We start from the raw sequence: 54,339 nt of genomic DNA on the forward strand, positions 1-54,339 counted from the left end.
CACCGATCCTCCCAGCCCCGACCGTCCCGGCCAGGACCGACACGACCGGCTTTTTCAGGAGCGTCCTAGGGAGGCGGCCCGGTGCTCGCCCGCACCACCAGCTCCACCGGCACGAGCTGGGAGCCGGGCGCGGCCGGGGCGTCGTCGGGACGGATGGCCGCGAGCAGCATCCGCACCGCGCGGTTCCCCGCGTCGTCGAACCGCGGGCAGACGGTCGTCAGCGCCGGGCGGAAGAACGGGGCCTCGGGGGTGTCGTCGAATCCGATCATGCTGACGTCGTCCGGCACGCGACGGCCCGCATCGGTCAGCGCGGCGAGGGCGCCCAGCGCCATCTGGTCGTTGGCGACGAAGACGGAGGTCAGCCCCGGGTCGTCGGCGAGCAGCTCCCGCATGACCGCGTGGCCGGAGCGGGCGGTCCACTCGCCCCGGCGGGGTTCGGGCCGCCGGGCGCCCGCGGCGGCCAGCGCGCCGCTCCAGCCCTCGATGCGCCGCCGGGACGGAAGCCAGCGCGGCGGCCCCGCGAGGTGGTGCACCGTGCGGTGGCCCAGCTCCAGGAGGTACCGCGTGGCCGCGACGGCGCCGCCGTGGTGGTCGAGCTCCACCGTCGGGAGGTTCGGCCCGTCGGCCGCCCGGTGGCCGCCGACGAGCACCGCCGGCATCGCCGACAGCGACGCGGTGAGCACCGGCACGGCGTCCTCGTGCGGGGCCAGCGCCACGACCCCCTCGACGCCCTGGTCCTGCAGCCGGCCCAGGGCCCGGCGGATGCCGTCGGGCGTGACCCGGTCGACCACCGCGACGGCGACGCCGAGGCCGAGCCGGCTGGCCGCCCGCTCGACGCCGTAGAGCATCTGCTGGGGGCCGCGCAGCACCACGTCGATGGTCAGGACCCCGATGATGCCGCTGCGCCGCGTGGCCAGCGCGCGGGCGACGGCGTTGCGGCGGTAGCCGAGCTCGTCCATGACGGCCAGCACCCGGGCGCGGGTGGGCCCGCTGACGTTCGGCGCGTCGTTGACGACGCGGGACACGGTCTGCAGCGACACCCCGGCGAGCCGGGCGACGTCGGCCATCACCGGCGCGGGGGAGCTCATGCCTGCCGTGCCCGCCACCGGCTCCACACCGTCGCGCAGACGGCGAGCCAGGCCGCGCCGACGAGCCAGCCGGCGATCACGTCGCTGAACCAGTGCACACCGAGGTATACCCGGGTGGCGCCGACCGAACCCACCCACGCGGCGCCCAGGACCACGAGCACGGCCCGTCCCCGCACGGCGAGGAAGCGCCACGCGAGCACGACGATCGTACCGATCACCACGATCGACATCGTGGCGTGACCCGAGGGCAGCGACTCGTTGCCCACCGTCACCAGCCGGTCCGCGACGGGCGGCCGCGGCCGGTCCAGCACGTTCTTGATGGTGGTGAACACCAGGCTGGCGGTGGCCATCGCGACCACGGCCAGCACGGCGTCGGCGCGGCGGCCGCGCCACCAGCAGAACGCGCCGACCAGCACCGCGAGCACCGCCATCGCCGCGGTGTTGCCGACGGTGGTGACCACCACGGCCACCGCCGTCAGCGCCGGCGACCGGTTCTCGATCGACTCACCCAGCGCCGGCCCGTCCAGCTGGGCGGGCCCGTACCCGACGAACGCCGCCCAGACCGCTGCGACGGCGAGCACCACCAGCAGCACGGCGGTCCAGGCGCTCGATCTCGGGGGTGCGGTCAACGACGGCGCCACCCGCGGTAGCGCGCGACGAGCGCGGCGGTGGAGGAGTCGAGGCCCTCGTCACCCTTCTCGCCGGTGAGCACCGGGCCGAGCTGCTTGGCCATGACCTTGCCCAGCTCGACGCCCCACTGGTCGAAGGAGTCGATGCCCCAGATCGTGCCCTCGACGAACGTCACGTGCTCGTAGAACGCGATCAGCTGCCCCAGCACGCCGGGGGTGAGCTTGCGCGCCAGGATCGTGGACGACGGGCGGTTGCCCGGCATCACCTTGTGCGGCACGACGGCGGGATCGGTGCCCTCGGCGGCGATCTCCTCGGCGGTCTTGCCGAACGCCAGCGCCTGGGTCTGGGCGAACAGGTTGGACATGAACAGGTCGTGCATGTCCGAGTGGTCGTCCACCTCGATGACGTGGTTGGGCTCGGCGAACCCGATGAAGTCGGCCGGGATGAGCCGGGTGCCCTGGTGGATCAGCTGGTAGAACGCGTGCTGGCCGTTGGTGCCCGGCTCGCCCCAGAAGATCTCGCCGGTGGCCGTGGTGACCGGCGTGCCGTCGCCGCGCACCGACTTGCCGTTGCTCTCCATCGTCAGCTGCTGCAGGTAGGCCGGCAGCCGGTGCAGGTACTGGCTGTAGGGCAGCACGGCGTGGGTCTCGGTACCGAAGAAGTTGACGTACCAGACGCCCAGCAGCCCGGCGATCACCGGGAGGTTCTCCTCCAGCGGCGCCTTCCGGAAGTGGCTGTCCATCGCGTACATGCCGGCGAGGAACTCCTCGAAGTACTCCTTGCCGATGGCCACCATCAGCGACAGGCCGATGGCGGAGTCCAGCGAGTAGCGCCCGCCCACCCAGTCCCAGAAGCCGAACATGTTGTCGGTGTCGATGCCGAACGCCGTGACCTCCTTGGCGTTCGTCGACACCGCCACGAAGTGCTTCGCCACGGCCGTCTCGTCGCCGCCGACGCCCTCCAGCAGCCAGTCGCGGGCCACCTTGGCGTTGGTCAGCGTCTCCAGCGTCGTGAACGTCTTCGACGAGACGACGAACAGGGTGGTGGTCGGGTCGAGGCCGCGGAGCGTCTCCCAGATGTCGGTGGGGTCGATGTTGGAGACGAAGTGCATCGCCATGTCGCGCTGGGAGTAGGCCTTCAGCGCCTCGTAGGCCATGACGGGGCCCAGGTCCGAGCCGCCGATGCCGATGTTGACGACGGCGCGGATGCGCTCACCGGTGTGGCCGGTCCACGCGCCGGAGCGGACGGCGTCGGTGAACTCGCCCATCCGGAACAGCACGTCGTGCACGTCGGTGACCACGTCCTGCCCGTCGACGCCCAGCGCGGTGGCCCGGGGCGCGCGCAGGGCCGTGTGCAGCACCGCACGGTCCTCGCTGGTGTTGATGTGCTCGCCCGCGAACATCGCCTCGGTGCGCTCGGGCAGCGCGGCCGCCCGCGCCAGCGCCGTGAGCAGCGGCAGCGTGTCGCGGGTGATGCGGTGCTTGGAGTAGTCGAGCACCAGGTCGGCGCCCTCGGCGGTCAGCGCCCCGGCGCGGTCGGGGTCGTCGGCGAAGAGATCGCGGAGGTGGAGTTCGGCCACGGCCGCATGGTGCTCGGCCAGTGCCGCCCACTCGGGCGTCGCGGTGATGTCAGCAGGGTAGGCAGCCACGGGGCACATCCTGCCCCCTGTGACCTCAGTGCGCGGCGCCGGAGTGCGGGCTGACGGCGCCCGTGTTCTCGGTGCGGTCCCACAGCGCGATGCCGCCCAGCAGCCCGGACACGTTCGGCACGATCGTCCGGTTCGGGCCGAGCTTGTCGGGGTCGAGCCTCTTCGCGTTGCCGCCGCCGATGTAGAGGTGGTCGGGCAGCACCATCATCTCGAACGCGTCGAGCGCGTCGAGCACGCGCTCGCGCCACTTCTCCTTGCCCACCTTGTGGCGCTCGTGGTCGCCGCACGCGACCTCGATGGACAGGCCCTCACCGAACCGGCCGTGCGAGAGCTCCATGTGCGGCAGCAGCGCGCCGTCGAAGAAGGTGGCGCAGCCGACCCCGGTGCCCAGGGTGATCACGAGCTCCATGCCCTGCCCGGAGATCACCGCGCAGCCCTGCACGTCGGCGTCGTTGGCGACGCGGACGGGCTTGCCGAACCGCTGCTCCAGCGCCGACTCCAGGTCGTAGTTGGCCCACAGCTCGATCAGTTCCGGGTCGGGGTCCTCGCCCGGCGCCGGCCGCACGAACGCCGTGACGTCGCGGACCCGGCCGCGGCGGATCGCGCCCGGGTAGCCGACGGACACGCGGTCGTAGGCCGGCTGCGTGGCCGCGAGCGCCGCCAGCTCGTCGAGCAGCACGTCCGGGGTGCACGGGTACGGGGTCTCGCGGCGCTCCCGCTCCGAGAGCATCTCGCCCTCGGGCGAGAGGACGGTGGCCTTCAGCCCCGAGCCGCCCACGTCGATCGCGAGGGTGAGCGGGCCGCCGGTCTTCGTCGTGTCCTCCACGCGCGAGACGGTAGCCGATCAGGCGCCTGCTCCAAGAAGCCGACGCCCCGCGCGGCCGTCTTCGGCGACCCCTTGCCGATCAGAAGTGGATGTTGCCGACATGGCTGAGGCTGTTGTCGGTGAAGATGTGGTGGTCGCTCTCGTCGTGGATCGTCGTGGTGGTCGTGTGGTGGCTGTCGTCGTTGAACGAGTGGTCGGTGCTCGCGTCGATGAACGTGTTTCCCGAGTTGTGGATGCTGTGGTCGCTCGAGTCCTTGAAGGAATCGTTGACCGAGTTGTCCGTGTAGGTGTTGCCGACGTGGTGCAGGCTGTTGTCGCTGTTGTTCACCGACGCACTGCCGCCGGAACCGAAGGCCGCGCCGTCGCCGACGTTGACGTCGTGGCCGACGGAGGTGGTGGTGGCGCTCCCGGAGCCGAAGGACGTGGTGTCGTGGCTGCCGGTGACCACGGCGTTGCCGTTGCCGACGACGTTGCCGTGGCCTGCGACGTTGCCGTGGCCGACCTGGTTGTCGTGGCCGGTCGTCACGGTCGAGTGCCGGATGTCGTCCCCGGCGGCCACCGCTCCGGCCCCCGAGGCGGTGACGGTGTGCGTGGTGATGTGCTGGTGGACGTCTCCGTGGTGCGGGTGGTGGTTGAACTTCGCCATCGTGCTCAACTCCGTTGTTCGCAGGGGGCCGGTCGACCGGCGTTGCGCTAAAGGTAGGGAAGTCGGGCCCGGGGGCCATCGGGGATCGCGCAGGGTCCCCGAAAGGGTGGGTTAGGGACTCGGGTCGCCGACAATGGGGGGTAACGTTTTCCGATATGGACAATCCGCCCGTCTCCGTGACGCTCCGGGAGTTCGTCGACGCGGATCTCGACGCGCTCTTCGAGTGGGAGCGGGAACCGGAGGCCGTCCGGATGGCGGCGTTCACGCGGGCGGATCCGTCGGACCGGGCCGCGTTCGACGCCCACTACCGGCGCGTCCGGAGCGATCCGGCGAACACGCTGCTCGCGGTCGCGGCCGGCCGCGTCCTGGTGGGCACCGTGTCGAGCTTCACGATCGAGGGCCACCGCGAGGTCGGTTACTGGATCGACCCCGCCCGCTGGGGTGAGGGCATCGGGTCGGCCGCGCTGCGGGAGCTCCTGCGGATCGAGACCACCAGGCCGCTGTTCGGCCGGGTGGCCGAGCACAACATCGGCTCGGCGAGGGTGCTCACCCGCGCCGGGTTCGAGCAGGTCGGGACCGAGGCGGCGTACGCGGCGGGGATCGGGCGGGAGGTCGTGGAGCACGTCTACCGGCTGCCCGCCGTCAGGGTCTGATCCATCCGAGCCAGGCCGGCAGGACGACCGCCGCGAGCCGTTCGTAGCCGCCGGCGCCGGGATGCGCGCCGTCGCCGTCGCGGACCTCCGCCGTCCACCGCTCGTCGCGGACGAGATCGTGCACCACCTCGACGAACGGCGCCCCGGCGTCCGCGCAGACGTCGCGGAAACGGGCGCTCAGCTCGACGACCCGGCGGTTCACCTCGGCGTCGGCGATCGGTGGGGGGCCGACGACGAACGTCGGTAGGCCGGCCTCGCCGGCGTCCGCGAGAAGGCGCGCCAGGTCGGCGACGCTCTGCTCCGTCGCGACCCGCTGCGTCCCGTTCTCGACCGTGCAGTCGTTGACGCCGACCGAGACGACCAGGCGCTCGTCGCACCCGGGAGCGCGGCGCACCGCCACCTCCCGGTGCCAGCGGGCGAGGACGTCGCCGGTGGTGTCGCGCCGGACGCCGAGGTTGTAGGCGGTGGTCGCGACGCCCCGCCGTCCGGCCGCGGAGACGAGGCGTCCGAACCAGCCCCGGCCGTCCGGGTCGCCGACGCCGGCGACGAACGAGTCCCCGAGGGCGAGGACGCGAAGATCCCGTGGGCTGGTCACCCACCGATTCTCGTGGACACCGGATCCGCGCCGCGTCCTAGGAGGGGATCGCCCCGTCGCGGGCCAGGATCGGCACGTCGACAGCCACCGTGCCGGGGTAGATCAGGCCCGTGCCGGTGTTGAGGACCACCACGTCCTCGTCGCCGGCGAGCCAGCCCGACTCCCGCAGCTGCCCCACTGCCGCGAAGCAGGCCGCGCCCTCCGGGCACACCCACGTGCCCTCGTCGCGGGCCAGCGACCGCTGGGCGGCGAGCAGGTCGTCGTCGGTCACGGCGATCGCGGTGCCGCCCGTCGCGCGCACGGCGTCGAGCACGAGGAAGTCGCCCAGCGCCTTGGGCACGGTGATCCCGAAGGCGACGGTGTGCGGGTCGGCGGGGGCGGTGCTCTCGTCGAGCCCGGCGGTGAACGCGTCGACGATGGGCGCGCAGCCGGCCGCCTGCACGGCGACGAGCCGGGGCAGCGGCCCGGTGATCCAGCCCAGCTCCCGCATCTCGAGCAGCGCCTTGTGGATCGCGATGATCCCGACGCCGCCACCGGTCGGGTACAGGATGACGTCGGGGCCACGCCAGCCCAGCTGCTCGACGATCTCGTAGCCCATCGTCTTCTTGCCCTCGATGCGGTACGGCTCGCGCAGGGTGGAGGTGTCCTGGTAGCCCTCCCGCGCTCCGACGGCCTTCGTGATCAGTGCGCCGGCGTCGCCGATCAGCCCGTCCACCAGGTACAGCTCGGCGCCGGTCACCACGCACTCGCGGCGCGTGATCTCCGGCGCGTCCACGGGCATCGCGATCAGTGCCCCGAGCCCGGCCCGGGCCGCGTAGGCGGCCCAGGCGGCGCCGGCGTTGCCGTTCGTGGGCATCGCGACGCCCTTCACGCCCAGCTCGGCCGCCCGCGAGACACCGACGGCCGCACCGCGGGCCTTGAACGCGCCGGTCGGGACGAGCCCCTCGTCCTTCATCCGCAGCCCGGGCACGCCGAGCCGCGCGCCGTGGCGCGGCAGGTCGAGCAGCGGTGTCATGCCCTCCCCGAGCGTCACGACGTGCGCGGGGTCCCGCACGGGCAGCAGCTCGTGATAGCGCCACAGGTCCGGCGCCCGGGTCGCGATCCGGGCCGGGGTAACGGCGGCGGCGCGTTCGAGGTCGTAGCGGGCGAGCAGCGGTGCGCCGAGCGGCGACGTCCCCTGGACGACGTCGGCGTCGTGGGCGGAGCCGTCACGGGAGCACTCCAGATGGCTCAGCGTGGAGAAGACCATGCGCGGAGTCGATCCCGCCCGCGCCACCGGCGCAACCGTCGGTGGCGGCCGTCACGGGTGTCGGATCGGGCCGCCGTACGCCTGAACGGCCCAGAGCGCTGCCGCTGTGGTCGCGGACCGTGTCCGATTTGACCGCACCCCGGAACAGCCGTTTCGCACGGTCGGACCAGTGTTTGCACCCACTCGCGACGAGCGGCGCGTCACACGGGGCAACCGGAAGATCACGTGTAGTCGCCCGATCGGGCGCACTGGGCCGACTGCTCATCGCGCAGGACCGCTCGGCCGCCGCCCGACCCGCTGACTGGCCGTGTGCATTCCCATCCATCGGGTTAACTCATCGTCACCCAACGACGTATTCCGCTCACAGAGGGTTTATGGAGGCTTCCCCGATGTTCAATCGACCACTGCCCGCCCCTGCGCGTGACATCGCCCTGCTGATCGGCCGCGTGGTCCTGGGCGTGGTGCTCTTCGCCCACGGCTGGCAGAAACTGATGATCAACGGCATCGCCGGCACGTACGGTCAGTTCGAGAAGATGGGCATCCCGCTCGCGATCGTCTCGGCGTCGTTCACGTCGTTCGTGGAGTTCGTCGGAGGGGTGCTGCTCATCGTCGGCGCGCTCACCACCACGGTGGTGGCACTCGACCTCGTGGTCATGATCGGCGCCGCCGGGTTCGTCCACATCACCCACGGCGTCTTCGCGCAGGACGGCGGGTGGGAGCTGGTGGGCGTGATCGTCGCCGCCGAGCTCGCGCTGGCCGCCACCGGCCCCGGCCGCTACAGCGTGGACCACCTCATCTCCTCCTACCGGTCGCGGCAGGACGCCGCGCTGGAGAAGGTCCAGGCGCCGGTGCACCGGGCCGAGACGCCCACCACGGGCACGTTCGCCGCGGTGGTGCGCAACGCCCCGGGCCGCGCGCCCCGGCACATCGGTCAGCTCGGACAGGGCCCCCGCTCCGGCGGGGCGGCGCAGCAGGTGGTCGGGCGGGTCCGGGTGCTCGAGCAGCCGCGCACCGGTGCGCAGGCCCGGGTCGCCGAGCCGTCGCCCACCGGCGAGCAGCCGCGCATCGTCGAGCAGGTGTGGGCCCCCGAGCAGCGGCCGCCGGCGGAGCAGCCGATGACCTCGGCCCTCCCGGTCACCCTGCCCGCGGCGATCTTGACCGAGCCGGCCGCCGCGTCCGACGAGCACGGGATGGCCGAGCGCCTGCGGATCGTCGAGCGGTCGGGCGGTTACCGGCCCGCGGCCGGGTTCCAGCCGGTCGCGACGCACGACCCGGCCCCCATGTTCGAGCCGGCCCACGTGTTCGAGCCGGCCCCCATGTTCGAGTCGGCCCATGTGTTCGAGTCGGCCCATGTGTTCGAGTCGGCCCATGTGTTCGAGTCGGCTCCGACGTCCGAGCCCGCTCCGACGTCCGAGCCCGCCCCGGGCTTCGGCCCCGCGCAGCGGTTCGCGGCGGCCCGGCTGCTCGACGCCGCGCCGGTCACCGAGCAGTTCGCCCACGTCGGGCGGCCCGCAACGGCCGAGGCGCCCCGCCGGACCGAGCCCACGCCGCGGGCCGACGCGGCCCCGGACGTCGCGGCGGCCCTGACGATTGACGGGTCCCGGGCCGAGACGCCCCGTCCGGACTCCGAGCTGCCCCAGCGGGCCGCCCGGTCCGAGCGGGTCCGTATGGCCACCACCCCGTTCCAGTGACCGTGCAGGTCCGTACCCGATCCCCGGGGACGCCCCGCATGAATCTCGAGTTCAACCGCCCGCTGCCCGCCCCCGCCAGGGACGTCGCCCTCCTCGTGGGCCGGGTCGTACTCGGCGTCGTGATGTTCGCCCACGGCTACCAGAAGATGCTGGTCAACGGCATCGGCCGCACCACCGAGGGGTTCGAGACCCTCAGCATCCCGCTGGCGATCGTGTCGGCGTCGTTCGTGACGGTGGTGGAGTTCGCCGGCAGCGTGCTGCTGATCCTCGGCGGCCTCACCACCATCGTCTGCGCGCTGATGGGGGTGATCATGGTCGGGGCCGGTGTCTTCGTGCACTACGGGAACGGGATCTTCCTGGCGGACAAGGGGTGGGAGCTCGTCGGGGTGATCACCGTGTGCCTGCTGTTCTTCGCCGCGGTGGGTCCCGGGCGGTTCAGCCTCGACCACGTCGTGCGGCGCCTGCAGGACAAGGACCGTCGCGAGCTGGAGCTCGCCACGAGCTGATCCTGCCCGTCGGGTGGGCCGGTCACACGACGGCCGGCCCACCCGACGCCGGAAACGTTCATGATCACTGTTCGGAGGATCGTCCCGTGCCGCAGCTTCCCGCACCCACGTCCGACATCGCCTCGCTGGTCGCCCGGCTCCTGCTCGGGATCGTCCTCGTCGCGCACGGCTGGCAGAAGCTCGCCGAGAAGGGGATCGCCGCCACCAGCGCCGGCTTCGCCGGCATGGGCATCCCGGCTCCGGGTGCGGCGGCGGTGTTCGCCACGTTCGTCGAGCTCGGCGGCGGGGTCCTGATCCTCGTCGGGCTGGCCACGCCGTACGTCGCGGTCCTGACCACGCTGAACATGATCGGGGCCGGCCTGTTCGCCGGCCACTGGACCGGCGGCGTCTTCGTCGCCAAGGGCGGCTGGGAGCTCGTCGGGGTGATCATCACCGGCGCGCTGATGCTGCTCGCGTTCGGTCCGGGCCGCGTCAGCATCGACCACCTGCTGGCCGCCCGGCGCCGGGCCAAGGAGCCCGTCGGCCGGCACGTCCGGGTCGAGGAACGGGTGCGCGTCCTGTCGTAGCACGATGGCGGCGTGTCCCCGCGTCACGTCCCCCTGCGTCACGTCCCCCTGCGTCACGTCACCGCCATCCGCTACGTCACGCCGCTGCGCGAGGGCGGCTCGCTGCCCGGGCTGATGGAGGCCGACGACCTCGGCACCTACGTCGTGAAGTTCCGCGGCGCCGGGCAGGGGCCGAAGGTGCTGGTGGCGGAGGTCGTCTGCGGGGAGCTGGCCCGGGCGCTGGGCCTGCCGGTGCCCGACCTCGTGACGGTCGACCTGGACCCGGCGCTCGGCGCGTCGGAGCCCGACCAGGAGGTCCAGGAGTTGCTGCGGGCCAGCCCGGGGCTCAACCTCGGCATGGACTTCCTGCCCGGCGCGCTCGATCTCGATCCCGTCGCGTTCCCGGTCGACCCCGGCCTGGCCGGGCGCGTCCTGTGGTTCGACGCGCTGGTCGGCAACGTCGACCGGTCGTGGCGCAACGTCAACATGCTGTTCTGGCACGGCGGCCCGTACCTCATCGACCACGGGGCGACGCTGACGTTCCACCACGCGTGGTCCAGCGCCGACGTGATTCCTCCCGCGGAGGCGCAGAACAGCGCTGCGGGCAACTGGGTGACCAGGCCCTACGACGCCGCCGACCACGTGCTGCTGGGCTCGTCGCCCGATCTCGACGCCGCCGACGCCGCACTCGCCCCATTGATCACCGCCGATCTGCTGCGCGACGTGGTGGCGGCGGTGCCGGACGAGTGGCTGGACGCGGAGCGGGAGGCGTACGTCGCCCCGCTGCTCGCCCGCCGCGACGCCCGGGACGCGTGGCTGCCCGGCGTCCGGGACGCGGTGGCCCGTCGCGTCGACCACGCCCCCACGCGCACGGCCAACCCGCCGTCGTGGCTGACCGACCGGCGGCCGCGGTGAGCGGGACGCACGCGTTCGAGTACGCCGTGCTGCGGGTCGTGCCGCGGGTGGAGCGCGGGGAGCTGATGAACGCCGGGGTGCTGCTGTACTGCCGGGCGCTCGACTACCTCGGCGCCCGTGCCCACCTCGACGTCGCCCGGCTCACGGCGCTCGACGCCACGGCCGACGCCGGGGCGATCGCCCGTGCGCTGGACGCGGCCGTCGCGCTCTGCGGCGAGGCGTCCGCGCAGGCCGCGCGGCACGCGGGGCCCGCGGGGGAGGAGGACCGGGGCCGGCGCTTCCGGCGGCTGACGGCCCCGCGCAGCACCGTGGTGCAGGCGGGGCCGGTGCACACCGGCCTCACCGCCGACCCCGCCGCCACCCTGGAGCACCTGCTCCGGAGCCTGGTCAGCTGACGGCCTCCGCCACGTTGGCGATCGACCTGCGCATCTGCTCCTCCGACACCCGCGGGTAGAGGGCGAGGGCCTCCTGGTCCTGCACACCGCTCCAGTCGTAGGTGTGCGTGACCTGCGTGCCCCCGTCGGAGGTGGGCTCGAGCTCCCAGCCGTAGACGTGGCCGGTGGGGTTCAGGTCGCCGATGATGTGCTTCAACGCCCCCACCGGGTGGACCGCCGGGGCCCAGGCGATGGCGCGGTCGGCCTCGAACCTCGTGATCTCGCTGCGCATCTGGTAGTCGCCGATGCCGTCCTGGTTCATGTTCATCACGAACGCGTCGCCGACCTTGGACACCGGGCTGGGGCCGGAGTCGAGGCCCGTGAGCATGCCGGCGCCGTCGAGTTCGGTGTGGCGGGCCGGGTCGGACAGGAGCGCGAAGACTGCGGCGGGCGGGGCGGCGACGGTGCCGCTGACCTGGATCTTCTTGTCGTCACTCATGGGTCCTCCGTCAACGTCGTTGTTGTCGGGGGAAGTCACCCACGTTCGCCGCGCCGCCGTCAACCCTGGCCCCGGGCGCTGCTGCCCCTTTGAATGGGCTCATGACCGACGCCGTTCCCGCCGCTCCCCTGACCGACTGGCTGCGCTCCGAGGTGCCGGAGGTGAAGGTCGGCGACGGGCCCGTCGGCGTCGAACGGATCTCGGGCGGGCACTCCAACCTCACCTACCGCATCACCGACGACGCCGGCACCTCGTGGGCGCTGCGCCGCCCGCCGACCGGGATGGTGCTGGCCACCGCGCACGACATGAGCCGCGAGTGGCGGTTCATCTCGGCGCTGGCCCCCACCGGCGTTCCGGTGGCACCGCCCGTCGCCTACTGCGCCGACGACACCGTGATCGGCGCGGAGTTCTACCTCATGGGCTTCGTCGACGGGGAGGTCCTCGGCGACGCGGAGTCGGGGCACCGGATCGCGGCCGAGGCGCGCTCCGCGGCCGGGCTCGCCACCATCGACGTGCTCGCCGAGCTGCACGCCGTCGAGCCCGACGAGGTGGGCCTGGGCGATCTGCGCCGGCCGGGCAGCTACCTGGAGCGCCAGCTCAAGGTGTGGCACCGGCAGGTGCACGCGTCCGCGGTGGAGGACCTCTCGGTCGTCGACGCCGCCCACGAGCGGCTCGTCGCCCGGGCGGCCGGCCTGCCGCCGTCGGAGGTCCGGATCGCGCACGGCGACTACCGCCCCGGCAACCTCGCCTACGGCCCGGACGGCGGGGTGCGGGCGATCTTCGACTGGGAGCTGGCGACGCTCGGCGACCCGCTCGCCGACCTCGGCTGGCTGCTCGCGTCGTGGGGGCGCCCGGCCGACACGGCCCCGCCGACGATCGCCGGGCCCAACCAGGCCGGCGGCTACCCGGACGGCGACGCGCTGGTCACCCGCTACGCGCAGCGCTCCGGTCGCGACGTCGGCGAGCTGGACTTCTACGTGGCGTTCGCCCGCTGGCGCTCGGCGTGCATCGGGGCCGGGGTGTACAGCCGCTACGTCGGAGGGGTGATGGGCACGGAGGAGTCCGACGGCGGAGCGGCCCGGCTGCAGTCCCTGCAGGACCAGGCGGCGGCGGCCCTGGCGTCCCTCGGCTGACGGTCCCCGGAGGCGCTGATCACGGGCAGATGGTGGTTGCGGTGGATCCACCGACGACCATCCGCCCGTGATCACCGGGTGGGTCAGGCGATCCAGGCGGGCAGCACCGGGTCGGCCCCGTCCGCCGTGGCGCGGGCGCCCGCCGGGGCGGCCACCACCGCCGTGAAGGGCCGCTCACCGGCGTGGACCCGGCGTGGCACCCCGGCCGGCATGACGACCGTGTCGCCCTCGCCCACCGCGTGCTCGGCGCCGTCGAGCTCGATGCGGGCGGAGCCGGTCAGCACCGTCCAGACCTGCTCGGCGTCGAAGCGGTGCGGCGGGCCGGAGGCGCCGGGGTCCATCCGGACCTGCCAGACGGCCAGGCCGGTGCCGCCCTGGGTGGGGGAGGCGAGGGTGGTCATCACGGCGTTGGGGGTGGCGGTGCGGCGGGCGTCGGCGTGGCGGACGACGGGCATGGGGGCATCTCCTACTATGGACAACGTGGTTGTCGAAATAGTGAACCAGGTTGTCGATCGTGTCAACTGACCCACCGGGTTTCGTGTTGCCGCTGCTGCTCCTGCAGGGCTTCCGCACGCTCGTCGACGGTCTGCACGCCGAGCTCGCCCGCCAGGGCCATCCCGACGCGCGGCCGGTGCACGGGTTCGTCCTGCAGGCGGTGGGCCCGGACGGCACCACCGCCGTCGAGCTGGGCCGCCGCCTCGGCGTCACCAAGCAGGCCGCGGCCAAGCACGTCGAGACCCTGGAGCGGCTGGGCTACCTCGAGCGCGCCGCCGACCCCGCCGACGCGCGCCGCAAGCTCGTGCGCCGCACCGGCCGTGGCACCGACCTGCTGGCCCGTTCCGCGGCGATCTTCGACGACCTGCGCACCGGGTGGGCGGACGCGCTCGGCGCCGACCGGCTGCGGGCCCTGGAGGACGACCTGGGCGTCGTCACGCGCGGCGGGCCCCTGCGGCTCGACGTCCCCGGGTGGCTCGCCGGTGGGGGAGCAGGTGATCATTGAACGCGTGAGCAACCCCCTCCTGCAGATCATCATCGGCAGCACCCGCCCCGGACGGGTCGGCCTCCCCATCGGCCGCTGGATCGAGAAGGCCGCGCTGGACCACGGTGGCTTCGACGTCGAACTGGTGGACCTCGCCGAGGTCAACCTGCCGATCTTCGACGAGCCGAAGCACCCCATGCTGCGCCAGTACACCCACGACCACACGAAGGCGTGGAGCGCCACGATCGAGCGCGCGGACGCGTTCGTCATGGTGATGCCCGAGTACAACCACAGCTTCAACGCGGCGCTGAAGAACGCGATCGACTACCTGTCGCACGAGTGGCGCCACAAGCCCGTCGGCACCGTCAGCTACGGCGGGGTGGCCGCCGGCATCCGCGCGGTGCAGCAGCTCAAGCCGGTGCTGTCGGTGCTCTCGATGGTGCCGCTGACGGCCGCCGTGCCGATCCCGTTCGTCGCGAAGATGATCTCCGGCGAGGGCGACGACAAGGTCTTCACCCCCACCGAGGAGGTGGCGGCGGGCGCCACCGTGATGCTCGACGCCCTGGCGGCGTGGATCCCCGCGAGCAAGCTGCTGCGGGAGGCCTGATCAGTCGAGCGTGATCGCGATCCCGACGCTGCCGGCGTCGCCCCGGCGCAGCGAGCTGAGGATGGTGAGCACCCGGCCGAGCAGCTTGTACTTGCGCCGCACGGCGGTGCGCACGCGGGCGGTGCCGTCGGCGTCGAGAACTCGGGCGTGGGCGGGGACGGCGGGCCCGGTGGGGGTGCCGCGCAGATCGCACACCGCCACCGTCACTGTGCCGTCGCGCCGGATCCGCTTGACCTTCCCCGAGTCGGCCACCGTCCAGACGCCCAGCCCGTCGGGTACGGCGGCGACCCACACCGCCGTGGGCACCGCCGTCCCGTCCTTGCGGAACGTGGTGAGGGAGACGAACTGGGCGTCGGCGAGTTGCTCGCCGGTCGAGACGGTCACGCGTCGACGGTAGCGGTCAGCCGCACCGGCATCGCGTCGTAGCCCCGCAGCACCCGTGTGGGCCTGCGGTGCGGCGGACCGGCCGGGCTCAGGTCGGGGAAGCGGTCGAACAGCGCGCGCAGCCCGACCTCGCCCTCCATCTTCGCGAGCCCGGCGCCGAGGCAGTAGTGGATGCCGCTGGAGAACGCGACGTGCTCGCCCGCGCCGGCGCGCGCGACGTCGAAGCGGTCGGGCTCGGGGAACTTCGCGGGGTCGCGGTTCGCGCCGCCCAGCATGATCACCACGAGGCTCCCGGCGTGCACGGACTCGCCGGCGACCACCGCGTCACGCTGGCACATGCGACCGGTGCGCTGCACGGGCGAGTCGAAGCGCAGGATCTCGTCCACCGCGTTCGGCCAGAGCGACGGGTCGGCCTGCAGCGCGGCGAGCTGGTCGGGATGTGCGGTGAGCAGCGCCGCGCCGTTGCCGATGAGGTTGACGGTGGTCTCGAACCCGGCGGCGAGCAGCAGCATCGCGATGCTGGTGAGCTCGTCCTCGGTGAGCCGGCCGTCCGCGGAGTGGGCGTGCACGAGCGCGGAGAGGATGTTGTCGCCGGGGTGGCGGCGGATCTGCTCGAAGTGCCCCGTCATCCAGTCCTGCAGCGCCTGGATGTCGCGTTCGGAACGCTGGAAGTCCTTCCACGACAGCCCGGCGTCGAGCGACAGGGCCGCGCCGGCGCCCCACTCGAGGAACTGGCGGCGCATCTCCAGGGGCGCGCCCAGCATCTCGGCGATGACGGTGGCGGGCAGCAGGCTGGCGTAGTCGTCGATGAGGTCGGCGTCCGGGCCGGCGGCGGCGAGGCCGTCGAGCAGCTCGGCGGCGATCTCCTCGGTGCGGGTGCGCAGCCCGGCCACGGCCCTCGCGCTGAACGCACGGGTGACGAGCTTGCGGTAGCGGGTGTGGTCGGGGGCGTCGGTGGAGAGCATCGACGGCGGCTCCGCCGGGCCGAGCGGGCCGTGGCCCCCGAGCCGGGCGAGGGCGGCGAAGACGCCGGCGGCGCGCCCGCTCGGACCGCCGACCACGCCGAAGTCGGGGCTGCGCAGGATCGCGGTGGCCATGTCGTGGTGGGCGGTGTTGAGCACGATGCCGTTGCTCACCAGTCGGCCGCGGTCGCGCAGATCGTCGTAGGCGGGGAAGGGATCGATGTTCATCGCGGGGTCGAGCATCAGCGCCGCGGTGGGCTCGCCGGCCTTCATGCGCTGCCCGACGGCCCGCTTGACCAGGCCGTGGCGCAGCCCCCACCGGATGCCCCGTCGTACGCCCGTCAACGCCATGGCCGACCTCCCGCTACTTACCATCGGTAACCTGCCGTCAAGCTACCGCCGTGCGGCCCGGTTCGGCCACTCCCTCCCGCATCGGGTACCACTGGGGCCGTGACCTCCCCGCGGCTGCTCGCCGTCAGTGATCTGCACGTGCGCCACCCGGAGAACCGCGCGGTCGCCGACGGCCTGCGTCCCACCTCCGACGGCGACTGGTTGATCGTCGCCGGTGACGTGGCCGAGCAGACCGAGGACGTGGCCGAGGTCCTCGCAGTGCTGCGCCGCCGCTTCGCGCGCGTGATCTGGGTGCCGGGCAACCACGAACTGTGGACGCGCACCAAGGACCCGGTGTCGCTGCGCGGTGAGTACCGCTACCAGCACCTGGTGGACACGTGCCGGGAGCTGGACGTCCTGACCCCCGAGGACGAGTTCCCGGTGTGGGAGGGCGCGGGCGGCCCAGTGGTGGTGGCGCCGCTGTTCCTGCTCTACGACTACTCGTTCCTGCCGGTGGGCACGTCGACGTTCGCCGACGGGCTGGCCGCGGCCTACACGGCGGGGGTGGTCTGCACCGACGAGCACCTGCTGTTCCCGGACCCCCACGAGAGCAGGCAGGCCTGGTGCGCCGCACGGATCGAGGAGAGCCGCCGCCGGCTCGACGCGATCGACCCGTCGCTGCCGACGGTGCTGGTCAACCACTGGCCGCTGACCCGCACGCCCACGCGCGTGCTGCGCTACCCCGAGTTCGCGCTGTGGTGCGGCACGGAGGCCACGGCCGACTGGCACGTCCGCTACCGCGCGACGGCCGTGGTCTACGGCCACCTGCACATCCCGCGCGTCATCTACGAGGACGGCGTGCGGTTCGTCGAGGCGTCGCTGGGCTACCCGCGGGAGTGGAAGCCCCGCGACGAGAGGTTCGGGACGACGGTCACCGAGACGCTCCCGAGGCAGGTCCTTCCAGCGCCCTCCTCGTCGGGGCTCTGACCGCAACGCGTTCGCCGGGCCGGCGCCACCACCGCCACGCGTAGTGGACGAGCCACACGCCCGGCCCGGTGACCATCAGGATCGCGGTGGCGAGGTAGCCGTGGCTCTCCGCGAACAGCCCCGCCACGATCCAGCCGGCGATCCAGATGACCATCAGCACGAGCCGCTGCCGCATCATCCGGCGGTGCACCACGACCACCGGCTCGCGCATGTCGGTGACGACGACGGGCCGCTGGCGCACCTCGGCGACGTTACCCCTGCTTGCGGGCGCGATAGCGGCGATCGAACTGCTCCACCTGACCGGCTGCATCCAGGACGCGGGTGTTGCCGGTCCGGAAGGGGTGCGAGAACGCCGTGACGTCCTCGCGGATGAGGGTTCCGTCCCGCATCTGAACTCCTCGGGGGTGTGTCGCTCTGCGAGCGGTCACGGCGTCATGGTGAGTACGGGCTGCCCGTTCGGGCCGGTCACGTGCAGTGATCGGCCGATTGCACCCGTCGTAGTCGTGCAGCCCTGCGACGTCGACCGGCGGCCGACGTCGAGCGCCGTGCTGATCGGGTCGTTGCGCACGTCAGGCGACGTCGACGCGGTGGAGTCGTGGCTGCGAGCCGGCCGACTCGACCCCATGTACTTGCCGACGCATCTGACGGAACGTAAACGTGTGAGAGACCCACGTCACACTGCGTAGGCCATTTCCCCAGGTGGGCATTTTCTTCACAGCGTGGCCACAGTTGCGCCGAGGAGTCTCTGTGTCATGACCTTGACGGCTGCAGCAGCGGACCCTCTCCCGATGCCCGGGCTCCCGGCGTCGGCGGCGGTGTGGGTCGGACAGCTCGACGTCCGGCACCCCATCGAGCCCGTGGAGGTGGCGCGCACGTTCGCGTCCGCCCTGCTGCTCGTCACGGTCGACGGTGTGCCCGCCGGCCAGGTCAGCGTTCCGCTCGTCGACGGTCACGCCTCGGCCGGGACCATCCGCACCACCGTGCTCGACGTCATCGGCGAGAAGCTCGACCACACCCCGCTCGCCCTCGCGCCCGTCCGCTACGCGGTCACGGTCGTCATCGCCACGCGCAACCGCCCCGAGAACGTCGCCCGGTGCGTCCGCAGCCTGCTGCGCAGCACGCACGAGAAGTTCACGGTGCTCGTCGTCGACAACGACCCCGAGAACGACCTCACCGAGACCGTCGTCCGCGACATCGACGACGCCCGTGTCGAGTACGTCCGCGAGGACCGCCGCGGCACCTCCGCCGGCCGCAACCGCGGCCTCGTCGAGGCCATGGCCCGTGGCGCCCGGTTCGTCGCCTTCACCGACGACGACGTCGAGGTCGACCCGGGCTGGGTCGGCCGGATGGCGTCCGCGCTTGCCGAGCCGGACGTGGCCTGCGTCTGCGGTCCGGTCATGGCCGCGCGGCTCGACTCGCCCGCCCAGCAGGAGGCCGACGCGGCGCTCGGCTGGCAGAAGGGCTTCGCCCGCCGCCGGTTCTCCATGGCCGAGCCCCCGGCCGACTCGGCCGTCTTCCCGTTCTCGCCCGGCCTGTTCGGCGTCGGCGCCAACATGGCCGTCAACGTCGCGGTGGCCACCGAGCTCGGCGGCTTCGACCCCGCGCTCGGCCCGGGCACCCCGGCCCAGGCCGGCGAGGACTGCGAGTTCATGGTCCGCCTCGTGCTCGCCGGCCACACGCTGGCCTACGAGCCCTCGGCCTACGTGTGGCACCACCACCGTAGCTCCGGCGCGGCGCTGGCCGGCCAGCTCGACGGCTACGCGCTCGGCCTCGGCGGCTACCTCACGAAGATCATGCTGGACCCGATCGGCCGCGCCGCCGCGCTGCGCCGGATCCCGGCCGCCATCGCGCAGCTGCGCTCCATCAGCGACCGCGAGACCTCGGCCGAGACCGCGGGCTCGAGCGGCGGCCACCAGCTGCGCACGCTCGTCTCCGGTCCGCTGGCCTACCTGGCGGCCCGCCGCGCGGTGCGTCGCGCGGGCGGGAACGTGCCGCCGCTGGTGGCCAACGACCACCGCTGATCAGCGCTTGACGGCCTGCAGCGTGTAGCTGTGGGGTAGGCGTTCGGGCCGGTCGGTCAGGCGCCACTCGCCGAACGGCTCGATCCGCTCCATCCGCCCGGGCAGTGCGTTCCACGGCACGGAGTCGTGCTCCACGAGCTGCGTGAGCGTCAGGCCCTCGTCGAGCAGGGCCGTCACGATCTCGCCGAGGCCGTGGTTCCAGTCGTGGCTCTCGGTGCGGACGAACTCCACGTCGGACTCGACGTAGGTGCCGCCCTCGTCCCACACCGTCGGCTCCGGGATCTCGACGTGGGGGAACCGGATCACGAGGTCGTCGGTGCGCTGGTCGTCGATCGACCACAGCACGGGGTGCCCCTCGCGCAGGAACAGCCGGCCGCCGGGCTCGAGCAGACCCGCGACGACCGCCGCCCACCGCCGGATGTCGGGCAGCCAGCACAGCGCCCCGATCCCGGTGAAGACCAGGTCGAACGCGGCCGCGGGCAGCACGTCGAGCGCGCCGTAGAGGTCGGACTCGACGAACGCGACGTCGGTGCCGGCGGCGGCGGCCAGCTTGCGGCCCTCCGCGAGGGAGGCGGGGGAGAAGTCGAGCCCCGTCATCGACGCGCCGAGCCGGGCCAGCGAGATCGTGTCGGTGCCGATGTGGCACTGCAGGTGCACGCCGCGCAGGCCGGCGACGTCGCCGAGCCGGGGGACGTCGAAGCGCACCACGTCGGACAGGAACGCCGGGTCGGCCACGAAGCGGTCCAGCGCGTAATCGGGCGAGGCGGCGTGGGCGGGCGCGCGCTCGTCCCAGTTGGCCCGGTTGACGGCGAGATAGCTCTCGTTCATGGTGGCGATCATGGACCCCTCCAACGCCGTACAGCGACGGAATTGGGACGGTGACGGGGAGCGTTCTGACCTGGCAGCCGCTGGAGCGCCAGGAGTGGCTGCGGGCGTTCCGGTCGAGGCTCGCGGCCGCGTGAAACTCGCCCGTCGTTCCGTGGTGCGCGGCCTCCTCGTCGTCGCACTTCTGGGTGGGGCGCTCCCCGTGCTCGTCGTGGCGGCGGGCGCCGATCCGCCGGCGGGGGACTGGTCGGCGCTGCGGGGCTGCGAGTCCAGCGGCCGCTACGACGTGGTGGCCACCAACGGCCACTTCGGCGCCTACCAGTTCGACCTCCCGACCTGGCGCAGCGTCGGCGGTACCGGGTTCCCGTCGACGGCGTCGCCGGCGGAGCAGGACTACCGCGCGCTGATCCTCTACCGGCAGCGGGGCTACGGGTTCACCGGCACCGGGTGCTACGGCGCGAAGACCGCCACCGCGGTCCTGGATCTCCAGCGCGCCAACGGCATCACGACGTCCGGCCTGCTCGGGCCGAAGACCTGGGCGGCGGCCTGGACGGGCACCGCACCGACGCGGCAGGTTCCCCACCCGTGACGGATCCCGTGATCGTGGAACTGGCCGTGAACGGATCGACCCCGCGGTCGGTCAACCGGCACGTGCCCCGCAGCCCGGAGGAGATCGCGCACGACCTGCTCGACGGCGCCGCGGCGGGCGCGTCCGTGCTGCACAACCACACCGACGACCCGATGTTCACCACCGACGGCGTGCACGCTCACCAGCCCTACCTGCAGGCCTGGGCCCCGGTCCTCGACGCCCACCCGGACGCGCTGCTCTACCCGACGATGGCGGCGGGCGCCCGGGGCATCCCGGTGGAGCGACGCTGGGCGCACGTGGAGGCACTCGCGCCCCTCGGAGGGCTCGCGCTGGTGGATCCCGGCTCGGTCAACGTGGGCCTGACCAGCGACGGGACCGTACCCGACGCAGCCGCGCCCGGGCCGTACCAGAACTCCTACGCCGACGTGGCGCACATGTTCACCCGGTGCGCGGAGCTGCGTGCCGCGCCCAGCATCTCGATCTTCGAGCCCGGCTTCCTGCGCACGGCGCTGACCTGGCACCGGCGGGGTCTGGTGCCACCGGGTGCCCTGATCAAGCTGTACTTCGGCGGGGCGCTGGAGTTCGGCCTGCCCCCGACGTCCACCGCCCTCGACGCCTACCTGGAGATGCTCGCGCCGTCGGGGCTGCCGTGGTCGGTCGCGGTGCTCGGCGGCGACGTCGTCGCGTGCGGCCTGGCCGAGGCCGCGATCCGCCGGGGCGGGCACGTCCGCGTCGGGCTGGAGGACCACGCCGGGCCGGGGGAGCCGGGCAACGCCGAGCTGCTGCGCGGCGCCGTCGACCTCGTCGAACGGCTGGGCCGGACGCCGGCGACGTTCGCTCAGGCGCGGGAGATCCTCGGGGTGCCCGTCAGGGGGTAGGGCGTTCGGGGGCTCCCCGGACCTCGGCGAGGATCGCGTCGATGCCGGTGGCCGCGGGCAGCGACTCCCCGGCGGCGATCCGCCTGCGCCACTCGTCCTCCCGCTCGGCGACGGCGGTGGTCAGCTCCACGACCTGCGCCAGGTGCTCGCGGGGCACCACGACCAGGCCGCTCGCGTCGCCGCGGACGACGTCACCGGGCCGGACGACGACGCCCCCGCACTGCACGGCGACGTTGATCGCCCCGGGCCCGGTGTTCGAGCCCGTGGCCGGATGGGCGCCGCGGGCGAAGGTGGGCAGGCCGGCGGCGTCGAGACCGTCGACGTCACGGACCGCCCCGTCGACGACCAGCCCCACCGCGCCGAGCCCGGCGATGGTCTCCCCGACGATGTCGCCGACGACCGCGGCGTCCTCGCGTCCGCCGCCGTCGATCACCAGGACGTCGCCGGGCCGGATGCTGTCCACGGCCTTGAGCACGAGCAGGATGTCGCCCGGCTTCGTCCAGACGGTGACGGCGGTGCCGCACAGCCCGGCCGGGCCCGCGAGATGGCGCAGGGGTGGCCCGACGACGCCGACCGGCCCGCCGGAGTCGGCGATCTGGGTGGTGGCGAGCTGTGCCAGCGCCGCGACGAGCGCGGGGTCGGCGGGCTCGCTGCTCGGGTTGATCGTCCACTGGTCGGGGTGGGACTTGCTCACCGTGGGTCCTCCGGGCTCAGTGCGGATGCGCGGCGTGGTGGCGGGCCAGGACGTCGAGGCCGAAGTCGGCGACGGGGTCGCGCCACACCGAGTGGGCGTGGTTGGCCCCACGCTGCGTGTTGTCCCACTCGACGAGCAGCCGCGGGCCCTGCAGGCGGTAGTAGTGCGGGGCGCCGGGTGCGAGCGGGCCGGCCCACGCCACGTGCACGGCGTCGAGCGCGGCGTCGTCGTAGCGGGGGCCCACCCCGTCCGGCACGCGCTCGAAGTAGGTGCCCAGCAGCAGCCGCAGCACCTCGCGCTGCCCGGCGTCGAGCTCGGCGCCGGCGACGCCCCTCGGTGCGAGCGTGTACTCGACGGCGCGGTGGTCGTCCTCGTCGAACGCGGCCGCCTCGTCGATGGCGTCGCTCATCTTCTGCAGCTTCGCCCACTCCGCCGGGTCGCGGAAGCGCTCGTCGCGCCAGATGCCGGCGAGCGGGATGGCGCGGTCGCCCTCGGAGACGGCGGTGCGGTTGGCCGTGATGAAGTCCGGCGGGGCCTTGGGCAGCAGGACCGCCCGGGCCGCGAGCTCGGGCGACAGCGAGGCGACGAGCTCGCGCGCGAGGTCCTCGACGCGGGCGAGCGGGCGGTGGACGGCGCCGCCCAGCAGTGGGGAGGACGCCGGGTCGGCGCCCATGAAGCACGGTGTGGTGGCCACCAGCACGCCGTCGACGACGAGGTTGTTGAGCGACACGTGATGACCGCCGAACCGCCATCCCCACGGCGCCGCGCCGCCCGGCTCGCCGAACACGCGCAGGTAATAGCGGCCGGGGTCGCGGCCGCGGTCCCGGTCGAACAGGGCGACGAAGCCCTCGGCCTGGTCGAGCACGTTCTCGAGGCCCATCGTGGTGGCGACGGTGACGTAGCCGGCCGTCGACAGGCCCGAGGCCACCAGCCGCATCGCGGCCCGCTGCTGTGGCGGGCGCTGGTCGTGCAGCGTGAGACCGCCGTGGTCGGTGGGCGTGTAGAACCACCGCAGCCGCTCGGTGTCGTCGTCCGCGGGCCCGGCACCGGTGGCCACGGCGCGCTGCCCGGCGTCGAGACCGTCGAGCCACCTGCGGGCGGCGTCCGTCATCCGTGCGGCCGCCTCGCGGCGGGCCCGCCCCTCGTCAACGTCGACGTCGATCACAGGACACAACCTAGCGCGCGGTGTGGTCGAATGCTGCCCACCCGACCGAGGAGCAACGATGCCCACACCGACCGACGACCGCCGCGACCTGCTCACCGTCATCGCCTCGATGACGGCCGCCCCGGGCAAGGAGGCCGAGCTGAAGAAGGAGCTGGAGGCGCTCATCGAGCCGACCAGCCAGGAGGACGGCTACGTCAACTACGACCTGCACCAGAGCGTCGAGAACCCCGGCACGTTCTTCTTCTACGAGAACTGGGAGTCGGCGGAGAAGCTCGACGCGCACCTCGCCACCCCGCACCTCGTCCGCTTCGCGGGGCTGATCCCGGAGCTCCTCGACGAGAACGGCCTGACCATCACGCGCCTGCAGCGGATCGCGTGACGACCGTCCTGGCACTGCACGGGTGGCCCGGCAGCCGTGACGACTTCGCCACGGTCGCCGGCCTGCTCGACGCCGAGGTGCTGCGGCCCGACCTGGTCGGCTTCGGCTCCCGTCCGGACGGGGACCCGTCGGCGGCCGGGCAGGTGGTGCGCCTGCTCGACGAGCTGCCCGACGAGCAGGTCGTGGTGGCCGGCTACGACGTGGGCAGCCGGGTCGGGCAGGCGCTGGCCCGTGACCATCCCGAGCGCGTGAAGGCGCTGGTGGTGACGCCGCCGCTGCCCGGCGCCGGCCGCCGCGTGCTGGAACCGTCGCCGCAGCGGGAGTTCTGGTACCAGGCGTTCCACCAGCTGGAGCTGGCCGAGCAGCTCGTCGACGGCCGTCCCGACGCGGTCCGTGCCTACCTGCGGCACTTCTGGTCGCACTGGTCGGGCCCGGACTTCGTCGTGTCCGGGGCCCGGCTGGACGCCCTGACCTCGCTCTACGGCCCGCCGGGGGCGTTCACGGCGTCGATCGGCTGGTACCGGGCGGGATCGGGCATGGTGGCCACGTCGCTGGCCGAGCAGCCGCCCGCGCAGCCCATCACGGTGCCCACCACGATCCTGTGGCCCGACCACGACCCGCTGTTCCCGCGGGAGTGGAGCGACCGGCTGGGGGAGTGGTTCACGGCGTTCGACCTGCGCCCGGTGGCGGGGGTCGGTCACTTCGTGCCCGTCGAGGCGCCGGAGGTGTTCGCCGCCGCCGTCACCGAGTACCTGTGAGGTGGAAGAATCACCAGGTGCAGATCCGGATCCTCGGGCCGTTCGAGGTCCTGGCCGACGACGGCGTCCCGGCCGACGTGCCGGGCGCCCGGCTGCGCGCACTGCTGATCGCCCTCGCGCTCGAGCCGGGTCGGGTGGTCCCGCGGCCCACGCTCGTCGACTGGATCTGGGGTGACGATCCGCCCGCCGACGCGCCGGGCGCCCTGCAGCGCCTGGCCTCCCGGTTGCGGGCGGCCCTGCCGGGCGGCGTGATCGAGGCCCGCGCCGGTGGCTACCGGCTGACGGTGCACCCCGACGCCGTCGACGCCGTGCGGTTCGAGCGCCTCGTCGGTGCGGCCCGCCCCCGGGAGGCCCTCGCCCTGTGGCGCGGCGTGGCCATGGAGGACGTCGGCCCGCAGGACAGCGACGCGTTCGACGCGGCGGTCACCCGGCTCGAGGGGCTGCGCCTGGCGGCCGTGGAGGACCGGTTCGACGCCGACGTCGGCCCCGGGGACGTCGCGGAGCTGACGGACCTGGTCGCCGCACATCCGTTGCGGGAGCGGCTGGTCGCCGCGTTGATGCGCGCCCTCGTCGCAGCCGGTCGGGACTCGGAGGCGCTGCTCGTCTTCCAGCGCGCGCGGGAAGCCCTGGCCGACGCCCTGGGGGTCGACCCCTCGCCGGAGCTGTCCGCGCTGCACGGCGCGCTGCTGCGCGGCGAGCCGGCCGGACGGGCGGAGAGCCCGACGTCCAACCTGCGGGCCGAGCTCACCAGCTTCGTCGGCCGCGACGCCGACGTCGCCGTGGTTCGCGACCTCGTCGCCGAGCACCGGCTCACCACCCTCATCGGGCCGGGCGGTTCGGGCAAGACCCGGCTGGCCACCGAGACCGCCCGCACGCTCACCCCGCCCGACGGGGCCTGGTTGGTGGAGCTCGCCGCCGTCGGCGCCGACGGTGACGTCGCGCAGGCCACGCTCGCCGGACTCGGGCTCCGGGACGCCCTGCTCGGGAGCACCTCGAACGCTGACCTCACCGACAGGCTGATCGCGGCGGTCCGTGACCGGGACGGGCTGCTGGTCCTGGACAACTGCGAGCACATGATCGAGTCGGTGGCGGCGTTCGCCGACCGGGTGCTCGGGGAGTGCCGGCGGCTGCGGATCCTGGCCACGAGCCGGGAGCCGCTCGGCATCACCGGCGAGGCGCTGTGGCTCGTCGAGCCGCTGGCCCCGCCGGAGGCGGTCCGCCTGCTGCTGGACCGCGCCGGCGCGGTGCGCAGGAACCTCGTGGCCGACGACCAGGCGTCGGAGACGATGGGGCGCATCTGCCGGGCCCTGGACGGGATGCCGCTGGCGATCGAGCTGGCCGCCGCCCGGCTGCGCACGATGTCGCTCGACCAGCTCAGTGACCGGCTCCACGACCGGTTCCGCCTGCTCACCGGGGGCAGCCGCACGGCCCTGCCGCGCCACAGGACCCTGCGGGCGGTGGTCGACTGGAGCTGGGAGCTGCTCACCGACGCCGAACGGGCGGTCCTGCGCCGGCTCTCGGTGTTCTGCGGCGGGGCGGGCCTGGACGCGGCCGAGCGGGTCTGCGCCGGCGCCGGCGTCGGGCCGGAGCAGGTGCTCGAGCTGTTGACCTCGCTGGCCGAGAAGTCGCTCGTCGTCACCGAGGACAACGGCGCACCGCGCTACCGGATGCTCACCACGATCACGGAGTACGCCCGCGAGCGGCTGGTGGAGGCGGGCGAGCCGGACCTGGCCCGCCGGGCGCATCTCGCCTGGTTCACCGAGCTCGCCGAGACCGCGGAGCCCCATCTGCGCCGCGCCGAGCAGCTGGACTGGCTCGCCGTGCTCGGCACCGAGCACGACAACATCGGGTCCGCGATGCGGGGCGCCCTCGCCGCCGGCGAGGGGCAGGAGGCGATGCGGCTCGCGGCGGGCGCCGGCTGGTACTGGTGGCTCAGCGGGCACCGGTCCGAGGGCATCGAGCTGATCATCGCGGCCACGGCGCTCCCGGGCGAGGTCGCCGACGAGACCCGCGCCCTGGTGTACGCGCTCGTCGTGCTGTTCGTGAGCGCCGGCCGCGGCGGCGAGCGCGAGGCGCAGGAGTGGATCCACCGGGCGTACCGGTACAGCCGGCGCGTGCCGGATCACCACCCCGTGCTGGGGCTCGTCGTCCCGCTGGAGAGGATGCTGCAGTCGTCGGACGCCGTCTTGGACGCGTTCGCGCCGCTGCTGGGCAGCGAGGACCCGTGGGTGCGCGCGCTGGCCCGCTTGCACATGGGCAAGATGCGGATCGTCCTCGGCCACGGCGGGTGGGAGGCGGACCAGTACCTCGAGACGGCGCTCGCCGAGTTCCGGGTCCTGGGCGAGCGGTACGGCATCTCGTTCGCCCTGACCGAGCTGGGGGAGCGGATCGCCGTGCGGGGCGAGTTCGTGCGGGCGTGCGAGTACTTCGAGCAGGCGGTCGCGGTCGTCGCGGAGGTCGGGGCCGTTGAGGACCTGATCCGGATGCGCTCGCGCCAGGCCCAGCTGTACTGGTTGTCCGGTGACAAGGACGCCGGTGCCGCCGCCCTCGCCGACGCCGAACGGCACGCCGAACGGGTCACCTGGCCGGACGCGCTGGCCGAGCTGGCCCTCGCGAAGGCGGAGCTCGCGCGGTGGTGCGGCGACGCCGGGGAGGCCCGTCACCAGCTCGGCGTCGCGACGGACCTGCTGGGCGACGGGGCGCAGTGGGCGTTGATCCGCGCGGTCACCCACGACCTGCTGGGCTACCTCACCGCCGATCTCGACGAGTCCCGCGACCACCGGGCGGCGGCGTGCCGGGCCGCCACCGAGTCCGGCTACGCACCGCTGATCGCCCAGGTGCTCGTCGGGGTGGCCGACCTGGCCCTGCTCTCCGCCCAGGACGAGCAGGCCGCCCGGCTCCTCGCGGCCAGCGCCGCCGTGCGGGGGCTGCCCGACCGCACCCACCCGGACGCGACCCGGATCGAGCGGACCGCCCGCAGCCGCCTCGGCGACGAGGCGTTCGCCGAGGCGGCCCGGGAGGGGGCCCAGGCGAGCTGGCCCGAGCTGGTCGCGGTCACCTGTCCCACGTGACCGGGAGGCTCTTCACCCCGTAGATGTCCGCCGTCTCCGGACGCAGGGCGACCTCGCCGGCCAGCCGCAGCGTCGGGAACCGCTGCACCAGCGCCGGGAACGCCACCCGCATCTCGACGCGGGCCAGCTGCTGGCCGAGGCACGCGTGGATGCCGTGCCCGAAGGCCAGGTGCCCACCGGCGTGGCGCCGGATGTCGAGGGTGTCGGGGTCGGCGAAGCGCTCCGGGTCCCGGTTGGCGGTGGCGTAGGACAGGATCACCGTCGCGCCTGCCTTGATCGTCTGGCCGCCCAGCTCGACGTCCTCCAGCGCCGTCCGCTGGAAGGTCTTGGCCACCGACAGGTACCGCAGCAGCTCCTCGACGGCGTTCTCGGCGAGCGCGGGCTCATCACGCAGGGCGGCCCACTGCTCGGGGTTGCTGAGCAGGGCGAACGTGCCCAGGCTCAGCATGTTCGCCGTGGTGTCGAGCCCGGCCGCGAGCAGGATCAGGCTGATCCCCTTGAGCTCCTCGTCGTCCAGATCGCTGTCGGTCAGCTCGCTCAGCGCGTCGTCCGTGGGGTTGAGGCGCTTGGCCGCCACGAGCGTCGCGAGGTACTCCTGGGTCGCCGTGTAGGCGGCGATCAGCTCCTCGTCGGGTGTCTCCCCGTTCATGAACGTGTCGATCTGTTCCTGGAACGAGCCGCGGTCCTCGTACGGCACCCCCAGCAGCTCGCAGATCATGATGGCGGGGATGGGCCGGGCGAACGCGGCCACCAGGTCCACCGGCGGCCCGGCCTCCTCCATGGCGTCGAGGTGTTCGGCCGTGATCTGCTCGACGCGCTCGGCGAGCAGCCGCATCCGCCGGACCGTGAACCTCCCGACCAGCGGCTTCCGGTAGCGGCTGTGCTGCGGCTCGTCCATGAGGAGGAACTCGCCGGGTGGCGCCGGGGGGATCTCGAAGCCGCCGTAGTCGATCCACGGGTGGCGCATGAGCTCCTTGCGGGAGCTGAACCGCGGGTCGGCGAGCACCGACCGCGCCACGTCGTAGCCGGTGACCAGCCAGCCCTCGTGGCCACCCGGGAGCAGGAGCCGGCTGAGGGGCCCGTGCCCGTGGAGTTCCCTGGGCGGGTCGAACGGGCGGCCGGCCTCGCGCTCGGCCGGCAGGACGTCGATGGTGTGGACGGAGTTCGTCATGGTCGTTCCTCTCGAGTCAGAGTGCGGCGGGGTGGACGACGACGTCGCCGTGCCGCGTGCGGGCGCGGAGCGCCACGGTGCCGTCGTCCTGCGCCGCCACGGAGCTGCGCACCGTGCCGCGCGTGCTGTCGGCGTCGAGCGAGAGGGTGGCGTCCTCGCCGATGACGATCTCGATGGTCCCGGAGCAGTTGGACAGGTCCGTCCGGTCGCGGGTCAGCCGGCCGATGCGGATGGCCCCGTCGGCCGTGCGTGCGGTGACGCCGTCGTCGGCGCAGGCGTGGCCGATCCAGGTCTGTCCGCCCGAGTTCGAGACCCTGCCTGCTCCCGTCACCTCACCGATCCGCACGACGACCGCGCTGCCGTCGATGGAGGCGGAGCCGGCGACGCGGCCGACCGTCACCTCACCGTTGGCGATGTTCGTCCGCAGCTCGTCGACGCGATCCAGCGCGAAGCGCCCCTGCGCTGTGTGCAGCTCGACGTCACCCAGGGCGCCGTCGGCGCGGACGGTCGAGCGCGCCGTGTAGGCGACCAGGTGGGAGCCGGCGGGAAGGCCGATCGTGATGGAGACCGACCCGTTCCGGGCGCCGGAGACGGTCGTCCTGACCGTGAGCCGGCCGTCGACGAACGTGACCCTGGTCTTCTCGGCCACCCGCACGTCCGCCCGGCTCGCCGGGGCGACGGGGCGGACCAGCACCTCGGCGTCGGTCCGGTCGCCGGCGGTGACCCGCACACGGGCGCCGGCGACCTGGACGACGGCGGTGACGGGTACGGGAGTGAGGAAGGTGGATGTGGTCGCGGCGATCTCGGTCGTTGTCATGCGACCACCATCGACGCCCGGGCGGACACCCACCTGACACCGGCCGGACACGCCCCGGACCGGGCGTACGAGGAAGGCGAAGCGGCGTCATCGACCCGGACGGCAACATCATCCGGTTCGGCCCACCGGCGGTGGGCCGGACGGCCTACCGCTGACTCCGCTGCCGGCCCAAGGCGAAGTAGAGGAGCGGCCCGACGAAGTTGACGAAGGAGGCCAACGCCCATGCCCACCGAGGCCCGTTGACCTGATCGGGTCGGCGCCGTCCGATGTCGACGAGTGCCGCGCCGAGCAGCCCGAACTGCACCACCCCGGCCACAATGATCCCCACGCGTGTTCCGGTGCCGGCGTCAGCCCAGCGACGACGCTTGTCCATGACCACAGGCTGCCACGGCCGCGACGGCCGGTCCACGGGCCGAAAGTCCCGACGAGGGGACCTCTGCCCGACCCGGTCCCGATGAACCCGATGAACCCGATCTTGGCCGGTACGCGACGGGAAGCGACGTTCCACGCCGGTACCGTCGCCCACAGCCGTTCGGAGCCGGCGGATCTCGCCCGGTCCAGAACCGCCGATGGGCCTCGGCGTCTACTCGGCACCCGAGCCGTCTCCTCCGGCGGACGCGGTCGGTCAGAGTTCCTTGAGGTGGGCGGTATGGAGTTCCGCCACCCTGCCGTCGGGGGTTTCGTAGGTCCAGAAGGCGTGGACGGTGGCGGTGTCGAGATTCATGGCATGCGTGACGGTCATGCCCGAGGTCTCGACCCAACCGACGAGGAAGACGCCCGGGGTGATCTCGGTGGCGTGCAGGTCCACGTCCTCCACCGCTCCCGCTGTCGCTCCGGCGACGGTCTCGTTGCGCAGACTCGTGCCGTCGGGGGAGTAGGTGTTGTGGAAGACGACGCCGTTGTCGACGGCGAGCTCGTAGGTCTTGCCGGCGTAGGTCAGCTCGCTCATGTCAGAACAGGCCGTTCGTGTGCGGCAGCTCGGCCGGGACGGGGCTGATGACGTCCCAGTGCTCGACGATCCTGCCGTCGGCGACGCGGAAGAGGTCGTAGTAGGCGACCGGGACGCCGAACTCCCCCTCGGACTGCAGCAGCACGAAGTCGCCCTCGGCGATGACCTTGTGGATGGTCGTGTAGACCAGGTTCTTGCCCTGCTCGGCCCAAGCGGCGGCTGCCGCACCGAAGCCGGCCAGGCCGTCGGCAGCCTCGGGGTTGTGCTGCAGGTAGGTCTCGGCGGAGATGTAGTCGGTCAGCACGGCTGGAGGCCAAGCGTCTGCTGGCCCACACCGACCTGCCTGTCGCCGCCGTCGGCCGTCGGCTCGGCTTCACCGAGCCGACGAACTTCGGAAAGTTCTTCGCCCGTCTCACGGGGCAGACCCCGGGCGCATTCCGTGACGCGCAGGCGAATCCCTGACCGCCGTTCGTGGTCCGAACGCGATCGAGGGTCGCAGCGCCTGCTGCCGGCGCGCGGTCGAGGGGAGGCAACTTCCCGACGGAACGGGGCTCGGGAACGACGACAGGCCCCCGACCGCTGGTCAGGGGCCTGTCGTGGGTGGTGGGCGATACAAGGATTGAACTTGTGACCTCTTCCGTGTCAAAGCGGATGCCGTGGTGCGGCCGGTAGCGTGCTGACCTGTTTCTGCTGGTCGGCGTACGGGTCCGTGTCGCCCTGTGCGGACAGGTGCCGGGCACGGTGGTGCCTTTCCGGTGCCTTGGGCCGTCCTCGCCCGGGACCCAAGCGACCTCAGGCGGGATGGGCGGAACGCACTACCGGTTCCGGCACTTCGCCGCAGCCGCCGGTGTCCGGTGCTTCACGGGGCACGAGCCGTGCCTGTAGACCGCCGAGGAGCCCGACTTCCGGCGCTTCGTGTTCAGCGATCGCTGGAAGCCGTACACAGCGTTGTCGACCGGATGCATGGCTCGCTGCGCCCGCTTGACCGCCTTGGGCGTCACAGCCCGCTTCGCAGTACGGACGGGGTGCATCGCGCGGCGGACCGAGCGTGGCACGAACATGCGAGAGAAGAAGCCCACGCAACGGATTCGCGTCGTCCCTCGCCGACGTTACGGCGCTGACCAACCCTGGGTATGACTCTCGGTGGCCATCGAACGCGTGACGGACCCACCGGCTCTGGTCAGCCGGCCGCGTTGGTCACGAGCGAGGTGAGAGCCAATCCGGCAGCTCCGCGCAGCACGGGTTGAGCTTGGGCGTTGTTCACGACGGTCCGTTGAGTCGTGAGGCGCAGGCGTCGCCGGGGTGTAGCGGACCGTCCGGTACCCGACCAAGCTGCTGCTCGTGCGTTACCTGTCGACAGCGAGTGACCACATGACGGCGGTTCTGCGCCAAGCGCGTGTAGCGTGGTCCGCCTCACTCGGTCGACACTGGATCGGATGTGACCCTGAGCATGAACGATGACACAACGCCGCGTGAGGCCGCGACGTTTGCCGAGATCGAGCAACGGCTCGCACTCCTGCCCCCGGAGAAGGCGGAGGCCATCCGACGGCATCTACAGCCCGCCCCTTCCCGCCCGAAGCCGTCTAGGGGATGGTCTGTGCCTCCGCCGAAGTATACTTCGTGGAATGACTATCTTGCGAACACCACGAAGTTAGAGCGTCGCAAATGGTGCACGATGAAAGCCAAGAGGGCGAACCGCGAGCGGCTGATGTCAGGACGACCTGAAGACCATTTGACCTGTGATGACGTGTGGGGTGTGCTCGAAGAGGCCAAAGGGCGGTGCTCCTATTGCGGTTCTCTCGCTCTTGAGAACCGCCCGTCACAGCCGAATGGGGCGCCGCTTCCTTGGGAGCATGTCGGCCGTCGCATCGGCTCGCTCGGTCATATCATTGCCCGAGTTAATGAGGGGCCGAACACGCCTGCCAACCTCGCGTGGTGCTGTCTATGGTGCAACACTTGGACAAACGAGCGAACGCCCGGTGCAACTGATCGCGGCGCCGTCCAGAGTTCGCCGGCGATGTAGCCCGTCCCGGAGACCTGCTGGCTCGGCAAGAGCTTCATTGTGCGGTTGTTGGTGAACTGCGTCCTGCCAGGCGCGATCCAGCCTATGTCGCTCTGGCCTGCTGGTTCGTGCCGTCTGATGTCATCCGGTGACGGGCCGGATCAGGCCTGACTTGTACCGGATCTGTACCGAACGCCCTGCAGCCGCGGATTCTCGGTCCATGGCTGTGATCGTTCGCGGGTGCTGTGCCTGACCTGCGGATCCTGCCCGTGACGCCTGCGGACGCTTGGTGCCGGATCCGGCCGTTTGGCGCCCAATTGTGGCCGTGATCGAAAAGGGAGACTCGCGACGCCCGTGCGAGTAGGCTCGTCCGGTGACGTCGAGCCGGTGTGTCTTCTGCCAGAGGTCCGAACCTGAAGTTCAGATGACCGATGAGGATGTTATCTCGAAATGGTTCGATAAGGCCCTGACTCCTGAGATCCTTGGGCCGGGTCGCTCCGCCAAGCGGACGTACATCAATAAGTTCGATGGCTCCACGCGGAATAAGAGATGGCCGTCCCCGCAGAAGCTTTCGGTAGTAAAGATCAAAGCCGTATGTCAGGCATGTAATAACGGCTGGATGTCTCGGCTGGACGCGAGGGCTAAAAGTATCCTCTCGCCTGCCATTAGCGGTCGTGGCATCACGATCGACCCTGAGCAGCAGATCGCTCTGGCGACGTGGATTACCATGAAGTCTATGGTTCTTGAGTCTGGACCAGCATGGGGTGTCGAGGCAGTGCCTAGCTTCTCGATCGTCGATCGCGAGGTACTGATGTCGCAACTCGCGCCGCCGGCTCGAACTCAAGCGAGGATCGCCGCAATACAGACAGAGGGCTACCCGGTCCGGCTATATCACCGAACGTATGTCCGCGGCGGCCCCAAATCGGCGCCGCAGTCCGATGAGCTCGCTATCTGTGTGACAATGACCGTCGGCTGCCTTGTTGTCCAGACCTTTGTGGATCCGCAGGAAATTAACGGCGGGCTCCTCCGGGGGCCGGTGGCGGCCAGAAACTATATCCAGATCTTCCCGCCGGTCCGTGAGTCGATTTCCTGGCCGCCCGCGGTGGCTCTAACTGACGAGAGCATCGAGGAATTTGCTAACCCGTTGGGGGTCTAAAAGGGAATGGGCGCGCCTTCTTGGGTGTGGTCGCGCCCCGTTCCGCTATCTCCGCGCGCGATTCCCGACCCGCTCCTGCCGTGAGCCCGTCCGGCGAGGACAGGCCAGCCATGTCCCGAGCCCGGTCAGACCTCTTCGGCGCCTCTCTGTGTCAACACCGGCTACTTCCCCGCGGTCGTAGGCTGGGTCGCGGTGGGTCCGGGAAGTGACTTGTCCGAAGAGCCGGCCGTCGGGGCTGGGCCGGCCGCGCTGGAGTCGCCCCCGGGTGTCCTTCCGGGCCCGCCCCCAGCGCATCGCGCAGCAGCGTTCGATAGACCACGTCGGATAGTCGCCGCTTCACACAGCGCAACGCCTCCTTGTGACTCTTCCCGGCCGCCCGCTTCCGCTGGTAGTAGACCCGTCCCGGCGTGTCGTGCCGGATCTGAGTGATCGCCATGACGTGCAACGCGTAGTTCAGCTGCCGATCCCCCGCCCGCGACAGCCGGTGCCGAACGACATCACCGGAGGAGACCGCGATCGGCGCGGTGCCGCAGTAGGACGCGAACGCCGCCGCCGAAGCGAACCGGTGGATCGACCCGACCCGGGCCAGGATCTTCCCGGCCAGCATCCCGCCGATCCCGAACAGCCCGGTCAGCGTCGTCCCGGACTCACGCACCGCGGCAGTGATCTGCTCCCCGACCGCGGTGATCCGCTGATCCAGCCGCCGAACCTCGCCGACCAGATCGACCGCGAGCCGCCGCCGGGTGCGGCCGAGGACATCGCGCGGGCGGACCGGACGCAGCATGGCGGCAGCCTGGGCTGCGGTCAGCCCGGTCTGCGCGCCGCCGGGGATCAAGTGTGTCAGCAACACGTGCAGCCGGTTCACCGTCTGGGTTCGGGCCTTCACCAGGTCATCGCGGTGCTCGGTCAACGCCCGCAACGCGATCGCCGTCTCGTCGAACTGCACCGACACCAGCCTGACCGCCGTCCACGCCGCCACACCCACCGACACCGCATCGGCCTCGTCGGTCTTGCGGCCGTGTCCGGTGGACAACGTCCGGACCCGGGCGGCCAGCTTCGCCGGTACATCCGCCACGGCCAGCCCGTCGGCGAGCAGCCGCGTGCACAGTGGCGCCCCCAATCCGCCCGCGCCCTCGATCGCCCAGCTCGTCTCCGACCAGCGCCGGGCGAATCGGCGCAGCTCGCGGTAGCCCTCCCGGTTGGCCTCGACCCGGATCGAGCGCTGCAGCCGCAACGACCCGTCCACCGCCACCGCGGTCCACGACCGCTTATGCGGATCGATCGCAATCACAACCGGACCGGCGGAACCATCTTGACGCGACACCCAACCTCCTCGACGACGACCACCACGGGGGTTCGAGGAGACGGCACACCGACTTCGGGCGAAGCAGGCCTCTCTTCAGCCACTCCTCCTCGACGGCGATGACCGGGACGCAGGCCGAAGAACAGCCAACCCCGGATGGGCGACAGGTGTGAACCGAGCGACCCCGACCACCGCCTCGGAGATCATGGCTGCAGACCCGATCTCCTGCCCGCATTGAACAAGTCGGTGTGAACCCGGATACCTGGCCGCGCCCGGTGATGTTCTGTGTCGTCCTGGATCGTTTGAAGTGCGCTTTCCTGACATCGGCTCGTGGTTCGGGTCGGGCGCTCCTCAGCCGTCCGCTCCGGATTTGCTCCGGCTCACGCCGCACCCGGGCTACTGAGTGCCGTCCCGTCGACCTGGCGCAGCCCGACCACGCGGACGCCCGTGGGCGGCCCTCGACGCCACCGCCGGCCGAGCTACGCCAGCTCCGCCCACGGGTGGCCGCGTGGTAGCCCTCCGGGAGGTCGTCGGGATGGCACGGGCCGCCATCCTGTTGATCTGCCCGCCCGGCGAGGGGCCTCTTTCTCTAATGCACAGAACTCACCTACGCGGCGTCCTCCCGAACGTCTACCGGAAAGTCAACGGCAACCAGAAAGGCTTCGACCGATTTCCTGTATTCGCCATCCGCAAGTTCAGCTCTTATGATCTCCGCAAGAGCCTCGCGGATATCTTCATTCGCAGCCCTCTTCCACCTATCAATGAGAGACTCGAAGAATTCGATTCTCCGGATGCGCGCATCGGTCAGCTCCGCCCGACTCAGCTTGAGTCGGGCGACGGTGACGACACCTCGGTCATTTCCGGGCCGCGCAAAGACTAGCGGCCCCAAGAAGACCAAATGATCGTCGGGATTATCGAGATAGGGGTTCACTAGCGGCGTTTCATGATTACAGAAGCCTCCCTTATTGATATTGCAACGCGGACAGGCGATCGTGAGGTTCGACCACGACACAACCTTCTCGGGATGCCGGGACTTCGGCTCAATATGCTCAATATGCTCGTATGCGACGACGCGCATCGTCGAGTCGCAATAGGCACAGCGGCCACTCGTTTCCTCGTAGAGGCGCTCGCGGATCTCGCTGTGCTGCCACGGAGTCGACTTGAGCCCACTGGCAGTCTTGGTCGCATACTCGGCGACAAGCCGATCGGCGTTGTCAGTCAAGTACATCGGCGCCGCCAGTTTCACGAGTCGCCTCACGCTGCACCGCCACCAGTCGAACTACCCGAGCCTCGATGAGCCTCCTCGCCTGCGAGAAGAGCATCCAAAACCCTGGGAAGCGCAGATCCCAGTCCTGCAGCCTGCAGCTCAACTCGCAGCCGCCGCAAAGAGTCAGCAGTTACCGTATTCTGAGAGTACCGATCGATTATCTCGTCGTATCGCTGCTCCGCCCATACCGGGATCGTCGTTTCAACCCCTAGGACATCTCGCAGAGTCTCCTCTGCTGACGCACTCTTGTCCGCAAAGTCGAGTAGCGTGCTATAGACGAGACCGTCATCGTAATCGAGCGCATATACATTCGCTGTCGGTTCAGACGTAACCACGAAGGGGCTATGTGTCGCGACAACGAAGCGAACACTAGGGAAGGCCCGTAGGAGGCTAGGGCGTGTCCCGTAAGTCGGCGCGCAGCCACAACACGGTGGCGGCGATGATGATCTCGCTGCGGTAGTAGGCGGCGCGTTTGGCGTAGCGGGTGGCCAGATCGCGGAACTGTTTGAGCCGGTTGAAGCAGCGCTCGACCACGTTGCGGTCGGCGTACAGATTGGGGTCGAAGGCGGGTGGGCGCCCACCGCGGGAGCCCTTTGTGCGGCGGTGCTTGATCTGATCGATCCGTTCCGGGCTGGTGAACGCGATCCGACGTGCTCGCAGCGCGGCACGGGTCGAGGGGTGGGAGTAGGCCTTGTCGGCCAGCACCCGCTCGGGTCGCTTCCGCGGCCGGCCCGGGCCGTCACGGCCAACGCGGATCTGGTCGAGCAGCGGCAGCAGTTGCGGGTTGTCCCCGGCCTGGCCCGGGGTGAGGATCACCGACATCGGCAGTCCGCGTCCGTCGACGGCGAGGTGGATCTTGCTGGTCAGTCCGCCCCGGGAGCGTCCGAGGGCTTCTCCGTCGATGGCGAGGTCCTCGACCCAGTCGGTGGCGCAGCCCCCTTTTTCCGGGCCCCAGCGCTGTGCTGGTGGGCCCGGACCGAGCTGGAGTCGACGCTGAAGGTCCACTCCACGCGCCCGATGGCGTCGTCTTTGACCACGACCTGATCCAGGATGCGTTCCCAGGTGCCGTCGCAGGTCCAGATCCGCAACCGTTCGTGGGCGGTCTTCCAGGGCCCGTAGCGCTCGGGCAGGTCCCGCCACGGGGCGCCGGTGCGGAGCTTCCACAAGATCCCGTTGATCACCTGGCGGTGATCACGCCACCGCCGGCCACCACTGTTGACCGGCGGGAGCAGCGGCTCGATCCGCGCCCACGCCGTGTCTGTCAGTTCACCGCGCCCAACCATCCGGCCATGATCACCGACACCAGCTCAGAACCCTTACAGGACACGCCCTAGGCAATATCGATCGCTGAAGCGACGGATGAAGGTGGTTTTCCGGCTCATCCATGCAGACAGTGAAGTCGCTGAACTGACGCGATCTCAGATACACCTGCCATCCCAAGTCTAATAGCGCACTCAATCCGCCTGATACCGCATCGATCATGAAATCCCCAGTATCCGTCTCAACAATAACTTCTGGGGGTCGGGCGCCAAGGCGACGGAATTTCAAGCTCTCCGGAAGGAGCAACCTAAGGCAATCTTGGAATCCTGCCCAGACCTCGGCAGCTTCGGGAGATGCCTGGACCGCATCGTTGCCTTGACTGTAAATTGCAGCAGCAAGCAGCGACTCCTTCATTAAAAGCATCGTCGACTTTTGAGAATAGCCGACCCCGAAGTACCGCTGCCGGATCTCGCCTTGATACTGGTCCAGAATTGTCTCAGATGCAGAGAATTGCGCTGGGATACTCTGCACCTGCTGATACGAGCTCAAAGAGCGATGAGAAGATAGGAATAGACCTGGCACGGTCTGCTGATCTGGAAGATGCACGTCCGACTGAGGGGAGTTCTGTTCGTACACCGAGATGGGAGTTACTTGACCATTGCTGTAGTGGAGCTGACCGATAGGGATCCACGGGTCGCTAGGATTTGCTTCGGCAGCCAAGGAACGTCGGATTCCGAAGCTGTAGGTCAGCTGTCCGCTCTTTGAGCGGACCGGTAGTCCAAGAAATGTCGAGGACCAATTGAAATGACGACCAAGCAATGTCACGAGAGTGGTCTTACCCGCGCCATTTGCGCCAGTAAGAATTGTGAGACGGGATGTCAGGTCGAGATCTACGTCGCCGAATTGCCGCCATCCTGAAACGCGAAGTCTCGTGAACTGGACAGACACGTAGCCTCATCTCGACGTAGCGAATCGGGATCCTGAGACTATCGATGTGACAGGCGGACACAGAGCGCGCCCCTTGCCGCGCCGGGACCGGCCGGAGGCCGCAGCCCGTCGCGGCGGCGCCGCGAGGCGCCCTTGATCAGGAAAGGAAAGTATGAACACGCTGGAGGTGGGCGGCCGGTGACGGGTCGCTCCTACACTCGCACGGTGCGAGGGATGCCGTCGGTCGTCGACGCTGAGGAGCTGGCCCGGGAGCTGTTGGAGCCCCTGGCGAACCGGTGGGCGCACGTCCAGGCGGTTGCCGCCCGTGCGGATGGGCTGACGCCAGCCATCGCCGGTGAGGACGATCGGCAGCTCCTCGTCGTGGCCGCCTGGTGGCATGACCTCGGATACTCGCCCGCTCTGCGGGACACCGGCGCCCACCAGATCGACGGGGCCCGCTACCTCGCGGTGGAGGGCTACCCCGATCGGCTCGTCGCGCTCGTGGCTCACCATTCGGCAGCCACCTGTGAGGCTGAGGAGCGGGGACATCTGGCGGACCTGGAGGTCTGGCCGCGTGAGGAGTCCGCGGTGGCCGATGCGCTATGGATGGCGGACATGACCACCGGTCCACGCGGCGAAGAGCTGGCGTACGACCAGCGGCTCTCGGAGATCCTGAGCCGCTACGAACCGGACTCGATCGTCGGGCGTTCGATGCTCCGTGCGGAGCCGGCAATCCGGGCTGCCATTGACCGCACCCGGCAGCGGATGCAGGACGCTTACACGATCTGAGGCTCCGCCCGCCCGATGAGGGCATCGTCGATGCGGCGGCGCATGGACGGGTGGATGGACAGGTCGTCCACGTCAGCGGGCTCGACCCATCGGACCTCCTTGGTCTCCGACCCGTCCTCGCGTGGTTCGCCGCTGAGCACGCGGCCGTGGAAGCACACCGAGAACTCCTGGCGCACCTCGCCGTCGTCGTAGGCCATCACGTGCCCGGGGTCGGTGTAGATCCCGACCACGCCCGTCAGCTCGACCGTCAGGCCGGTCTCCTCGGCCACCTCACGCGCGGCGGCGTCGGCGATGGACTCGCCGATCTCCATTGCGCCACCCGGCAGTGCCCAGTAGTCGTTGTCGATCTTGTGGATGAGCAGCAGGCGTCCTGCGTCGTCGCGGATCGCGGCCGTGGTCGACGGGACCAGGCTGTTGGCCTTCGGGGCGTCCGGGTCGTGGTAGTAGTCCATGCGGCTCATGGTCTCCAGCATGGCGGCTGGCGGGCGTGCCCGTCACGTCTCGGGCGTGCCGACGTTCCACACCTCGTCGAACGAGCGCATGTAGTGATCCCACATCCGGCCACCCGGCACCCGGCGCAGGTGCAGCACCGGCGAGTGGCCGGCCGGCGCTCCGTAGGCGTGCCCGTTGACCATGAGGTCCTGGTCGAATCGGAACAGTGAGTTGTAGAGCGTCGTCGAGTGCGTGCGGACCTCGATGCCGGGTAGGCCGGCTACCTCGCGGAGGTAGCGGCGGTGGAGCTGGATGCGGCCTTCCAGGCCTCCGGTCGTCCCTTCGTCCACGGCGCGCTGCCGCACGGCCTCCGACGTCTCGTCGCCGAGCAGAAACCGGCAGCGCACGCCGGCGGCCGACTTCTCACGCAGGACGTCGACGATATTGTGCTGCTCGAATAGGAACGTCCCGGCGTAGGTCAGCACGTCGAGAGCTTCGCGGGTGCTCGCGATGAGCTGGGTCCACACCCCGTGCGGCACTGCGGCCCGGGACGGGTGGAGCTCCAGGAGCTCGGCCACGCTCGCGGACTGCGTCACCTTCTCGGCCAGCACCGCCGGCCAGATGTACGCCTCGTCGACCCCGAGGGCCTGGGCGACGGCGACCCGGTGCGCGCGGTGGGGGAGGCGACCCTGGGTGATCCACCGCTCGACGGTCTTGGGGTCCACCGCGATCTTCTCGGCGAGATCGGCTGTCCTGAGCTGCGCGGATGCCAGTGTGCCGCGCAGACGCTCGTTCGTAGCCACAGGGACCCCCGGGGACGTTTTGAACTCGTAGGGACGTTTCTAGCACGCTCAAGACGTCCTGTCACGTCCCTTGTTGGCGGTGGGGACGTCCCCTGTGTTCCGGGTCTCATTGAGTCACCGCACAGAGGGTGCCGAACTCACGAGGAGGACCGATGCGAGACATCCCGGTGGTGCTGAGTGGCTACAAGCTCACGGTGGTGGAGCCGCCCGCACCCAAGACCCGCGACGACGGCAACGGCGGGCAGATCGCCGTCGTCGACCGGCAGGGCGTGACGCAGTTCGTCGTGTCCCTGTTCGCCAAGCTCCGCGTCCAGCCCGGCGAGCGGGCCCCGAAGGGCGAGGAGATCAAGGTGACCCTGGCGACCGACCCCGGCGAGGGGTTCGGCGAGGACACCCGCGTGGAGCTGGTCGACGCGCGGCTCAACGCCTACCAGATCGACACCGAGGACGGGCGCTCGATCTCGGGCATCTCGTTCAAGGCGATGGGCCTCAAGCCGCTGCACGCTCGGGCGGAGAAGTGACCGCCCCGGCCGCTTCGCTGCCGGAGCGGGTGCGCAAGCTGCTCGCCCAGGCGGAGGACGCGTCCGTCACCGAGGCGGAGGCGGAGGCCTTCAACGCCAAGGCGGCCGAACTGATCGCCCGGCACGGGATCGATGCGGCGAACCTCGCTGCGACCGGTCGGAGCCACGACGAGATCGGGCACCGGGTGATCGCGGTCGAGCAGCCCTACGCCCGCGACAAGGCGCAGCTGCTCACCTCCGTGGCCGACCCGCTGCGCTGTCAGACAGTGCACACCCACGGGCCGGACCGGTACGTGGTGCGCGTCTACGGGTTCACCTCCGACCTGGAGCGCGTGGAGCTGCTCTACACCTCGCTCCTGCTCCAGGCGACGCGCGATCTCGTGCACGTGCGGCCCGATGGCTGGGGCGAGTCGACGGCGGCCTACCGGCGCTCCTGGCTGGCCGGGTTCGCCTCCGCCGTCTACACGCGCCTCCTGCGGGCCGAGCGGCGCGCAACCGCCGAACAGCCGACCACCGAGTCCGGCACCAGCACCGCTCTCGTCCTGCGCGACCGGTGCGACCGCGTGGACACCGCCGTTCACGCGGCCCACCCACGGCTGCGCTCCATGCGCCGCCGGTCCCTGTCCGGTAGCGGGCAGACCGACGGCTACCACTCCGGCAGCCGTGCCGACCTCGGCGCCCGGCAGGTCGGGCACACGCGGGCTCTGCCCCGCTGATTCTCGTGCGGCCGTAGCCGGCCGACGCCAGTTCTCCGTTCTTTGACAATTCCACAGTGGCTAGATCCATGTCAGAAACAACAGCGAATCACAAGAAGTGGTGACGCGATGAACTGCACGGAATGTTCGGGGTCGGGCGCCTGTGATGCCTGCGACGGCTACGGGTGCCTGCCTCCCCTCGAACGACAGAACGGCGATGGGCCGGAATGCATCGTGTGTTCCGGAAACGGACTGTGCGCCGAGTGCTACGGCGCCTCCTACTGAGAGGAACGGCAATGACGAATGTGACGAACGGACGGGTCCGCCAGACGGCGGGAGTCGGGCGGCTGGTGCGCCGACTGGAGAGCGAGCGGCGCCGGTGGACGTGGGTCCGCTCCGACGTCGGGGTCGAGCTGGTGCCCACCGAGCAGGCCTGGCGTGCGGGTGTGGCCGAGGGGCTGCGCCTGGCGCAGATCGCCATCCGGAAGGGGGTCTGACCGATGGTGCAGGTCAAGCCCATCAACCGGCGGGCGCTACGACGATACGGCGAGTTCTGGCGGGCGCTCCAGATGGTCGGGAACGCCCTCGCCGAGGCCGAGCGGGTGGCGGCGAAGGCGACGGACAACCAGCCGGCGCGGGGCCAGACGGCGCACTGGGCGGCCGCTACCCCGGACGAGATGAAGTCGGCCACCAAGAAGGCCAAGAACTCGCTCCACATCATGTCGGCCGCCGCGAAGAAGTGGGAGGCCGAACTGGTCTCCCGCGAATGGAGGCGATGACATGTCGCGCACGGTTGACCGCACGGTGGAAGACCTCGACCAGGCGATGCGCGAACTGCGCAAGTCGCTGCGCGGGATTCCGTTCCGCTCCGGCGGATTCAAGAAGACGCACGACAATCTTGCCCGGGACGCCGCACTCGTGGCGGTCCTCATCGACTCGGCCCGGTCCTCGTTCCGCAACTGACAATTCCTGAAGGAGAACGCAATGAACACCATGATGGATGCGCGCCATGGACCGGTGCGCGGATCGACCCGCTCTGTCGGCCGCGAGTGGCGCGGGGCGCTCTGGCTGCTCCGCCACCCGGGTTTCGTGCTGGTGCCCGCCCTGCTCGTCGCGGCCTGGTCCTGGTTCGGCTGGGGCGTCGTGGCGGCGACCATCGGCGGGGCGCTCGTCGACCTGGTGGTCTGGGCGCGGTTGCACCCGGCCTCGTTCGACCGGTGGCTTGCCCCGTGGCTGCGGGCCTGGCGGCGACGCTGGACCACCTACAGGGGCCGGAACTGGGCCGGCGTCCTGGCCGACTGCGAGTTGGTCCGGGAGAACCGGCGCACTGGTGAGATGACGGTGCCTCGGGTGCTGCGGGTCCGGTCGGCCACCCGCTCGATCGACACGCTGTACGTGCGGATGGCCCGCGGGCAGGATCTGCGGACCTGGACCGACCGCGCCGACGCCCTTGCCGCCGCGCTGTTCGCGCACCGGGTGGCGATCACCAAGGTCCGCCCGGCCGTACTCGCCGTCGTCGTCGAGCGGGAGATGCCCTTCCCGAACGTCGTGCCGGCGCCGGAGATCCCGAGCGATTCCCGCGACGTCGACCTCTCGGCACTCGACGTCGGCGACAACGAGCACGGCGGACCGTTCCGGCTGAGCGTGGTCGGCAAACACGTCCTGACGGCCGGCGCGTCGGGCGCGGGCAAGGGCTCGCTGATCTGGGCTCCGCTGCGGGCCATGGGGCCGCTCATCCGTGACGGTGAGGTGCGCGTGTCGATGATCGACCTCAAGGGCGGCGCGGAGACCGAGCGGGGGCGGCCGCTGTTCGCCCGATACGCCACGACGATGGGTCAGGCCATCGGGCTGCTGACCGAGGTCCGTGACGCGATGAAGGCGCGGCAGGAGTTGATGCGCACCACGGGGATCCGGTCGCTGCCGGTTGATCGGGACACCCCGGTAGAGCTGGTGATGATCGACGAGATGGCGATGCTCACCGCCTACGGCGACCGGGGCGACGTCCGGGAGGCGCTCCGGTTGCTGGCGGAGATCCTGACGCAGGGTCGGGCGTGCCTCATCTCGGTCATGGGTTACGTGCAGGAGCCGTCCAAGGACGTGATCGACGTCCGGGAGCTGTTCACCACGCGCGTCTGCCTCGGCGTCACCGCCGCGTCCCATGTGGACATGGTGTTGGGTGACGGAGCACGTGAACGGGGCGCGCTCGCCGACGAGATCCCCGGCGATCCCGAGCACGCCGGCATCGGATTCGTCATCGACTCCACGTCACGACTGCCGGTCCGGTTCCGGGCCGCGTACGTCTCCGACGCCGAGATCGACGAACTGGTCGAGCGCTGCCACCCCTGGGCCCGACCCGGTGACGTCGTCGACATGCCGCTCGACCCGTTCCTCGACGACGAGGACGGGGCGACCCTGTGAACAGCCTGCGGGACAACAACGAGTACCGGCTGATCATGACCGTGATCTGCGTGGTCTGCGGGCTCGGCGCCGTCGGGTCGGTGGTCCCGCTGGTGGAGCAGGCCATCACGGCGCTCCTGATCGGCGTGGTCGTCGTCGCCGTCTGGGTCGCCTCCGTGCGGCTGATCGCGCGGATGATCCGCGAGCACCTCGAGGACCTGGAGGACGAACGGACCGCGGCGGCATGGCGGGCCGCGCACCAGCCGGCCGCGTCCCTGCAAGAGGTGCCGTGATGTGGGCTGTCACCGGATGGGCCGTCGCGACCTGGCTCAAGCTCACCGTCCTACTGGCCCTCGGCGTCGGGGCCGCCTGGTTGTGGCTCGACTCCGGATGGTTCTCGGTCGCCTGCATCGGTGCCGCGCTCGCTGAGCTGTGGGCGCTCCGACAGCTCGGCCGCGAGTGGGCCTACGAAGCTCGCTCGTCCTGGTGGTGGTCGCCGTGACCGATCAGCTTGACCTGTTCGGCGGGCCGGCCGTCTCGGTCCCGCAGCAACGGGTCAGTCGCGTGGAGAGCAACGACGTCGACCTGATGCACACCGTGGCCGGCAACGCCGTTCGCTGCGGCTACCTGCTCGTCGGCAACTCCGAGCGCGTCTACACCCGCGTCGAGGGCAGGGACGGTGAGGTGCAGCGCGTCCCCCGGTACGAGGAGGAGGCCGTTCACCAACTGCTGCGGCGGCGCTGGCTGAGCGTCGGCTCGCCGCACTCCGTCACCTGCGGCGCGGCCTCGCTGACCGGAGCGGCGGTGCTCGTACCCAAGGAGACCCGATCCCGTGTCGAGCGCTGGACACGGCTCCAGCGGCCGTCCTCGTGGCCGCGCACCCCTGACCCGGACGGCCCGGCCGCGTCGACCTCCGGCCGGGTCGTCCGACTCCACGACAGGAAGAAGCGCCGATGACTGATGCCGATCTCCTGAGCGCGCGTCTGCGCTCGCACGACTACAAGAGCTGGCGGGCGAAGGTCGAGGCCACCGGCGGGTGCGCCCGGCCGGTCAAGCTCACCGGCCGCTCCGCGATCCTCGACCGGGACGGTGAGATCCTCGTCGAGCGGGCCGGCGACATCTTCGCCCCGTGCGGCAACCGGCGGGTGAGTGTCTGCCCGGCCTGCTCCGACCGCTACGCCGGGGACGCGTTCCACCTGCTGCGCGCGGGCCTGGCCGGCGGGGACAAGGACGTCCCCGCGCTCGTCACCGAGAAGGCCCGCGCGTTCCTCACCCTCACCGCGCCGTCGTTCGGGCCGGTGCACACCCGGCGCACCACCACATCGGGACGCGTCATCCCGTGCCGCTGCGGCGGCTACCACCATCCTGACGACCCCCGGCTCGGCTCGCCGACCGACCCGGACACCTACGACTACATCGGCTCGGTGCTCTGGCAGGCCCACGCCGGTCAGCTATGGCACCGCTTCGTGATCGCGCTCCGGCGGGCGCTGGCCGGCCACCTCGGCGTCCCGGCCCGGCGCTTCCGTGAAGTAGCCCGGCTGTCCTACGCGAAGGTGGCCGAGTACCAGAGACGCGGCCTGGTGCACTTCCACGCCGTCGTGCGCGTCGACGGCCCGGACGGACCCGGCGACCCGACCCCGCGCGGTATCAGCGCCGACGTCCTGCGCGCGGCCATCACCACGGCGGCGCAGGTCGCGGTCATCGCCACCGAACGCCCGGACGGCTCCGCGCTGCTGCTCGGCTGGGGCGCCCAGCTCGACCTCCGCCAGATCACGGCGTCCAACGCGTCCGACGTCGAGGACGGTGACGGCGCGATCAGTGAGGCACGGCTCGCCGGCTACGTCGCCAAGTACGCCACCAAGGGCACCGGCACCACCGAAGGCGCCGACCGCCCGGTCCGCGATGGCGAGCACATCGCCTACCTGGACGTCTCGCCGCACCACCGCCGGATGATCGAGATCTGCTGGCAGCTCGGCGGCCTGGATCAGTACGAGGCACTCAACCTGCGCCGGTGGGCCCACATGCTCGGGTTTCGGGGCCATTTCTTGACCAAGAGCCAGCGGTACTCGACGACCTTCCGCGCAATCCGGGGCGAGCGGCGGTCCTGGCGGGTGCGTCACGAGCTCGACCAGCTCGCCCGCGATACCTGGGGCGAGACCGGCGACCCGATCGACCTCGACTCGGTCACCGTGATCAACGACTGGCGCCTGCTCGGCGTCGGGCACAACAACCACGCAGAACGGGAGTTGGCGATGGCCATCGCCGAACGCATCCGACAACAACGAACGACCCGAAGGGAGACCCGATCATGACCGCACCCTCCGCCGCGATGATCGACACCAAGCGGCTGACCTACACCGTCGACCAGGTGGCCTACCTGCTCAACCTCTCGCGCGGCATCGCCTACCAGCACGTCCGGGACGGGGTGATCCCCGCCGAGCGCGTGGGCCGGCGCTGGCTGATCCCGCGCAAGAGGTTCCACGCCTGGCTCGACGGACAGGCGGCCGCCTGATGCCCGGCATCCGCAAGACCCCAGCCGGCAACTGGCGCGCCTCGTGGCGGGAGCCGAGCGGCACGCAAGCGTCCAAGACGTTCACCGCCAAACGGGAGGCGTCGGCCTTCCTGGCCCGGATGAACACGACCAAGAGCACCGGTGCCTACGTCTCGCCGCACGCCGGCCGCGTCCTGTTCGGCGACCACGCCCGGGAGTGGATGCAGACGTGGAACACGGAGGCGACGACGACCGCGCGTGACGACTCGGTGATGCGGAACCATGTCCTCGCCAAGTGGGGCACGTGGCAGCTCGCCCGGATCGACCATCTGTCGGTGCAGGGCTGGATCACCGACCTGGGCGCGCGGCTGTCGCCGGCCACGCTCGTGCAGTGCCGCCGGCTCATGTCCGGGGTGATGCGATCGGCTCTGCGGAACCGGCTGATCGCCTTCAACCCGTGCGAGGGCGTGCGCATCCCGTCGCGCCGGACGCAGGACACCGACGAGCAGATTGTCGACCGGGCCGTGTTCCGGTCCTCGCTGCTGCCGGTGGTGCCGGACCGCTACCGCGCGATCGTGGCCGTCGGTGGGGGAGCGGGGCTCCGCTGGGGTGAGGCGGCCGGGCTGTGCGCCGATGCGGTCGACCTCGACGCGGCACGGCTGCGGGTGATCCGGACAGTGATCGAGGTCTCCGGCCACACCTCGTTCAAGCCGTTCCCCAAGACGACGGCGGGCCGGCGGACCGTGCCGCTCCCGGGATGGCTCGTAACCTTGCTCCGGGAGCACATGGCAAACCACCCGCGTGGGGAGGCGGGCCTGATCTTCGCCAACCAGGTGGGCGGCGCCTACCGACGGACGCTGTTCCGCACGCGGGTGTGGCGGCCGGCGCTCGTGCGGGCCGGGCTGCTCGGGCTCGTCGAGCAGGACGGGGAGAAGTTCCGGGCCGAATGGGCCGACGCGGCGGGCGTGCCAAGCTCGGCGATGTTCGCCCGGGAGCCGGCGGCCGTGCGATGGGTCGCGCGTCACCAGGCCGGCGGGCTCCGCTTCCACGACCTCCGCCACTCGTACGCCACGTGGCTCGTGGACGACGGGGTTCCGGTGAACATGGTTCAGCGCGTTCTCGGTCACGAACGCTCGTCGACGACGCTGGATCTCTACACGCGGCGCACCGACGACCCGTCGCGCGTGCTCCAGGCGCTCGACGACGATCCGGACGATGACGACCAGGACGACGGCCTGGCCGACGCGCTGGTGCCTCGATGACCGGCGTGGTGCCTTTCTGGTGCCTTTTCAGGCTGCGCGGCTGGGGAGAGCCTGCCCCGGATACGACGAAAGCCCCCGACCGTGCTGGTCAGGGGCCTGTCGTGGGTGGTGGGCGATACAAGGATTGAACTTGTGACCTCTTCCGTGTCAAGGAAGCGCTCTCCCACTGAGCTAATCGCCCGAGGCGGAGGCGGGAATCGAACCCGCGTACAGGGCTTTGCAGGCCCTTGCCTAAACCACTCGGCCACTCCGCCAGAACCAGCGGATCGAGACTTCGCCGTGGATCTCGACCCTTGGGGAGGTCCGACGGGACCCGAGGTTCCTCCGAGCGGACGACGGGATTCGAACCCGCGACCCTCACCTTGGCAAGGTGATGCGCTACCAGCTGCGCTACGTCCGCAAGTGCAGCGTCTCCGCTGCGGTGGTGGTGAAACCTTAGCGCAGGCCCTGAGGGGGTTCCAACACCACCCCCCGGTTGCCCGCGCGACGGGCTTCTACCTGCGACTAGTCGCGCGCAGGGTCGTTCAGGAGGTCCGAGAGCGCCATGTCGAAGTCGAGCCAGTCGTACTCGGTCTTCGGCGGGACGGCCTCGTAGGTGCGGTAGAGGAAGTCGCCGAGCGTCTGGGCGCAGGTCGTGAAGACCGCGTGCCCGGACGGCGAGGACAGCTCCAGCTGTACCTTGTTCGGGTTGCTCGGCATCGGCAGCACCCGGACGTCACCCGTCCCGGAGTCGGCGACGAGGCCGTCGTGGAGGAGGTCCCGGGCGAACACCCAGTCGACCGCCGTACCGTTCCCGGTCAGGAAGGATGCCTGCACCGCGTAGGGATCGCGGCTGTGGTAGCTCAAGTCGACCTTCACCGCCACGGGCGGCGCGTCATGGGCGATCAACTCGAACACCGCCGGTGAGCAGATGACCGTGTGCTCGTCGCGCATCGTGCGTCCTCTTTCGTGGTCCCGCGTGGTTCGTCATGCGGAAAAACGACCGTGTCGGGAAGATGTGACGGGTAGAGCGGCAGAGACCGCTCGGATGACCCCCACTGTCACTCTGACGGGTCAGCGTGTCCCCCTGTCCGATGCACGTCGGAAGCGTGTGTGCCAGGTCGCACGGAGCAGGAAGGACTAATCTGAACCGGTCGCGCCGCAATGGCGAAGACAGGACGTGAGGATCCCACTGGTGGCTGAGGTTGCCGAGACCCCCGATGTGCCCGAGCGGCGCGGCCGGGCCACGTCTCGGGTCAACGGTCGAGCTCAGGATCCGGCGGACGAGGCACTCGTCAGCCGGATCGTCAACGGCGACCAGTCGGCCCTCGGCGGTCTCTACGACCGCTACGGCCGTCCGGCCTACTCCCTCGCCCGGCGCATCTGTGCCGACGACGGCATCGCCGAGGACGTCGTCCAGGAGGTGTTCCTCGCCTTCTGGCGTGATCCCTCCCGCTACGACTCCGCGCGCGGGTCGTTCGGCACGTGGCTGCTGACGCTGGTCCACCACAAGTCCGTCGACGCGGTGCGACGCGAGAGCGCCATCCGTCGACGCACGGTGCCGGCGGCCGAGGACGGCGACGAGTGGTCGGCCCCGCCGGGCCCCGGTGCCGACCAGGCCGCCCTCGGCAGGGTCGTCGCAGGTCAGGTGCGTGACGCACTCGGTGGACTGCCCGTCGAGCAGCGCCAGGCCCTCGCGTTGGCGTACTACGGCGGCTATACCCAGCGGGAGGTCGCGGCCCTCACCGGTGTGCCCCTGGGCACCGTCAAGTCCCGGATGTTCACCGGGGTGCAGCGCCTGCGCAGCGTCCTGGGTCCGCTTCTCGGTGAGTTCGCCACCGACTTCATGGGCGGCGCACGATGACGACTCCCCGCAACCAGCCCTGCCCGCTCACCGAGCAGGCCGTCGGCTGGGCGCTCCACGCCCTCGAGCCCGACGAGGAGATGGCCGTCCTCCTGCACGTGCCGCAGTGCGCCACCTGTCAGGTGGCCGTCCGGGAGGCCGACGCCGTGCTGTCGTCGCTCGGTGCGGCGGTGGAGCAGGTCGAGCCGCCGGCGTCGCTGCGCGAGGCGATCCTGTCCGCCGCGGGCGACACCCCACAGGTCTCGTCGACGAGCCGTCGGGCCGCGCCCGCGCCCCTTCCGCAGTCCCGGCACCGCCTCGACGAGCCGACTCCACCCGCCACGCCGCCCCGCTCGCGGGGTTCGTGGCTCACCCGGCGCAGGCTCGTCGCCGCGTCCGTTGCTCTCATCGGGGTGCTGGCGGTCGGCGGTCTCGCCGTGCGCACCACCCAGTTGGAGCAGCAGAGTGAGACGCTCACCGCCCAGGCGCAGAGCATCGCCGACCTCATGGGGCAGCTCGACAAGCCCGGCGTGCGGCACGCGATGCTCGCCGACGCCACGACCGGGGCCACCACGGCGGCCGTGGTCGTCGTCGACGGCAAGCGTCAGGTCTACGTCGTGAGCCTGCCGGCCAACTCGAAGAACAACACCTACGTGCTGTGGGGTCTGCGCGCCGGTGCGGCCCCCGCACCGCTCGGCCCGTTCGACGTGGAGTCCGGCGACAAGGGCGTGCACACCGTCGGCGACGTGAACGGTTCCGACGGGTTCACCGACTACGCCATCTCCATCGAGCCCGGGAAGACGGCGCCCGCCAAGCCCACCACGGTCGTCGCGAAGGGGCAGGTCGAGGCCTGATCTGACCGGATCGTCCGTTTCGATAGGGGTCGGGCCGTGGTCGCGAGTGGGCGGACGACCAAGCCGGACGTGGTGGTGCGGCGCTCGGGAACGGTCGAGCGCGTCCGGGCTCGGGGTCGGCGGATCGCCGCCGGCTACCGCGGGTTCCGGTCCTCCGTCGCCCGCAACCGGACGCTGGACGTGGTGTTCAAGGTCGTCGTCGGGCTGCGCGGGTTCGTGGTCGTCGTCGTGGGCATCATCGCGCTGCCCGCGCCGGGGCCGGGCTGGGCGATCATTTTCGTCGGTCTGGGCATCCTCGCTACCGAGTTCACGGCGGCCCGGAAGGCGCTGCGCTTCGTCCGCCGCCGCTACGACGCGTGGGTCGCCTGGCCGGCTCGCCAGAACCACCTCGTACGGGCTGGGGTATCGCTGGCCGTCCTGCTGGTGATCGTGACGTGCGGATGGCTCGTCGGGGCGTTCGCGGTCGTGGGGGGCTGCCTCGGGCTCGAGTGGGCGTGGCTCCGGTCGCCCCTCCGCGGCCTGATGCCGGCCTGACCCCCTGACCGACCTTGGGCCAGGTGGGTGTTAGAGTTCTCCACGGCTCGGGCGATTAGCTCAGGGGGAGAGCGCTTCGTTCACACCGAAGAGGTCACTGGTTCGATCCCAGTATCGCCCACAGTGTGTTATGCCAGGTCAGACGGCCTGTCGATGATCTTCATCGGCGGGCCGTTTGTCGTCTGGGGGAGCAATCGGGGAGCAGACCCGTCTGAACACCTCTGCGGTCCGAAGTGTTCACGCGGCATCCGGCCCCGCATCGACCGGCCCGGTGTCGAGGTTCTGGGCGTCGAGGACCTGGGCCGCGCCCTGCCCGCCGCTGCCGTCCCACCGTTGCTGCAACCCGGCGAGCATCCGCGCCCGCATGGCGGGGGTGACGTGCGAGTAGAAGTCGTCGATGTCCTTGCGCTTGTGCCCGAGGCGCTGCAACCGCAGGACACGGGGAACCTGGTCCTCGACCAGCCACGTCTCGTGCGTGTGGCGCAGGTCGTGAAAGTGCATCTCCCGCTGGATCGCGGCCCACCCGCGGTCGCGGTGCCCGGTCAGGGCGGGCTGCCAGAAGCGCTGCCGGAAGTTCGCCCGCCGGTGCAGCCCGCCGTGGACGCCGGTGAACACGAACACGCTGTCCGGATCGCACTGTCCGATGCCGGACTGATGGGTGCCGCGGTGATCGACCAGTAGGTTGGCCAGGAACGGCGGCAGGTGCACGGTCCGGGCGCTGGCTGCGCTCTTGGGCGGCCCGAGCTCGAGACGGCCACCCAGCTCGTGCAGCGCACCGTCGCCGGCGTCGACCTCGATACGCGGGTTCGGGTCGTCGAGATGGACCCGTGTCCACTGCAGCCCGGCGAGCTCACCCCAGCGCAGCCCGGTGTAGGCGGCGGTGAGGACCATCAGCCCGGGGCCTGCGGGCATACGTGCGGAGATGACGACGACCTCGTCGGCGGTGGCGTGCGGGCGTTCGGTGGGTTCGGCGAAGGTGATGCGCAGCTTGCGGCAGGGGTTGGCGCCGATGAGCCCTTCGTCGACGGCCTCGCCGAGGATCATGGAGAACAGCACCAGGATGTCCTGGCAGCTCTTGTCGCTGAGCGCTCGGCGGAGCTGGTTGTTCACCCAGCCCTTGACCGCGATCCGCTGGATGTCACCCAACGCGGTGCCCGACCAGCGGGGCAGGATGTGGTTGCGGATGTGGGAGTCGTAGGTCGCCCGCGTGGTGGCGGTGACGTAGTGCGCCTCGTTCCAGGAACGGATCCATTCGTCGATCGAGGTCTGCGCCAGGCGGGGGTCGACGAACCGGCCGCGGCGTTGGTCGGATTCGATGTCGGCGGCGCGGTCCTCGGCCGCGGTACGGGTGGTGTAGCCGTTCTCGGTGAGCAGTGCCTCGTTGAGCCGGTAGCGGACGCGGTAGCCGTCGCGGTGTTTCTCTACCCAGGCCATCGGTGTGCTCCTTCGGGTGCGCTCGTGGATGTGGCCGTGCCGCCATCAGCGGCACGACCACATCCACGCTCTGTACGCGGAGAAGATCAACCCATCTGTGTTCAGGCGGCCGAAGACCGGCCGGGTCAGCGAGTGGGTCGTCGCCGCGCTGTCAGAGTCCGACTGGTCATCCGCGGGGGCGACGGGCTGCGCGTGCCGGGTTGCGGGGTTTGTTGGCGATCGGTGGTGGGGCGTGCGGCATCGGTGATGATCTGGTTGAGGTCGGCGGGGGAGAAGCGCAGATGCTTGCCCAGGAACGTGCACGGAATCCGCCGTTGGGCGGCGCGCCGGCGCAACCACGACTCCCGCACCTGCAGCAGCTGCGCCGCTTGGGCCGGGGTGAACAGAGCCGGTGGCGGTTCGGCCGCCGACGGGTTGCTGGGCGTCCGTTCATCGCTGGCGTGGTGTGGACCGCCGGGGTTGTCGAGCTCATCACGCAGCGGCCCAGGAGAAGTGCTCGAATCGGCGTCCGTGGCACGGACGTGGCTGGCTGTGACGGCGGCGGTGATCGCAGACCGTCGGTTCGTCGGCCCGAAGCGATCATGGGTATCGGCCGCAGCGACGTCGGTGAGGCGTGTTCGGTGGCCGGGTTCCGTACGTCGGGGACGGCCAGGGTGGTCGGAGTCGTTCATGGTTTACCCCTTCGGCGATGCAGGTTCGTCGACGCCGTGCGCATACGACATCCCTGAACTCCGCCGAACAGGCCCTGACGGGACACACGCCGACTTCGGCTCCAACAGCGGTGGCAACCTAATACGACAGCCGGTGCGTCCAGTGATCAGGAGGTGATCGTCCAGCGGTCGTGTCGTGGTCTGAAGCTCGTCGTCGCCTGCCGGTGTGAGTCCGGTCCGGGTAGCTGCCAGGAGGCCCGGTAGCAGGCTGGCGGTCTGGTCTGGAAACGGGTCGGGCCGAAGCCCAGCGTCGAAAGCCCTGTGGGGGAAGCGAATCAGCGGTCCGTAGCGGAAGCGAAGCCTGCCGCGTCGTTAGACATTGAGGGAGAGCCGAGCCGAGCGGTTCACGGCGAAGGCCACGGAAGCGGTGAAGAGCCTGGAAGCGCAGCCGCGAAGGACTCCCCGGCGTAAGAGGGCGCGGAACGTTGAGACGGTGGCGGCGGGAACTGGAGAGGCCCTCCCCGGCCGAAGCGCCCTGCGATTGGCGTGGACAGCCCTTCTTATAACCGGTGTGGAGCCGGGAAGTGGATCGGGTGCTGGGAGGGAGTCGGAGGCGGTCGGAGTACTGATCGAGCCGTGCGGACAACATAACCGCCGGGGAGGGAAGGGCCGCTGCTTCGTTCATGCGCAGTTCTGGAGGGAGGGGCCTGGTGAGTGTCGATACGGCTAGTTCCACCATGGCGGGATCCGCGAGAATGGATCCGGTCCGTGCCTTGCAGCATGCGCTCTACCGGTCGGCCAAGGCTGATTCGGGACGACGGTTTCACGCGTTGCGGGACAAGGTCTATCGCAGAGATGTCCTGTGGCGGGCGTGGGTCGCGGTGCGCCGGAACAACGGCGCCCCGGGTATCGACAGGATCACCCTGGCTGATGTCGAGGAGCACGGCGTGGACCGGCTCCTCGACGAGCTGGCCCAGGACTTGAGGGAGGGACGGTGGCGGCCGTTGCCGGCGCGGCGGGTGCTCATCCCGAAGCCCGGCATGGTCGAGCAGCGTCCGTTGTCGATCCCTTCGGTCCGTGACCGCATCGTGCAGGCGGCGCTGAAGATCGTGCTCGAGCCGATCTTCGAGGCCGACTTTCTGCCGTGCAGTTTCGGGTTCCGCCCGAAACGCTCGG

The 54,339-nt window shown here is 71.0% G+C and carries 64 protein-coding genes, 4 tRNA genes and 1 pseudogene (1 of these 69 only partly in view); 36 read left to right on the forward strand and 33 right to left on the reverse strand.

Annotated elements, in window-relative coordinates:
* Positions 1-65: 65 nt before the first annotated feature.
* The 5 genes from BGP03_RS22095 to BGP03_RS22115 all read right to left on the reverse strand — a co-directional run bounded on the left by BGP03_RS22095 (position 66) and on the right by BGP03_RS22115 (position 4,838).
* Entirely contained in the window at positions 66-1,106 is a 1,041-nt protein-coding gene (locus BGP03_RS22095; RefSeq protein ID WP_296377756.1) for a LacI family DNA-binding transcriptional regulator, read from the reverse strand.
* Positions 1,085-1,717: a phosphatase PAP2 family protein gene (locus tag BGP03_RS22100; protein WP_296377755.1), complete on the reverse strand. Its 633-nt coding sequence runs from the start codon at positions 1,715-1,717 to the stop codon at positions 1,085-1,087. The genes BGP03_RS22095 and BGP03_RS22100 overlap by 22 nt, the downstream gene beginning before the upstream one ends.
* On the reverse strand, positions 1,714-3,366 hold the full coding sequence (gene pgi / locus BGP03_RS22105) for a glucose-6-phosphate isomerase (protein ID WP_298796026.1): 1,653 nt from the start codon (positions 3,364-3,366) through the stop codon (positions 1,714-1,716). The genes BGP03_RS22100 and pgi overlap by 4 nt, the downstream gene beginning before the upstream one ends.
* A gap of 25 nt (positions 3,367-3,391) precedes the next feature.
* A complete protein-coding gene (locus tag BGP03_RS22110; protein ID WP_296377753.1) occupies positions 3,392-4,192 on the reverse strand; it encodes an ROK family protein in 801 nt (266 codons plus the stop codon).
* A 79-nt stretch (positions 4,193-4,271) separates the two neighbouring features.
* Positions 4,272-4,838 (reverse strand): hypothetical protein, encoded by a 567-nt coding sequence (locus BGP03_RS22115; protein ID WP_298796028.1) that lies wholly within the window; start codon positions 4,836-4,838, stop codon positions 4,272-4,274.
* Between the two features lie 155 nt (positions 4,839-4,993).
* On the opposite strand from BGP03_RS22115, the gene BGP03_RS22120 reads away from it, so the two are divergent.
* Positions 4,994-5,491, forward strand: a complete 498-nt coding sequence (locus tag BGP03_RS22120) for a GNAT family N-acetyltransferase (protein ID WP_298796030.1) — start codon at positions 4,994-4,996, stop codon at positions 5,489-5,491.
* Here BGP03_RS22120 and BGP03_RS22125 read toward each other — a convergent pair.
* A complete protein-coding gene (locus tag BGP03_RS22125; protein WP_296377750.1) occupies positions 5,481-6,086 on the reverse strand; it encodes a GDSL-type esterase/lipase family protein in 606 nt (201 codons plus the stop codon). The genes BGP03_RS22120 and BGP03_RS22125 overlap by 11 nt on opposite strands.
* A 37-nt stretch (positions 6,087-6,123) precedes the next feature.
* Positions 6,124-7,335: a threonine synthase gene (locus BGP03_RS22130; protein ID WP_296377749.1), complete on the reverse strand. Its 1,212-nt coding sequence runs from the start codon at positions 7,333-7,335 to the stop codon at positions 6,124-6,126.
* Between the two features lie 389 nt (positions 7,336-7,724).
* Between BGP03_RS22130 and BGP03_RS22135 the strand changes: the two genes are divergently transcribed.
* From BGP03_RS22135 to BGP03_RS22155, 5 genes are all read left to right on the forward strand, one after another.
* Positions 7,725-9,026, forward strand: coding sequence for a DoxX family membrane protein (locus tag BGP03_RS22135; protein WP_298796033.1), 1,302 nt, complete (start codon positions 7,725-7,727; stop codon positions 9,024-9,026).
* Between the two features lie 38 nt (positions 9,027-9,064).
* The gene (locus tag BGP03_RS22140) at positions 9,065-9,532 is read left to right on the forward strand and encodes a DoxX family protein (protein ID WP_298796035.1); all 468 of its coding nucleotides are present in this window, start codon (positions 9,065-9,067) and stop codon (positions 9,530-9,532) included.
* Between the two features lie 86 nt (positions 9,533-9,618).
* On the forward strand, positions 9,619-10,098 hold the full coding sequence (locus BGP03_RS22145; protein WP_296377746.1) for a DoxX family protein: 480 nt from the start codon (positions 9,619-9,621) through the stop codon (positions 10,096-10,098).
* Positions 10,099-10,110: 12 nt separating this feature from the next.
* Positions 10,111-10,992 (forward strand): HipA family kinase, encoded by an 882-nt coding sequence (locus tag BGP03_RS22150; RefSeq protein ID WP_298796037.1) that lies wholly within the window; start codon positions 10,111-10,113, stop codon positions 10,990-10,992.
* The gene (locus tag BGP03_RS22155) at positions 10,965-11,387 is read left to right on the forward strand and encodes a DUF3037 domain-containing protein (RefSeq protein ID WP_298796039.1); all 423 of its coding nucleotides are present in this window, start codon (positions 10,965-10,967) and stop codon (positions 11,385-11,387) included. The genes BGP03_RS22150 and BGP03_RS22155 overlap by 28 nt, the downstream gene beginning before the upstream one ends.
* Here BGP03_RS22155 and BGP03_RS22160 read toward each other — a convergent pair.
* Positions 11,380-11,865 (reverse strand): SRPBCC family protein, encoded by a 486-nt coding sequence (locus tag BGP03_RS22160; RefSeq protein ID WP_296377743.1) that lies wholly within the window; start codon positions 11,863-11,865, stop codon positions 11,380-11,382. The two genes, BGP03_RS22155 and BGP03_RS22160, sit on opposite strands and share 8 nt — an antisense overlap.
* A gap of 101 nt (positions 11,866-11,966) precedes the next feature.
* Between BGP03_RS22160 and BGP03_RS22165 the strand changes: the two genes are divergently transcribed.
* Complete coding sequence (locus BGP03_RS22165; RefSeq protein WP_296377742.1) at positions 11,967-12,998, forward strand: phosphotransferase family protein; 1,032 nt, start codon at positions 11,967-11,969, stop codon at positions 12,996-12,998.
* 83 nt (positions 12,999-13,081) lie between these two features.
* Here the strand turns inward: BGP03_RS22165 and BGP03_RS22170 are convergent, their stop codons facing one another.
* A complete protein-coding gene (locus tag BGP03_RS22170) occupies positions 13,082-13,453 on the reverse strand; it encodes a cupin domain-containing protein (protein WP_296377741.1) in 372 nt (123 codons plus the stop codon).
* Positions 13,454-13,512: 59 nt separating this feature from the next.
* On the opposite strand from BGP03_RS22170, the gene BGP03_RS22175 reads away from it, so the two are divergent.
* On the forward strand, positions 13,513-13,998 hold the full coding sequence (locus BGP03_RS22175) for a MarR family winged helix-turn-helix transcriptional regulator (protein WP_296377740.1): 486 nt from the start codon (positions 13,513-13,515) through the stop codon (positions 13,996-13,998).
* 4 nt (positions 13,999-14,002) lie between these two features.
* Positions 14,003-14,584 carry an NAD(P)H-dependent oxidoreductase gene (locus tag BGP03_RS22180; RefSeq protein ID WP_296377739.1) on the forward strand — a complete coding sequence of 194 codons (582 nt, stop codon included), beginning with the start codon at positions 14,003-14,005 and terminating at the stop codon, positions 14,582-14,584.
* Here the strand turns inward: BGP03_RS22180 and BGP03_RS22185 are convergent, their stop codons facing one another.
* The gene (locus BGP03_RS22185) at positions 14,585-14,968 is read right to left on the reverse strand and encodes a PPOX class F420-dependent oxidoreductase (RefSeq protein WP_296377738.1); all 384 of its coding nucleotides are present in this window, start codon (positions 14,966-14,968) and stop codon (positions 14,585-14,587) included.
* Positions 14,965-16,281: a cytochrome P450 gene (locus BGP03_RS22190; RefSeq protein ID WP_296377737.1), complete on the reverse strand. Its 1,317-nt coding sequence runs from the start codon at positions 16,279-16,281 to the stop codon at positions 14,965-14,967. Before BGP03_RS22190 ends, BGP03_RS22185 begins: the two co-directional genes overlap by 4 nt.
* A 99-nt stretch (positions 16,282-16,380) precedes the next feature.
* Here BGP03_RS22190 and BGP03_RS22195 point away from each other — a divergent pair, with 99 nt between their 5' ends.
* Positions 16,381-17,247 (forward strand): metallophosphoesterase, encoded by an 867-nt coding sequence (locus tag BGP03_RS22195; RefSeq protein ID WP_298796042.1) that lies wholly within the window; start codon positions 16,381-16,383, stop codon positions 17,245-17,247.
* Here the strand turns inward: BGP03_RS22195 and BGP03_RS22200 are convergent.
* Together BGP03_RS22200 and BGP03_RS22205 are read right to left on the reverse strand one after the other, a co-directional pair.
* A complete protein-coding gene (locus BGP03_RS22200) occupies positions 17,192-17,488 on the reverse strand; it encodes a hypothetical protein (RefSeq protein WP_298796044.1) in 297 nt (98 codons plus the stop codon). The two genes, BGP03_RS22195 and BGP03_RS22200, sit on opposite strands and share 56 nt — an antisense overlap.
* Before the next feature lie 10 nt (positions 17,489-17,498).
* Complete coding sequence (locus tag BGP03_RS22205; RefSeq protein WP_363094255.1) at positions 17,499-17,636, reverse strand: 50S ribosomal protein L31; 138 nt, start codon at positions 17,634-17,636, stop codon at positions 17,499-17,501.
* 399 nt (positions 17,637-18,035) lie between these two features.
* On the opposite strand from BGP03_RS22205, the gene BGP03_RS22210 reads away from it, so the two are divergent.
* A complete protein-coding gene (locus BGP03_RS22210) occupies positions 18,036-19,268 on the forward strand; it encodes a glycosyltransferase (RefSeq protein WP_296377733.1) in 1,233 nt (410 codons plus the stop codon).
* On the opposite strand, the gene BGP03_RS22215 is transcribed toward BGP03_RS22210, so the two are convergent.
* A complete protein-coding gene (locus BGP03_RS22215) occupies positions 19,269-20,096 on the reverse strand; it encodes a class I SAM-dependent methyltransferase (protein WP_298796047.1) in 828 nt (275 codons plus the stop codon).
* A 154-nt stretch (positions 20,097-20,250) separates the two neighbouring features.
* Between BGP03_RS22215 and BGP03_RS22220 the strand changes: the two genes are divergently transcribed.
* Together BGP03_RS22220 and BGP03_RS22225 are read left to right on the forward strand one after the other, a co-directional pair.
* Positions 20,251-20,682 (forward strand): transglycosylase family protein, encoded by a 432-nt coding sequence (locus BGP03_RS22220; RefSeq protein WP_298796100.1) that lies wholly within the window; start codon positions 20,251-20,253, stop codon positions 20,680-20,682.
* Positions 20,679-21,560 carry a 3-keto-5-aminohexanoate cleavage protein gene (locus tag BGP03_RS22225; RefSeq protein ID WP_298796049.1) on the forward strand — a complete coding sequence of 294 codons (882 nt, stop codon included), beginning with the start codon at positions 20,679-20,681 and terminating at the stop codon, positions 21,558-21,560. The genes BGP03_RS22220 and BGP03_RS22225 overlap by 4 nt, the downstream gene beginning before the upstream one ends.
* On the opposite strand, the gene BGP03_RS22230 is transcribed toward BGP03_RS22225, so the two are convergent.
* Both BGP03_RS22230 and BGP03_RS22235 read right to left on the reverse strand, forming a co-directional pair.
* Positions 21,550-22,254 (reverse strand): dimethylmenaquinone methyltransferase, encoded by a 705-nt coding sequence (locus BGP03_RS22230; RefSeq protein WP_298796051.1) that lies wholly within the window; start codon positions 22,252-22,254, stop codon positions 21,550-21,552. The genes BGP03_RS22225 and BGP03_RS22230 overlap by 11 nt on opposite strands.
* A gap of 16 nt (positions 22,255-22,270) precedes the next feature.
* Complete coding sequence (locus BGP03_RS22235; protein ID WP_296377729.1) at positions 22,271-23,419, reverse strand: DUF3500 domain-containing protein; 1,149 nt, start codon at positions 23,417-23,419, stop codon at positions 22,271-22,273.
* 58 nt (positions 23,420-23,477) lie between these two features.
* Here BGP03_RS22235 and BGP03_RS22240 point away from each other — a divergent pair, with 58 nt between their 5' ends.
* From BGP03_RS22240 to BGP03_RS22250, 3 genes are read left to right on the forward strand one after another with little or no spacing between them, the layout of a single operon-like run.
* A complete protein-coding gene (locus BGP03_RS22240) occupies positions 23,478-23,798 on the forward strand; it encodes a putative quinol monooxygenase (protein ID WP_296377728.1) in 321 nt (106 codons plus the stop codon).
* Positions 23,795-24,556, forward strand: a complete 762-nt coding sequence (locus tag BGP03_RS22245) for an alpha/beta hydrolase (protein WP_298796053.1) — start codon at positions 23,795-23,797, stop codon at positions 24,554-24,556. The genes BGP03_RS22240 and BGP03_RS22245 overlap by 4 nt, the downstream gene beginning before the upstream one ends.
* A gap of 17 nt (positions 24,557-24,573) precedes the next feature.
* Positions 24,574-27,627 (forward strand): BTAD domain-containing putative transcriptional regulator, encoded by a 3,054-nt coding sequence (locus BGP03_RS22250; protein ID WP_298796055.1) that lies wholly within the window; start codon positions 24,574-24,576, stop codon positions 27,625-27,627.
* Here the strand turns inward: BGP03_RS22250 and BGP03_RS22255 are convergent.
* The 5 genes from BGP03_RS22255 to BGP03_RS22275 form a co-directional block, all read right to left on the reverse strand.
* The gene (locus tag BGP03_RS22255) at positions 27,611-28,798 is read right to left on the reverse strand and encodes a cytochrome P450 (RefSeq protein WP_298796057.1); all 1,188 of its coding nucleotides are present in this window, start codon (positions 28,796-28,798) and stop codon (positions 27,611-27,613) included. The two genes, BGP03_RS22250 and BGP03_RS22255, sit on opposite strands and share 17 nt — an antisense overlap.
* A gap of 16 nt (positions 28,799-28,814) precedes the next feature.
* Positions 28,815-29,615, reverse strand: coding sequence for a DUF4097 family beta strand repeat-containing protein (locus BGP03_RS22260; protein WP_298796059.1), 801 nt, complete (start codon positions 29,613-29,615; stop codon positions 28,815-28,817).
* Positions 29,616-29,760: 145 nt separating this feature from the next.
* Positions 29,761-29,943, reverse strand: a complete 183-nt coding sequence (locus tag BGP03_RS22265) for a PLDc N-terminal domain-containing protein (RefSeq protein ID WP_299737346.1) — start codon at positions 29,941-29,943, stop codon at positions 29,761-29,763.
* 297 nt (positions 29,944-30,240) lie between these two features.
* A complete protein-coding gene (locus BGP03_RS22270) occupies positions 30,241-30,564 on the reverse strand; it encodes a hypothetical protein (protein WP_298796061.1) in 324 nt (107 codons plus the stop codon).
* A gap of 1 nt (position 30,565) precedes the next feature.
* On the reverse strand, positions 30,566-30,868 hold the full coding sequence (locus BGP03_RS22275; RefSeq protein ID WP_298796063.1) for a nuclear transport factor 2 family protein: 303 nt from the start codon (positions 30,866-30,868) through the stop codon (positions 30,566-30,568).
* A 35-nt stretch (positions 30,869-30,903) separates the two neighbouring features.
* Between BGP03_RS22275 and BGP03_RS22280 the strand changes: the two genes are divergently transcribed.
* Together BGP03_RS22280 and BGP03_RS22285 are read left to right on the forward strand one after the other, a co-directional pair.
* Positions 30,904-31,026, forward strand: a complete 123-nt coding sequence (locus tag BGP03_RS22280; RefSeq protein ID WP_363094268.1) for a hypothetical protein — start codon at positions 30,904-30,906, stop codon at positions 31,024-31,026.
* 1,964 nt (positions 31,027-32,990) lie between these two features.
* Positions 32,991-33,722 (forward strand): hypothetical protein, encoded by a 732-nt coding sequence (locus BGP03_RS22285; RefSeq protein ID WP_296377720.1) that lies wholly within the window; start codon positions 32,991-32,993, stop codon positions 33,720-33,722.
* A gap of 151 nt (positions 33,723-33,873) precedes the next feature.
* Here BGP03_RS22285 and BGP03_RS22290 read toward each other — a convergent pair whose 3' ends face one another.
* The 4 genes and pseudogenes from BGP03_RS22290 to BGP03_RS22305 form a co-directional block, all read right to left on the reverse strand.
* Positions 33,874-35,046, reverse strand: a complete 1,173-nt coding sequence (locus BGP03_RS22290) for an IS110 family transposase (protein WP_298796065.1) — start codon at positions 35,044-35,046, stop codon at positions 33,874-33,876.
* 586 nt (positions 35,047-35,632) lie between these two features.
* Entirely contained in the window at positions 35,633-36,271 is a 639-nt protein-coding gene (locus BGP03_RS22295) for an HNH endonuclease (protein ID WP_296377718.1), read from the reverse strand.
* A gap of 411 nt (positions 36,272-36,682) precedes the next feature.
* Positions 36,683-37,575: pseudogene (locus BGP03_RS22300) on the reverse strand (IS5 family transposase).
* 10 nt (positions 37,576-37,585) lie between these two features.
* A complete protein-coding gene (locus BGP03_RS22305; RefSeq protein WP_298796067.1) occupies positions 37,586-38,500 on the reverse strand; it encodes an AAA family ATPase in 915 nt (304 codons plus the stop codon).
* A 213-nt stretch (positions 38,501-38,713) separates the two neighbouring features.
* On the opposite strand from BGP03_RS22305, the gene BGP03_RS22310 reads away from it, so the two are divergent.
* Entirely contained in the window at positions 38,714-39,268 is a 555-nt protein-coding gene (locus tag BGP03_RS22310; protein ID WP_298796069.1) for an HD domain-containing protein, read from the forward strand.
* On the opposite strand, the gene BGP03_RS22315 is transcribed toward BGP03_RS22310, so the two are convergent.
* Both BGP03_RS22315 and BGP03_RS22320 read right to left on the reverse strand, forming a co-directional pair.
* Positions 39,256-39,729 (reverse strand): NUDIX domain-containing protein, encoded by a 474-nt coding sequence (locus BGP03_RS22315; protein WP_298796071.1) that lies wholly within the window; start codon positions 39,727-39,729, stop codon positions 39,256-39,258. The two genes, BGP03_RS22310 and BGP03_RS22315, sit on opposite strands and share 13 nt — an antisense overlap.
* Before the next feature lie 33 nt (positions 39,730-39,762).
* Positions 39,763-40,503 carry a helix-turn-helix transcriptional regulator gene (locus tag BGP03_RS22320; protein WP_298796073.1) on the reverse strand — a complete coding sequence of 247 codons (741 nt, stop codon included), beginning with the start codon at positions 40,501-40,503 and terminating at the stop codon, positions 39,763-39,765.
* A 152-nt stretch (positions 40,504-40,655) separates the two neighbouring features.
* Between BGP03_RS22320 and BGP03_RS22325 the strand changes: the two genes are divergently transcribed.
* The 12 genes from BGP03_RS22325 (at position 40,656) to BGP03_RS22380 (ending at position 47,869) form a co-directional block, all read left to right on the forward strand.
* Entirely contained in the window at positions 40,656-41,024 is a 369-nt protein-coding gene (locus BGP03_RS22325) for a hypothetical protein (protein WP_298796075.1), read from the forward strand.
* A complete protein-coding gene (locus tag BGP03_RS22330; protein WP_298796077.1) occupies positions 41,021-41,740 on the forward strand; it encodes a DUF2786 domain-containing protein in 720 nt (239 codons plus the stop codon). The genes BGP03_RS22325 and BGP03_RS22330 overlap by 4 nt, the downstream gene beginning before the upstream one ends.
* 275 nt (positions 41,741-42,015) lie before the next feature.
* Positions 42,016-42,216 (forward strand): hypothetical protein, encoded by a 201-nt coding sequence (locus BGP03_RS22335; protein WP_298796079.1) that lies wholly within the window; start codon positions 42,016-42,018, stop codon positions 42,214-42,216.
* Positions 42,217-42,219: 3 nt separating this feature from the next.
* Positions 42,220-42,498 carry a hypothetical protein gene (locus BGP03_RS22340; protein WP_298796081.1) on the forward strand — a complete coding sequence of 93 codons (279 nt, stop codon included), beginning with the start codon at positions 42,220-42,222 and terminating at the stop codon, positions 42,496-42,498.
* Position 42,499: 1 nt separating this feature from the next.
* Complete coding sequence (locus BGP03_RS22345; protein WP_298796083.1) at positions 42,500-42,682, forward strand: hypothetical protein; 183 nt, start codon at positions 42,500-42,502, stop codon at positions 42,680-42,682.
* A 21-nt stretch (positions 42,683-42,703) separates the two neighbouring features.
* The gene (locus BGP03_RS22350; protein ID WP_298796085.1) at positions 42,704-44,137 is read left to right on the forward strand and encodes an FtsK/SpoIIIE domain-containing protein; all 1,434 of its coding nucleotides are present in this window, start codon (positions 42,704-42,706) and stop codon (positions 44,135-44,137) included.
* The gene (locus BGP03_RS22355) at positions 44,134-44,409 is read left to right on the forward strand and encodes a hypothetical protein (RefSeq protein ID WP_298796088.1); all 276 of its coding nucleotides are present in this window, start codon (positions 44,134-44,136) and stop codon (positions 44,407-44,409) included. The genes BGP03_RS22350 and BGP03_RS22355 overlap by 4 nt, the downstream gene beginning before the upstream one ends.
* The gene (locus tag BGP03_RS22360) at positions 44,409-44,618 is read left to right on the forward strand and encodes a hypothetical protein (protein WP_298796090.1); all 210 of its coding nucleotides are present in this window, start codon (positions 44,409-44,411) and stop codon (positions 44,616-44,618) included. The genes BGP03_RS22355 and BGP03_RS22360 overlap by 1 nt, the downstream gene beginning before the upstream one ends.
* On the forward strand, positions 44,615-45,073 hold the full coding sequence (locus BGP03_RS22365; protein WP_298796092.1) for a hypothetical protein: 459 nt from the start codon (positions 44,615-44,617) through the stop codon (positions 45,071-45,073). Before BGP03_RS22360 ends, BGP03_RS22365 begins: the two co-directional genes overlap by 4 nt.
* Positions 45,070-46,428: a replication initiator gene (locus tag BGP03_RS22370; RefSeq protein ID WP_298796094.1), complete on the forward strand. Its 1,359-nt coding sequence runs from the start codon at positions 45,070-45,072 to the stop codon at positions 46,426-46,428. The genes BGP03_RS22365 and BGP03_RS22370 overlap by 4 nt, the downstream gene beginning before the upstream one ends.
* On the forward strand, positions 46,425-46,628 hold the full coding sequence (locus tag BGP03_RS22375; RefSeq protein ID WP_298796096.1) for an excisionase family DNA-binding protein: 204 nt from the start codon (positions 46,425-46,427) through the stop codon (positions 46,626-46,628). The genes BGP03_RS22370 and BGP03_RS22375 overlap by 4 nt, the downstream gene beginning before the upstream one ends.
* A complete protein-coding gene (locus tag BGP03_RS22380) occupies positions 46,628-47,869 on the forward strand; it encodes a site-specific integrase (RefSeq protein WP_298796098.1) in 1,242 nt (413 codons plus the stop codon). The genes BGP03_RS22375 and BGP03_RS22380 overlap by 1 nt, the downstream gene beginning before the upstream one ends.
* Before the next feature lie 106 nt (positions 47,870-47,975).
* Here the strand turns inward: BGP03_RS22380 and BGP03_RS22385 are convergent.
* From BGP03_RS22385 to BGP03_RS22400, 4 genes are all read right to left on the reverse strand, one after another.
* Positions 47,976-48,050 (reverse strand) — tRNA-Val (locus tag BGP03_RS22385).
* A 1-nt stretch (position 48,051) separates the two neighbouring features.
* Positions 48,052-48,123 (reverse strand) — tRNA-Cys (locus tag BGP03_RS22390).
* 73 nt (positions 48,124-48,196) lie between these two features.
* Positions 48,197-48,269 (reverse strand) — tRNA-Gly (locus BGP03_RS22395).
* A 104-nt stretch (positions 48,270-48,373) separates the two neighbouring features.
* Positions 48,374-48,802 (reverse strand): SsgA family sporulation/cell division regulator, encoded by a 429-nt coding sequence (locus tag BGP03_RS22400; RefSeq protein WP_296366875.1) that lies wholly within the window; start codon positions 48,800-48,802, stop codon positions 48,374-48,376.
* A gap of 241 nt (positions 48,803-49,043) precedes the next feature.
* Here BGP03_RS22400 and BGP03_RS22405 point away from each other — a divergent pair, with 241 nt between their 5' ends.
* The 4 genes from BGP03_RS22405 (at position 49,044) to BGP03_RS22420 (ending at position 51,200) form a co-directional block, all read left to right on the forward strand.
* Positions 49,044-49,712 carry a sigma-70 family RNA polymerase sigma factor gene (locus BGP03_RS22405; protein ID WP_296366877.1) on the forward strand — a complete coding sequence of 223 codons (669 nt, stop codon included), beginning with the start codon at positions 49,044-49,046 and terminating at the stop codon, positions 49,710-49,712.
* Positions 49,709-50,545, forward strand: a complete 837-nt coding sequence (locus BGP03_RS22410) for an anti-sigma factor (RefSeq protein ID WP_296366879.1) — start codon at positions 49,709-49,711, stop codon at positions 50,543-50,545. The genes BGP03_RS22405 and BGP03_RS22410 overlap by 4 nt, the downstream gene beginning before the upstream one ends.
* Positions 50,546-50,581: 36 nt before the next feature.
* Positions 50,582-51,079: a TIGR02611 family protein gene (locus BGP03_RS22415; protein ID WP_298798913.1), complete on the forward strand. Its 498-nt coding sequence runs from the start codon at positions 50,582-50,584 to the stop codon at positions 51,077-51,079.
* Positions 51,080-51,128: 49 nt separating this feature from the next.
* A tRNA-Val gene (locus BGP03_RS22420) sits at positions 51,129-51,200 on the forward strand.
* 116 nt (positions 51,201-51,316) lie between these two features.
* Here the strand turns inward: BGP03_RS22420 and BGP03_RS22425 are convergent.
* On the reverse strand, positions 51,317-52,513 hold the full coding sequence (locus BGP03_RS22425; RefSeq protein ID WP_298798911.1) for a tyrosine-type recombinase/integrase: 1,197 nt from the start codon (positions 52,511-52,513) through the stop codon (positions 51,317-51,319).
* 125 nt (positions 52,514-52,638) lie between these two features.
* Positions 52,639-53,184: a helix-turn-helix domain-containing protein gene (locus BGP03_RS22430; RefSeq protein ID WP_298798909.1), complete on the reverse strand. Its 546-nt coding sequence runs from the start codon at positions 53,182-53,184 to the stop codon at positions 52,639-52,641.
* A 689-nt stretch (positions 53,185-53,873) separates the two neighbouring features.
* On the opposite strand from BGP03_RS22430, the gene BGP03_RS22435 reads away from it, so the two are divergent.
* Positions 53,874-54,339: the 5' portion of a reverse transcriptase domain-containing protein gene (locus BGP03_RS22435; protein ID WP_298798907.1), read on the forward strand. 320 nt of this gene lie beyond the right edge of the window; 466 of the gene's 786 nt are visible here — the first part of the coding sequence; it begins with the start codon at positions 53,874-53,876; its stop codon lies beyond the right edge, outside the window.

The organism is Pseudonocardia sp. 73-21 (assembly GCF_001899645.1).
In the GTDB taxonomy this organism is placed as follows: domain Bacteria; phylum Actinomycetota; class Actinomycetes; order Mycobacteriales; family Pseudonocardiaceae; genus Pseudonocardia.

Bases quoted from the DNA above. Each gene is read 5' to 3' on its own strand.
- BGP03_RS22260 (WP_298796059.1), bottom strand. From the start codon at position 29,615: ATGACAACGACCGAGATCGCCGCGACCACATCCACCTTCCTCACTCCC.
- BGP03_RS22205 (WP_363094255.1), bottom strand. From the start codon at position 17,636: ATGCGGGACGGAACCCTCATCCGCGAGGACGTCACGGCGTTCTCGCAC.
- BGP03_RS22170 (WP_296377741.1), bottom strand. From the start codon at position 13,453: ATGCCCGTCGTCCGCCACGCCGACGCCCGCCGCACCGCCACCCCCAAC.
- BGP03_RS22130 (WP_296377749.1), bottom strand. From the start codon at position 7,335: ATGGTCTTCTCCACGCTGAGCCATCTGGAGTGCTCCCGTGACGGCTCC.
- BGP03_RS22160 (WP_296377743.1), bottom strand. From the start codon at position 11,865: ATGAGTGACGACAAGAAGATCCAGGTCAGCGGCACCGTCGCCGCCCCG.
- BGP03_RS22315 (WP_298796071.1), bottom strand. From the start codon at position 39,729: ATGAGCCGCATGGACTACTACCACGACCCGGACGCCCCGAAGGCCAAC.
- BGP03_RS22430 (WP_298798909.1), bottom strand. From the start codon at position 53,184: ATGAACGACTCCGACCACCCTGGCCGTCCCCGACGTACGGAACCCGGC.
- BGP03_RS22190 (WP_296377737.1), bottom strand. From the start codon at position 16,281: ATGGCGTTGACGGGCGTACGACGGGGCATCCGGTGGGGGCTGCGCCAC.
- BGP03_RS22270 (WP_298796061.1), bottom strand. From the start codon at position 30,564: ATGAGCGAGCTGACCTACGCCGGCAAGACCTACGAGCTCGCCGTCGAC.
- BGP03_RS22360 (WP_298796090.1), top strand. From the start codon at position 44,409: ATGTGGGCTGTCACCGGATGGGCCGTCGCGACCTGGCTCAAGCTCACC.
- BGP03_RS22350 (WP_298796085.1), top strand. From the start codon at position 42,704: ATGAACACCATGATGGATGCGCGCCATGGACCGGTGCGCGGATCGACC.
- BGP03_RS22120 (WP_298796030.1), top strand. From the start codon at position 4,994: ATGGACAATCCGCCCGTCTCCGTGACGCTCCGGGAGTTCGTCGACGCG.
- BGP03_RS22115 (WP_298796028.1), bottom strand. From the start codon at position 4,838: ATGGCGAAGTTCAACCACCACCCGCACCACGGAGACGTCCACCAGCAC.
- BGP03_RS22325 (WP_298796075.1), top strand. From the start codon at position 40,656: ATGCGAGACATCCCGGTGGTGCTGAGTGGCTACAAGCTCACGGTGGTG.
- BGP03_RS22370 (WP_298796094.1), top strand. From the start codon at position 45,070: ATGACTGATGCCGATCTCCTGAGCGCGCGTCTGCGCTCGCACGACTAC.
- BGP03_RS22285 (WP_296377720.1), top strand. From the start codon at position 32,991: ATGACCGATGAGGATGTTATCTCGAAATGGTTCGATAAGGCCCTGACT.
- BGP03_RS22425 (WP_298798911.1), bottom strand. From the start codon at position 52,513: ATGGCCTGGGTAGAGAAACACCGCGACGGCTACCGCGTCCGCTACCGG.
- BGP03_RS22340 (WP_298796081.1), top strand. From the start codon at position 42,220: ATGGTGCAGGTCAAGCCCATCAACCGGCGGGCGCTACGACGATACGGC.
- BGP03_RS22375 (WP_298796096.1), top strand. From the start codon at position 46,425: ATGACCGCACCCTCCGCCGCGATGATCGACACCAAGCGGCTGACCTAC.
- BGP03_RS22165 (WP_296377742.1), top strand. From the start codon at position 11,967: ATGACCGACGCCGTTCCCGCCGCTCCCCTGACCGACTGGCTGCGCTCC.
- BGP03_RS22345 (WP_298796083.1), top strand. From the start codon at position 42,500: ATGTCGCGCACGGTTGACCGCACGGTGGAAGACCTCGACCAGGCGATG.
- BGP03_RS22400 (WP_296366875.1), bottom strand. From the start codon at position 48,802: ATGCGCGACGAGCACACGGTCATCTGCTCACCGGCGGTGTTCGAGTTG.
- BGP03_RS22310 (WP_298796069.1), top strand. From the start codon at position 38,714: ATGCCGTCGGTCGTCGACGCTGAGGAGCTGGCCCGGGAGCTGTTGGAG.
- BGP03_RS22135 (WP_298796033.1), top strand. From the start codon at position 7,725: ATGTTCAATCGACCACTGCCCGCCCCTGCGCGTGACATCGCCCTGCTG.
- BGP03_RS22255 (WP_298796057.1), bottom strand. From the start codon at position 28,798: ATGACGAACTCCGTCCACACCATCGACGTCCTGCCGGCCGAGCGCGAG.
- BGP03_RS22240 (WP_296377728.1), top strand. From the start codon at position 23,478: ATGCCCACACCGACCGACGACCGCCGCGACCTGCTCACCGTCATCGCC.
- BGP03_RS22410 (WP_296366879.1), top strand. From the start codon at position 49,709: ATGACGACTCCCCGCAACCAGCCCTGCCCGCTCACCGAGCAGGCCGTC.
- BGP03_RS22140 (WP_298796035.1), top strand. From the start codon at position 9,065: ATGAATCTCGAGTTCAACCGCCCGCTGCCCGCCCCCGCCAGGGACGTC.
- BGP03_RS22215 (WP_298796047.1), bottom strand. From the start codon at position 20,096: ATGAACGAGAGCTATCTCGCCGTCAACCGGGCCAACTGGGACGAGCGC.
- BGP03_RS22380 (WP_298796098.1), top strand. From the start codon at position 46,628: ATGCCCGGCATCCGCAAGACCCCAGCCGGCAACTGGCGCGCCTCGTGG.
- BGP03_RS22210 (WP_296377733.1), top strand. From the start codon at position 18,036: ATGCCCGGGCTCCCGGCGTCGGCGGCGGTGTGGGTCGGACAGCTCGAC.
- BGP03_RS22335 (WP_298796079.1), top strand. From the start codon at position 42,016: ATGACGAATGTGACGAACGGACGGGTCCGCCAGACGGCGGGAGTCGGG.